This is a genomic window from Pseudoalteromonas ostreae (assembly GCF_018069805.1).
Taxonomy (GTDB): domain Bacteria; phylum Pseudomonadota; class Gammaproteobacteria; order Enterobacterales; family Alteromonadaceae; genus Pseudoalteromonas; species Pseudoalteromonas ostreae.
Genome location: NZ_JAGPYN010000025.1, coordinates 1 through 57,671, shown reverse-complemented (window position 1 = coordinate 57,671; position 57,671 = coordinate 1). Strand labels below are relative to the sequence as shown.

34 protein-coding genes and 5 tRNA genes (1 of these 39 running past the window's edge) are annotated in these 57,671 nt (G+C 41.6%); 31 read left to right on the top strand and 8 right to left on the bottom strand.

Features of this window, described 5'->3' with window-relative positions:
• The 5 genes from J7338_RS17180 to J7338_RS17160 all read left to right on the top strand — a co-directional run.
• A protein-coding gene (locus tag J7338_RS17180) for an SAM-dependent methyltransferase (protein WP_210798165.1) crosses the window boundary here: on the top strand, nt 1-640 show its 3' portion. 599 nt of this gene lie to the left of the window's left edge; only the last 640 of its 1,239 coding nucleotides appear in the window; the start codon falls outside the window, past its left edge; it ends in the stop codon at nt 638-640.
• Between the two features lie 9 nt (nt 641-649).
• Nucleotides 650-1,585, top strand: a complete 936-nt coding sequence (locus tag J7338_RS17175; RefSeq protein WP_210798164.1) for a formyltransferase family protein — start codon at nt 650-652, stop codon at nt 1,583-1,585.
• A 137-nt stretch (nt 1,586-1,722) separates the two neighbouring features.
• Nucleotides 1,723-2,217, top strand: coding sequence for a hypothetical protein (locus tag J7338_RS17170; RefSeq protein WP_210798163.1), 495 nt, complete (start codon nt 1,723-1,725; stop codon nt 2,215-2,217).
• 118 nt (nt 2,218-2,335) lie between these two features.
• Nucleotides 2,336-2,953: a phage tail protein gene (locus J7338_RS17165; protein WP_210798162.1), complete on the top strand. Its 618-nt coding sequence runs from the start codon at nt 2,336-2,338 to the stop codon at nt 2,951-2,953.
• 198 nt (nt 2,954-3,151) lie between these two features.
• A complete protein-coding gene (locus J7338_RS17160; protein WP_228733021.1) occupies nt 3,152-16,522 on the top strand; it encodes a tandem-95 repeat protein in 13,371 nt (4,456 codons plus the stop codon).
• Between the two features lie 147 nt (nt 16,523-16,669).
• Here the strand turns inward: J7338_RS17160 and mnmC are convergent, their stop codons facing one another.
• Entirely contained in the window at nt 16,670-18,694 is a 2,025-nt protein-coding gene (gene mnmC, locus J7338_RS17155) for a bifunctional tRNA (5-methylaminomethyl-2-thiouridine)(34)-methyltransferase MnmC2/FAD-dependent 5-carboxymethylaminomethyl-2-thiouridine(34) oxidoreductase MnmC1 (protein WP_210798161.1), read from the bottom strand.
• Nucleotides 18,695-18,871: 177 nt separating this feature from the next.
• On the opposite strand from mnmC, the gene fabB reads away from it, so the two are divergent.
• The 10 genes from fabB to purF all read left to right on the top strand — a co-directional run bounded on the left by fabB (nt 18,872) and on the right by purF (nt 33,755).
• The gene (gene fabB / locus J7338_RS17150) at nt 18,872-20,083 is read left to right on the top strand and encodes a beta-ketoacyl-ACP synthase I (protein ID WP_210798160.1); all 1,212 of its coding nucleotides are present in this window, start codon (nt 18,872-18,874) and stop codon (nt 20,081-20,083) included.
• A gap of 111 nt (nt 20,084-20,194) precedes the next feature.
• Entirely contained in the window at nt 20,195-21,313 is a 1,119-nt protein-coding gene (locus tag J7338_RS17145) for a 4-phosphoerythronate dehydrogenase (protein ID WP_210798159.1), read from the top strand.
• A 51-nt stretch (nt 21,314-21,364) separates the two neighbouring features.
• Nucleotides 21,365-22,381, top strand: a complete 1,017-nt coding sequence (locus J7338_RS17140; protein ID WP_210798158.1) for an aspartate-semialdehyde dehydrogenase — start codon at nt 21,365-21,367, stop codon at nt 22,379-22,381.
• Nucleotides 22,382-22,700: 319 nt separating this feature from the next.
• The gene (locus tag J7338_RS17135) at nt 22,701-27,704 is read left to right on the top strand and encodes a FimV/HubP family polar landmark protein (protein WP_210798157.1); all 5,004 of its coding nucleotides are present in this window, start codon (nt 22,701-22,703) and stop codon (nt 27,702-27,704) included.
• A 178-nt stretch (nt 27,705-27,882) separates the two neighbouring features.
• The gene (gene truA, locus J7338_RS17130; RefSeq protein WP_210798156.1) at nt 27,883-28,677 is read left to right on the top strand and encodes a tRNA pseudouridine(38-40) synthase TruA; all 795 of its coding nucleotides are present in this window, start codon (nt 27,883-27,885) and stop codon (nt 28,675-28,677) included.
• Between the two features lie 160 nt (nt 28,678-28,837).
• A complete protein-coding gene (gene accD / locus J7338_RS17125) occupies nt 28,838-29,713 on the top strand; it encodes an acetyl-CoA carboxylase, carboxyltransferase subunit beta (RefSeq protein ID WP_210798155.1) in 876 nt (291 codons plus the stop codon).
• A gap of 25 nt (nt 29,714-29,738) precedes the next feature.
• Entirely contained in the window at nt 29,739-31,004 is a 1,266-nt protein-coding gene (gene folC / locus J7338_RS17120) for a bifunctional tetrahydrofolate synthase/dihydrofolate synthase (protein WP_210798154.1), read from the top strand.
• Between the two features lie 11 nt (nt 31,005-31,015).
• Nucleotides 31,016-31,654, top strand: coding sequence for an SPOR domain-containing protein (locus J7338_RS17115; protein WP_210798153.1), 639 nt, complete (start codon nt 31,016-31,018; stop codon nt 31,652-31,654).
• 61 nt (nt 31,655-31,715) lie between these two features.
• Nucleotides 31,716-32,210, top strand: coding sequence for a CvpA family protein (locus tag J7338_RS17110; protein WP_054206292.1), 495 nt, complete (start codon nt 31,716-31,718; stop codon nt 32,208-32,210).
• An 18-nt stretch (nt 32,211-32,228) separates the two neighbouring features.
• On the top strand, nt 32,229-33,755 hold the full coding sequence (purF, locus tag J7338_RS17105; protein ID WP_210798152.1) for an amidophosphoribosyltransferase: 1,527 nt from the start codon (nt 32,229-32,231) through the stop codon (nt 33,753-33,755).
• Nucleotides 33,756-33,870: 115 nt separating this feature from the next.
• On the opposite strand, the gene J7338_RS17100 is transcribed toward purF, so the two are convergent.
• On the bottom strand, nt 33,871-34,470 hold the full coding sequence (locus J7338_RS17100) for a Yip1 family protein (RefSeq protein WP_210798151.1): 600 nt from the start codon (nt 34,468-34,470) through the stop codon (nt 33,871-33,873).
• A gap of 251 nt (nt 34,471-34,721) precedes the next feature.
• Here J7338_RS17100 and miaE point away from each other — a divergent pair, with 251 nt between their 5' ends.
• The 3 genes from miaE (at nt 34,722) to J7338_RS17085 (ending at nt 39,827) form a co-directional block, all read left to right on the top strand.
• Nucleotides 34,722-35,492 carry a tRNA isopentenyl-2-thiomethyl-A-37 hydroxylase MiaE gene (gene miaE, locus J7338_RS17095; RefSeq protein ID WP_210798150.1) on the top strand — a complete coding sequence of 257 codons (771 nt, stop codon included), beginning with the start codon at nt 34,722-34,724 and terminating at the stop codon, nt 35,490-35,492.
• Nucleotides 35,493-35,686: 194 nt separating this feature from the next.
• The gene (locus J7338_RS17090) at nt 35,687-37,912 is read left to right on the top strand and encodes an EAL domain-containing response regulator (RefSeq protein ID WP_210798149.1); all 2,226 of its coding nucleotides are present in this window, start codon (nt 35,687-35,689) and stop codon (nt 37,910-37,912) included.
• Nucleotides 37,905-39,827 (top strand): sensor histidine kinase, encoded by a 1,923-nt coding sequence (locus J7338_RS17085; protein ID WP_210798148.1) that lies wholly within the window; start codon nt 37,905-37,907, stop codon nt 39,825-39,827. Before J7338_RS17090 ends, J7338_RS17085 begins: the two co-directional genes overlap by 8 nt.
• 93 nt (nt 39,828-39,920) lie before the next feature.
• On the opposite strand, the gene J7338_RS17080 is transcribed toward J7338_RS17085, so the two are convergent.
• The 3 genes from J7338_RS17080 to J7338_RS17070 all read right to left on the bottom strand — a co-directional run bounded on the left by J7338_RS17080 (nt 39,921) and on the right by J7338_RS17070 (nt 42,073).
• The gene (locus J7338_RS17080) at nt 39,921-40,700 is read right to left on the bottom strand and encodes a substrate-binding periplasmic protein (RefSeq protein ID WP_210798147.1); all 780 of its coding nucleotides are present in this window, start codon (nt 40,698-40,700) and stop codon (nt 39,921-39,923) included.
• Between the two features lie 48 nt (nt 40,701-40,748).
• Nucleotides 40,749-41,492: a UDP-2,3-diacylglucosamine diphosphatase gene (locus J7338_RS17075; RefSeq protein ID WP_210798146.1), complete on the bottom strand. Its 744-nt coding sequence runs from the start codon at nt 41,490-41,492 to the stop codon at nt 40,749-40,751.
• An 89-nt stretch (nt 41,493-41,581) separates the two neighbouring features.
• The gene (locus tag J7338_RS17070) at nt 41,582-42,073 is read right to left on the bottom strand and encodes a peptidylprolyl isomerase (RefSeq protein WP_182762578.1); all 492 of its coding nucleotides are present in this window, start codon (nt 42,071-42,073) and stop codon (nt 41,582-41,584) included.
• A 150-nt stretch (nt 42,074-42,223) separates the two neighbouring features.
• On the opposite strand from J7338_RS17070, the gene cysS reads away from it, so the two are divergent.
• Together cysS and J7338_RS17060 are read left to right on the top strand one after the other, a co-directional pair.
• Nucleotides 42,224-43,603, top strand: coding sequence for a cysteine--tRNA ligase (gene cysS, locus J7338_RS17065; RefSeq protein ID WP_210798145.1), 1,380 nt, complete (start codon nt 42,224-42,226; stop codon nt 43,601-43,603).
• A 171-nt stretch (nt 43,604-43,774) separates the two neighbouring features.
• Entirely contained in the window at nt 43,775-44,665 is an 891-nt protein-coding gene (locus J7338_RS17060; RefSeq protein ID WP_210798144.1) for a DMT family transporter, read from the top strand.
• A 78-nt stretch (nt 44,666-44,743) separates the two neighbouring features.
• Here the strand turns inward: J7338_RS17060 and folD are convergent, their stop codons facing one another.
• On the bottom strand, nt 44,744-45,598 hold the full coding sequence (gene folD / locus J7338_RS17055) for a bifunctional methylenetetrahydrofolate dehydrogenase/methenyltetrahydrofolate cyclohydrolase FolD (protein ID WP_210798143.1): 855 nt from the start codon (nt 45,596-45,598) through the stop codon (nt 44,744-44,746).
• 350 nt (nt 45,599-45,948) lie between these two features.
• Here folD and J7338_RS17050 point away from each other — a divergent pair.
• The 11 genes from J7338_RS17050 to ppiD all read left to right on the top strand — a co-directional run bounded on the left by J7338_RS17050 (nt 45,949) and on the right by ppiD (nt 55,481).
• Nucleotides 45,949-46,025 (top strand) — tRNA-Pro (locus tag J7338_RS17050).
• 130 nt (nt 46,026-46,155) lie between these two features.
• A tRNA-Arg gene (locus J7338_RS17045) sits at nt 46,156-46,232 on the top strand.
• 23 nt (nt 46,233-46,255) lie between these two features.
• Nucleotides 46,256-46,331 (top strand) — tRNA-His (locus J7338_RS17040).
• 17 nt (nt 46,332-46,348) lie between these two features.
• Nucleotides 46,349-46,425 (top strand) — tRNA-Pro (locus J7338_RS17035).
• Between the two features lie 68 nt (nt 46,426-46,493).
• Nucleotides 46,494-46,570: transfer RNA gene (locus J7338_RS17030), tRNA-Pro, on the top strand.
• A gap of 330 nt (nt 46,571-46,900) precedes the next feature.
• Nucleotides 46,901-48,205, top strand: coding sequence for a trigger factor (gene tig, locus J7338_RS17025; RefSeq protein WP_210798142.1), 1,305 nt, complete (start codon nt 46,901-46,903; stop codon nt 48,203-48,205).
• A 165-nt stretch (nt 48,206-48,370) separates the two neighbouring features.
• Nucleotides 48,371-48,988, top strand: a complete 618-nt coding sequence (gene clpP / locus J7338_RS17020) for an ATP-dependent Clp endopeptidase proteolytic subunit ClpP (RefSeq protein ID WP_145241466.1) — start codon at nt 48,371-48,373, stop codon at nt 48,986-48,988.
• A 134-nt stretch (nt 48,989-49,122) separates the two neighbouring features.
• A complete protein-coding gene (gene clpX, locus J7338_RS17015; RefSeq protein WP_210798141.1) occupies nt 49,123-50,406 on the top strand; it encodes an ATP-dependent protease ATP-binding subunit ClpX in 1,284 nt (427 codons plus the stop codon).
• 150 nt (nt 50,407-50,556) lie between these two features.
• Entirely contained in the window at nt 50,557-52,917 is a 2,361-nt protein-coding gene (lon, locus tag J7338_RS17010) for an endopeptidase La (RefSeq protein WP_210798140.1), read from the top strand.
• Nucleotides 52,918-53,102: 185 nt separating this feature from the next.
• On the top strand, nt 53,103-53,405 hold the full coding sequence (locus tag J7338_RS17005) for an HU family DNA-binding protein (RefSeq protein WP_338052509.1): 303 nt from the start codon (nt 53,103-53,105) through the stop codon (nt 53,403-53,405).
• A gap of 171 nt (nt 53,406-53,576) precedes the next feature.
• Entirely contained in the window at nt 53,577-55,481 is a 1,905-nt protein-coding gene (ppiD, locus tag J7338_RS17000; protein WP_210798138.1) for a peptidylprolyl isomerase, read from the top strand.
• Nucleotides 55,482-55,807: 326 nt separating this feature from the next.
• Here the strand turns inward: ppiD and J7338_RS16995 are convergent, their stop codons facing one another.
• Together J7338_RS16995 and J7338_RS16990 are read right to left on the bottom strand one after the other, a co-directional pair.
• Nucleotides 55,808-56,701 (bottom strand): alpha/beta hydrolase, encoded by an 894-nt coding sequence (locus J7338_RS16995; protein ID WP_228733019.1) that lies wholly within the window; start codon nt 56,699-56,701, stop codon nt 55,808-55,810.
• A gap of 148 nt (nt 56,702-56,849) precedes the next feature.
• Entirely contained in the window at nt 56,850-57,641 is a 792-nt protein-coding gene (locus tag J7338_RS16990) for a trypsin-like serine protease (protein ID WP_210798174.1), read from the bottom strand.
• Nucleotides 57,642-57,671 lie beyond the last annotated feature (30 nt).

Sequence of the window (57,671 nt, the reverse complement as noted above, 5' to 3'; positions counted from 1 at the left end):
TGATTATATTTTGCGTATTGAGCAATCGGATGCGACAACGTATCAGCCAAATGAATCGATAGACTTGCTCGTACTTGAAGCAATGCAGCATGGCTTTACTAAAGAAGGTCAACTGAGTATTGCCAAGCATCTAGTGCAGTTTTTAAAAATAGACGGCTGGATGATCCCACAAAATGTTTCGGTTAGGGGCATGATGGTGATTGGGGAAAATGAGTTTAATCAACAGTGGAAAGACGCAGAGTACAGCCACTCTTTGAATATGGATGCCAGTGCACAACAAGACCGCGTTGAGCTAGGTGAGATATTAAGCATTAACAAATCGACTTTGCTTAATATGCAAGAGCTGGAATTACAAGGCGGCGTTAAGGTTATTCCAGCCAGCCAGATCACATTGCCAAAAGGTATTGAAGATATGAGCAAACGTATCTTAGCCATTTACGCACATATCGACACGTTCGCCAAAGAAGGTGTTGGGCAGTATGACTCTGGGATCACCCACCCTAAACCCGATATGACTTTTTATATTGATACAAAGCCTCGTGATATTGAGCACACTCACTTTGTTGCCAATAGCGGTGACACCGTGCAGTTTTATTATCAGCTAAGCGGCCTACCTGGCTTTGTGCCAGTAAAAGTGTAGGAGCAGAATATGCAGAAGTACGCTTTTTTTACAGGTAGTTGCCAAAGCTTACCAGCCATTCAGTATTTGCAGCAAAGTGCTCAACTAGCTTGTGTTGTATTGGTAGATACACAGCCCAACCATGACTTGATGCAGTTACAACATTGGTTGCAGCAAAGTGGTATAAAAACGCTTGCTTTTGAACGCTCTGATGAGAAAGGTTTGATCTCACAGCTAGATAGGTTGGCGGTTAACCGAGGTTTAATTTATCTGTTCAGGCACAAAATTCGCCCTGCATTAATCCAGTATTTTTCAGGTCACCTTGTCAACATTCATCCCAGTCCATTGCCCGATTATAAAGGGCCTTTCCCATTGTATTGGCAGTTGAGAAATGGTGAAAACACAACCGCTTTAACCTTACACCAAGTAACCGAGTCGGTTGATTGTGGCAATATTGCGGCAGATGTTGAGATAGAGATTCATCCCTTCGATACCATGAACTGTGTGCAGTACAAAGTTGCACAGGCTCTACCAAGGTTAGTTGAAAAATACTGTCAACTAGATGAAAAACAAGAAATAAAATGGCGTAAGAAAGAAGGAAGCGGCAGTAAGAGCGCGCCACAGGTAGAGCAACAGCAGCTTATAGTCAATTGGCAAAAGCAAACGGGCAAGCAAGTTGTCAATATGGCTCGTGCGGGTAATGTTGACTCAGGATGCGCACTATTTCAGTTCCGTAGTGAGGCATTTCAATTGTTGCAAGCAAGCGTTGTAGATAACGCTCTAACCGGCGTACAAGCAGGCATGGTCATTGAAGTCGATAGGCAAAATGGACTCGTGATTAAAACTGTTGATGGCGCATTACGTCTCGATGTTATTGGCACGCAACAAGGAGTGTTTGATGGCTATCGATTTGCGGTGTTATTTGGTTTAGAGGCAGGCCTGTCGTTAGTACAGAAAGACTTTTAGCAGTGTGTTTGGATGTTTAAAACTTAAGTTTATTCGGGAGCAGTGTTTTTTCTGGGGCGATAAATAGATGTGTGTGGGTGTTATCGGCTTTAGGGTCAAACAGTGTTTAAAACATAACTTCAGATGTGAGATGGCAAATGAAGATAAATATTAATGTGACTAATCGATATGGTTATGACATAGCGATATACCCATACAACAACGGTGCATTGCCAAATAAAGAGGCAGGTCAGGTTGTTTCAAAGCTAGAAGGGAGTGGTGAATTAACCGTAGGTACGGGTGAGTCTGGGGTAATTGACGTCCCTGGAATGGGGGGGATGGTGGTGATGTTTTTAGGTAAACAAAAACTAGATAGTTATCACGAAAAATTTTGTGAGCAACAAGATGACTTTGATCAATGTGAGCAAATGGCATTGATCCGTTATAAAACTACTGAGCTTTATTGGCGCTTTCCTACTTCTGATGAATCTCCATCATTAGAAATAAGCATCAATGACCTAGGTACAGTTTGTTGCAACAAAACATCCGTTGGCAGTATTCGCCAAGTTTCAATACCAGAGTTATTTATTCCACCTGCTTTTTCTGCGGATCCATTTGCAGAACAATCAGAAGAAGAGCCTCAGCCTAATTGAATTGAAGATTAAATGCTGTATGACAACGCAGATGTATATGACAAGTAATGAATGAGTGGCACGAGAGTAGTGTTGAAGTCCGCAAGTCACGAAAGAACGCAAACAAAGAGGATTAGATATGGCTACAGATGCATATATTGGCACCATGGTACCATTTGGCGGAACCTTTGCAATAGAGCGTTTAGCGCTTTGCTACGGTCAACTGCAAGCAATTAGTGAAAATACAGCACTGTTTTCGCTATTGGGTAATAACTTTGGTGGAGATGCAAGAACGACTTTTGGCTTACCTGATTTAAGAGGGCGTAGCCCAGTAGGCAAGGGGGCAATGCCAGGAGGTATGGACTATAACTTAGGGTTTAAGCTTGGTGCAGAAAGAATAGCATTGAACTTATCAAATCTCCCAACTCACACTCACGCCGCACAGTTTGTGCCAAATGGGGGGGATTCTGTGACTGGTATGCTGCAAGCAGCCACCAACGCCGCTAATGCTGATACACCAGACTCATCAACCTATCTTGCGGCAAATTCATCAAATCAAATGTACTACAAGCAAGGGGGATTTGCGCCTGCACCTACTTTAACTAATATAGCGGGTCTGATTGTTGATGGTGGTAGTTCAGGTGGGACCGTGGCAATTGGAGATACTGGTTCATCGCAGAGTTTTAGTATTCTTAACCCCATAGAAGTAGTGAACTGGCAGATAGTATTGAATGGTATTTACCCAGCGCGCAGTTAATTGTTCAGTTTTAAGCAGGTTTGGTCGCTTATGTTGACTGAGCCTGTTTTTACAGTGAGCAAGTACTGACCAAAGTTACTCTACTTTTGTCAAATTTGTTTGCCCACGAAAGGTTATTTACGAGGCAAATAACCAATGAATTCTGGTAGATCACCAGTGAAGCTTAAAGCTAATAAGTGTGTTATTTGGAGTGAAATCATGCGGTTAAGTAAAATCGGAAGTATTCTGAGACGTGTCAGTTCAATCTCTACGCTTGTCTCTAGTTTTTCTGTTTATGCCCTAGATGTAGACTATGTGAATCAATCTAGTATATCGGGTCAGGCTAATGTCAGCTATACCTCAAACTCCATTGAATATTTGTTTGATGCAGGGACCTCGACTTCATATACAAGTGATAACACTGGAATGGGCATTAGTAATGGTTTGGGGGCATATTCAAACACCTATGTTAATGCATCGCCAAGTTCAACAGTAATTGGTTATGTTTTTTATACTGCAAGTAACAGCAACAATTTTAGCTTAGATTCTTTTGTTATATTACGAAATACCTCTACGAGTTCACCGGGTGCTTCACAAGGGCATCAACTAATCATTGAAGGTTATGACGATAACACATCAAGTGCATCGGTTACTGCAACGATAGATATTCCCGCAGGAACAGGAAATAGCACATTTTCGATGAGTGACGGGTCAGAATTTAGTGGAGCTGGGTGGGATAACATTGATAGAGTGGTATTTAAGTTTCAGGATACATCAAACAATAATTATGATGGTCGATTTGCATTCAATACCGTTACTATAACACCTGTGACCAACTCTGCACCTACGGATATTTCCCTTAGTGCAACTTCGATTAATCAGTCTGCTACAGGAGCTTCTGCATCAGTCGGCACGCTTTCTACCACAGACTCCGATGGCGGTGATAGTCATACATATAGTTTAGTGACTAATGGCGCAAGTGCGAATGGCACCTGTACCGCTTCGGGTGATGACAACAATGGCAGCTTTTCAATTTCTAACACAACTTTTCAAACTCAATCTGCATTATCAGCAGGTAGTTATAACGTTTGTGTACAAACCAATGATAGTACAACAACTTTTCAAAAAACATTTTCGATTACGGTGAATGATAACGTTGCGCCAAACGCGCCGTCTACACCAGATTTAGATGCTGCATCTGATACCGGCTCATCCAATACAGATAATATTACCAACGATACAACTTTAACTTTAAGTGGTACTGCAGAAAGCGGCTCTACTGTCACATTATATAGCGATCAGGTTAACGGTGGCGCAACGTCAATAGGCTCGGGTACGGCCACGGGTGGAAATTGGCAAATTACCACAAGCGCGTTGAGTGCTACTACGCATGCTATTAGTGCTAAGGCAACTGATGGGAGTAGTAATGTTAGCAGCAGTTCATCGAGCCTCAGTGTCACAATTGACACCACAGCACCAGGGGTAGCAGAGGTAACTGCAGTTACAACGCCAACAAACGATATTACACCGAGTTATACGTTTAGTACCACAGAGACTGGCACATTTGTAGTCGGTGGTAGTTGTGGTTCTTCAACTTCAACAACTATCAACAGTACGGGTAATCAGACTATTACCCTTACGGATACGGATAATAGTTCAGCACTGGCGGCAGGCACATATAGTAATTGTACGATTACCGTAACGGATGCCGCTGGTAATTCAAACTCCCCTCTTACTATTACCTCATTTACAATCGACACGACAGCCCCCACATTTGATGGCGCAAGCTCAACGCCTAATGATAATGACACTAACGTAACAGCAAGCAATGATATCGTAATTGACTTTAGTGAAAATATTGCACTGGGTACGGGTAATATCACCATCCGTAATGTTACTGATAGCAGCGATTTTGAGGTATTTGATGTTGCATCAGAAAGTGATGGCACAACAACAACGCCAAGCGCAGGGCGTATTGGTATTACAAATGATAAAATTTATCTCAACCCCACTAGCAATTTGATAGGTAACCGTAGTTATGCGATTAGAGTTGATGCAACAGCAGTAGACGACAGTGCAGGTAATAGCTTTACCGGAATAAGTGGCGATACGACGTTTAATTTCTCTACAGCCAATACTATTCCAGATGTGGATTTGAACTCAGGCACTGGCGGTAATGATAATAGCGTGTCGTTTACTGAGGGCAGTGGTGCTTTAAATATTGCCTCAAGTGCGGCGGTTACGGAATCTGATGGGGATACTATCACTACCATTACGGTGAGTTTGAGCAATGACCAAGATGGTGCGTCGGAAGGGCTTAATGTAACCGCAGCAGCACAAGACGCGTTAACGGGTATTTCAGGTTCGTCAGACATTACATTACAAGATACCATCTCTGTGACTGGGGCAACGGCATCGGCTGCTGAAGTACAGACTTTCCTACAGAACATCAGCTATAACAACACATCTAGCTCACCCAATGAGACAGCGAGAACAGTAACGGTTGTGATAAACGACGGTACTGCAAATAGCACTAGTCGCACGGCGACGATTAGCGTCAGTAATGTTACTTCAGCCAATAGCACCGCCGCTGGCTTTAACACCACAAACGGTACTAATTTATCACCTGCGATTACCTTTACCGACGACAACGAAACATTGGCTATTACCAACACAAGCCATGCTACAGGGTCAACAGCGGATGGTGGAAATGGTACAGACACATTATTTGCTGTGGATAATGTTGATTTGACTAGCCTAACAAGTTTGACTAATTTTGAGACGCTCACACCAGACAACGATGGTGCATTAACGTTAAGCGAATCACAGCATGAAAGCTTTAGTACTATTAATGGCACGGGCGATAACCAATTTACCATAGCCAGTGCGAATGGCGATCAATCGCTAACAGGTGATGCCGATATTGAAACCTATGTGCTAGGTGCGGCAATGAGTTTTACACTAGCAGGTGCAGCACAAAATGTAACTGGCAGTACGGGTGACGATACTGTGAATGTTAGTGCGCTTACTACCACTGGGACTTTAAGTGGTGGCACGGGAACAGATACATTGCAAGCCAGCTCTGGTGCCAATATTAGTGGTGCAACGATTTCTACATTTGAATCGCTTACGCTTGCCAGTGGTGCCAGTGTGACGATGACTGAGGCGCAGCACGATAGCTTCTCAACAGTAACTGCATCAGGCACCGAAACCATTACTATTGCATCGACCACAGATGGTTTAACGGGTGACTCTGCAATTGAAAACTATATTTTGTCGACTGCGAATACCTTTACGCTCGGTGCTACGGGGCAGAATGTTACGGGTAGTACGGGCGATGATACGATTAATGCAGGTACATTGTCAGCGACGGGCACGTTATCAGCGGGCAGTGGTACGGATACGTTAACGGTTAGTACGGGTGGAGATGTGTCAGCAGCCACGCTTAGTGGCTTTGAAAACTTAACCTTAGCAAGTGGCGGTAGTGCAACGTTAGCCGCAACGCAACTTGCAGGTTTTTCAGGCACAGTATCAGGTAGTGGGACGGAGACTATTACCATTTCGGGTGACGGGAATTTCTCTACCGTATCAGCGATTGAAAACTATACCCTTGGTGATGACAGCACAAACACCAGAACAGTGACGATAAGTGGTGCTGGGCACTCAGTGACGAGTAGCTCGGCCACGGATGCTATTACGTTTGATATTGGCACATTAACCTATACGGGCACAATCACAGGTGAAAACACTGTTGCTGACACCTTGTCTATGAGTACAGGTGCTAGTATTGCCAGTGCCTCAATTAGCAATGTCGCTAATTTAATGCTCGCCTCTGGTGCGTCTGTGTCTATGACCGTCAGTCAGCATAGTGGCTTTACGGGAACCATTACCGCGGCAGGTTCTGAGACCATAAACCTCACCGGAGATGGCGATTTTACAACGCTCAGTGAAATTGAAAGTTACAATATTGGCGATGATTCAACTAATACGCGTACTGTCACAATTACAAACTCTGGCACCAGCGTTAGTGCTACCTCAACCACGGATGCGGTTACTTTTGCCATTGGTGGCAATACTTATACGGGCACTTTAAGTGGTGAAGCCTCCGTTGCAGATGTGGTGTCGGCCAGTGATGGCGCTGATGTCACAGGTGGTGGGTTCTTTAATATTGGGTCACTCAGTTTAAGTAGTGGCGCTACGGTGGCGATTGACGCAGCAAATTTAAGTGACTTTTCAAGCACGATGAGTGGTAGTGGCGGTACTGAAGTACTCAAATTGATGGATGGTGGAACCTTTAATTTTGCAGGCTCTACAGTGTCTTCGATTGAAGGGGTTGCGTTAGGCACGGATAGCACCGCAACAATCACCTTAACAGATAACTTTAGCGCTGATGGGCAAACAGTCTCTGTAACGAATGTAACAGGCAGTGCAATCAGTGCGGCGCTATCTATAGATGCATCCGCCTTTGTGAGTGACGTGTTGCAAATAACCGCAACAGATTTAGATGGCTCAGATACTATTATTGGTGGTAGCGGGGCTGATACGATTCGCCCTGGTGCTGGTACTGATACCATGACAGGTAACGATGGCAACGACAACTTTGTCGGCGCTGAGAGTGACTTAAATGGTGACACGATTACTGATCTTGCCATTGGCGATAAGATTACAGTGACCAATATTAATGGTCTTACTACCAGTAATGTACGATTTAATGGTGCGGGTACACTTGAGGTGGATACCGATGCGACGACTTTTGCCAGCCCAGAGGTGTCTATAACACTCACTAACAGCCCAGGCAATAACTTGGCATTTACCGTTGAGGACTCTGGTAGCGATACGCTTATTACGTTTATTTCGCCTAATGCAGCGCCTGTATTTAGTAGTTTAAATGGTGGTGCTACCTTTGTAGAAAATGGCAGTGTGGTAGGCATTGATACTGATGCCACGGTTGCTGATACGGAGCTAGATGCTCTCAACGGGGGCAATGGTAATTATGATGGAGCAACCTTAACGATTGCACGCAATGGAGGGGCTAATAGTGAAGACGTATTTAGTAATCGGTTACTATTAGGCACATTAACGCAAGGTAATACGTTTACCTATAATGGCACTTCAGTGGGCACAGTGACCACTAACTCATCGGGTACTTTGGTACTAGCCTTTAATAGCAGTGCAACCTCAGCGATTGTTGACTCGGTTATCCAGTCAATTGGCTATGGTAATAGCTCAGAAGACCCAGCCTCTACAGTGACTTTAGATTTTACTTTCAATGATGGTACGACCAATAGTACAGGCACCAACCAAGCCGTCATTAACGTTACCGCACAAAATGATGCACCAACAGATATTACATTGTCCGCGACAACGGTGAATCAATCGGCAACTGGCGCGTCAACTACCATAGCAAGCGCTAGTACAACAGATGTTGATAGTGCAGATAATCACACATATAGCTTGGTATCAGAAAATAGCAGTGATGGTGGCAGTTGCTCGGCCAGCACTGGCAATGGCAGCTTTCAATTCTCAGGTAGTAATTTACAAACACAGGCGTCAACATCGCCTGGTAGTTATGATATTTGTGTACAAACTTCCGATAGCACGGCTACTTTCCAAGAAGCCTTTACCATCACAGTGACAGATGATGTGGCACCAGATGCACCATCAACACCTGACTTAGAAGCCGCCTCTGATAGCGGCCCATCCAGTACTGACAATATTACCAATGATACAACACCGACTCTAAGTGGGACCGCAGAAAGCGGTTCTACCGTCACTTTGTACAGTGATCAGGTTGGCGGTGGTGCAACGGTTATTGGTACTGGCACTGCGACTGGAGGAAGTTGGCAGATCACCACAAATGCATTAACCGCAGGTGTAGCACATGCAATTTCAGCTAAAGCGACAGACTCTGCAAGTAATGTTAGTAGTAGCTCAAGTGCGTTGACTGTAACGATAGACACTGTTGCGCCGATCGCACCGAGTATTCCTGATCTGTCAGCAGCAAGTGATAGCGGTACTTCTAACACAGATAATATTACAAACGATACAACCCCGACCTTTACGGGGACAGGCACCACAGGTGACACCATTACCCTTATTTCAAGTGTTGATGGCTCAATAGGCAGTGCCGTAGTTAGTGGTGGAGTGTGGAGTATCACAGTAGGCACAGCAATGACGAGTGGTTCGCATAGCATTGTGGCACGCGCGACAGACTCTGCTGGTAATATTACCAATGGTATGAGTACTACAATAACCATTGACATTAACGTGAGTGCACCGAGTATTACCACCCCGATTGAAGTAGATGGTCGGATCAATGCTGTGGAAGATGCACATGTGCTTATACAAGGCAGCGGTGCTGACTCTGGCGCTTCAGTTAATGTGACTATCAGCGATGGCGCGAATAACTTATCACGTACTGTGACAGCTGATGGCTCAGGGGCATGGACTATCAGTGGCAACGAGTTTGATGTCAGTAGCTTCAATGATGGCACGCTTACCGTTAACGCTACACAATCGGACACAGCGGGTAACACGTCAAGTGCAGCCAGCACCTCAGTTATTTTAGATAACGCAGCACCGAGTGCAGTGACTATCACCACCCCGATTGAGGGCGATGGTAAAGTTAATGCCGCAGAAGATGCGGATGTGTTAATTGTTGGCTCAGGGGCGGAAGCCAATGCCAGTGTCAGTGTGACCATCAGCGATGGCTCGAATAACTTATCACGTACCGTAACGGCTGATGGCTCAGGGGCATGGACTATCAGTGGTAGTGAATTTGATGTCAGCAGCTTTAATAATGGCACGCTCACCGTCAGCGCTACACAAAGTGATGCGGCGGGTAACACCTCGACTACGGCGACCACAGTAATTACGTTGGATAATCAAGCGCCGAATACATTGACGATTACTACGCCAATTGAAGGCGACGGCAAAGTTAATGCTGTTGAAGATAACGATGTGCTAGTGCAAGGATCTGGCGCAGAGTCAGGTGCAACAGTTACAGTAAATGTTGATGGTATATCTAAAACCACCACTGCAGATTCAAGTGGTAATTGGACGCTTAACGGTAATGAATTAGATATAAGTGCACTTAATAATGGCACCTTAACAGTATCGGTAACGCAAACTGACACCGCAGGGAATACTTCACCAGCGGCGACCAGCTCAATTACTTTAGATAATACCACCCCAACCGGGCATGCAGTTAGCGTTGATCAAAGCTTAATTAATGCGGATAACGAATCTGCAATGAGTGTTAGTTTTACTGGGCTTGAAGGAAGTGGTTCGCTTAGTTACCAGATAAGTGATGGCAGTAATTCTGTTACTGGTAACGCAACTATTAGTGCTGTTACGCAGCAAATTACAGGTATCGATGTTACAACATTGGCAGAGGGAGTGTTAACGTTCTCAGCAATAGTTACAGACACCGCAGGCAATGCCAGCGCAGCAGTAACTGCCACAGTAACTAAAAAATACAACGTCGTACCGGTGTTAAGTGGTTCACCAAGTACAACTACAGCTGAAGATGCAGCATATAGTTTTATACCCACCCTTACAGACAGCGATACGCAAGATACCCATACCTTTAGCATCATTAATAAGCCAAGCTGGGCAAGCTTTGACACCAGCACGGGCGAATTAGCGGGCACACCACAGAACGAGGATGTGGGCAGCTACGCGGCTATTACTATCAGTGTTAACGATGGCACAGATAGCGCCAGTTTAACGCCATTTACATTAGAGGTAACCAACACCAATGATGCGCCGGTAGGGCAAAACTTTGCCTTTAATCTCGATGAAGCCGCGACTTTAACCGTGGCACTTGCAAACGGGTTATTAAGTAACGCCAGCGATGATGATGCAGGCGACACACTCAGCGCAGAGCTGGTCAGTCAACCACAATTTGGTAGTGTCAGCTTAAACAGTGATGGTAGCTTTAGTTATCAACATGACGGCAGTGAAAACCACGGCGACAGCTTCACCTTCCAAGTTAGTGATAGCGCAGGTGCGTTATCGGCGGTACAGACAGTAACACTAACGGTCGCGCCAGTTGCTGATGCACCGGTTGCCATGGATGACAGTGCCACCACCGCAGAAGACACGCCAGTGAACTTTAGCTTGGTAGCGAATGACAGTGATGCAGAAGATGACCTAGTGGTCGCTTCAGCGGCCATCGTATTACCCGCGAGTAAAGGCACGGTAAGTATCACCAACGGCATTGCTACGTATACACCGAATAGCAATGTAACGGGGACAGACACCTTTACTTATACGGTAAAGGATGCGGCATTGAATACCTCAACAGCGGCGACAGTGACAGTCACCATTACCCCAGTGAACGACCTACCTGAGGTACAAGCTATCAGCTTAAGCGTGGATGAAGACACCGCATCAGCAGTGACCAATGTGCGTTCACTGGCCAGTGATGTGGAAGACACTATCCCAACGGGCTCGATTAACTTAGTCAGAGCGCCAAGCTCAGGGCAAGTGGTGTTTGACCAAGCCGCAGGCACCTTAGTGTATACCCCAGATGCGAACGTTACAGGGCAAGACAGTTTCACGTACACCATTACCGACAGCGAAGGCGGTGTGTCACTGCCAGGAACCGTTACGGTAAATATAGGTGCGGTGAATGACCGTCCAGTTGTCGCTGATGATGCAGTGGCGACTGATGAAGATACCGCAACGACGTTAGCTATTTTAGCGAACGACTCAGACGTAGAAGACAGTGGCTTTAATGCTGCCAACGTAAGCCTTGAAAACCAAGGCACGGGGGCGGGCATGTACGACTTTGCGACAGTCAGTGTTAACCTCGATGGTAGTTTAGCTATCGTGCCAAGCCAAGATGTGAATGGGGTATTTAGTTTCACCTATATATTAACAGATAGCGAAGGCTTAAGCTCAACCCCAGCGACCGTCACACTGACCATTAATGCCGTGAATGACGCACCAGTGGCGCTAGATAACACCGCACAACTGCAAGAAGAAGGTTCATTTGAAGTCAACGTACTGGGTAACGACAGTGATGTCGATATCGGCGACAGCTTAGATGTGAGCAGTGTGATGGTTGTCAATGCACCAAGCAACGGGCAAACTCAAGTAATTGCTACAGGGGCTGTAATTTACACCGCCAATGCAGATTACTTTGGTGGCGACAGCTTTACTTACACAGTTAAAGACAGCAACGGCGCGGTGTCTAACCTTGCAACTGTCACTATGACAGTGGATCCCGTTAATGATGCACCTTTAGGTGTTCCGCAAAGTTTGATACTTGCAGAAGATAATAGCGTGTTGATCACCTTGGTTGGCTTAGATATTGAGAATGATGATCTAAGCTATCGTCTTGATGAAGGCACATTACATGGCTCGCTTGTACAGCAAAGTAATGATAGTTGGTTATATACGCCAAACGCTAACTATAACGGCAGTGATGGCTTTAGTTTTGTTGTCAATGATGGGCAACTAGATTCAACATCAACGCAGGTATCGTTAGTTATCACCGCAGTTAATGATGCGCCAATTGTAAGTGTACAAACCAGCGTGACTGATGAAGACACACCGGTCGTCATTAATTTAATCGGTAGTGATGTTGATGGTGATACATTAAGGTACATAATCGCTAGTCAGCCAGCTCATGGCACTGCGATTATCTCAGGTGAGCAAGTTACTTATCAAGGCAATGCAAATTATTTTGGTGACGATCAGTTCAGCTATATAGCGAATGATGGATTACTTGATTCAGCACCAAGCACAGTGTCAGTAACGATTAATAGTATTAACGATTTGCCAGTGATTACAGGAGTACCAAGCTTAGCGGTTAATGAAAATGACTTATATAGCTTTGTCCCACTAGCAACAGATAATGATGGCGATAACCTCAGCTTCAGTATTGAAAATAAGCCAAGTTGGCTGAGTTTTGATACCACCACAGGGCAGCTATCAGGCAGACCAAGTAATGCTGATGTGGGAAGTTATGCAGACATTACGATGAGTGTAACGGATGGGGTTGCAAGCCAAAGTTTAACCCCATTTACACTGACAGTAGTTAATGTAAACGATGCACCAACAATCAGCGGTTCACCTGCAACATCTATCGCCCAAGATACAGGTTACTCATTTACGCCAATTGTGTCAGATATTGATAATACCAGTTTATCATTGACGATAGCGAATAAGCCGAGTTGGGCAACGTTTGATAGCACAAGTGGTACATTAAGTGGTATACCGACACGAGATGACGTTGGTCTATATAGTAATATTTTAATCACTGTAAGCGATGGGCAATTAAGCAGTACACTTAACTCATTTAGTATTGATGTAACGTATGTGAACGCGCCGCCTGTTGCTAATGACATGGTTATGCGTGTTAAAGAAGATAATAACCTCAGTATCAGTGCTCAAGTTAGCGATAGTGATAACGACAATTTAGTTATAGAAGTGGTTACTCAACCGCAGTTTGGTAGCTTAACGGTGCAAGGAACGGTATTTAGCTATCAGCCACAAGCTGATTATCATGGTAGTGATAGCTTTAGTTATTTAGTAACTGATGGTAAAGCAAATTCAGCTATTGCTACAGCATCAATTACTGTTGAATCAGTAAACGATGAACCGGTCGCTGTGGAAGATACCTTTGACTTAGCGAGAGCAGAGAGCGGTCGTTATATACTTGATGTATTAGCCAATGACACTGACGTTGATGGTGATTCAATAACAATTATTGGTGCCAAGGCATCAGTGGGCACAGTGAGTATTGTTGATCAGCAGCTTGTCTATCAATTTAGCGCAAGCACTCAAGGTACGATTAAAGTTGTGTACATTATTGCCGACCCAGCGCAAGCTCAAAGTACAGGGGTTGCTTATATTAACTTTACTGATAGCCAATTAGGTGCACCAACCATTACACCTCCAGTTGATGTGAATGTTAATGCAACAGGGTTGTTTACTCGAGTGAAGTTAGGTACAGCTCGCGCATTTGATAGCGAGCAAAACCCACTACCTGTCGCGACAGTCAATCAAAGTATGTTGTTTACGCCAGGTGTACACCAAGTGTATTGGCAAGCAACAGACAGTAATGGCAAAACCACAACGGCTAGCCAGCAAGTAATGGTTAACCCGCAAATATCGTTAGGCAAAAATAAAGTTGTTGCTGAAGATAAAAATTATATCACACGGGTTTACTTGAATGGGCCAGCGGCAAGTTACCCTGTCACTGTGCCTTACAGCGTATCTGGAACCGCAACATCAGATGATCATGATTTAGTTACTGGTGAAGTGGTTATTGAGCGAGGTCTCGTTGGTGAAATTAACTTTAGAGTCTTTGTAGATAGTGAGATTGAAGCGGATGAAACAATTATTATAACGCTTGACGATAGCCTTAATACTGGCGCGCAAGCCTCTAATATTATGACTATTTCAGAGAGTAATATAGCACCAAGCTTAGTAACGGTTACTGAGCAAAACAATCAGCCGCGACCATTTGTTTTAGCCAGTGACGATCTCGTAACAATTACAGCGTTGGCAACAGATAATAACCCTGGAGATAGTATTTCGTTTAGTTGGCAAGCTGCGGATGAGCGGATTGTTGATCTAGATGATACGGCTGATACATTTGTGTTCTCTACAGCTGAACTAGATATCGGTATTTATGAAATAACAGTAACCGCAACAGATGATGCTGTGGATAGCCTGTCAACGACGGTGACCAGTTATGTGGAAGTGGTCGCTCAGTTACCGCAGTTAACAACTGCTGATACTGATAATGACTTGATCCCAGACAATATCGAAGGTCTACAAGATAAGGATCGCGATGGAATACCTGATTACTTAGATAACATTAATGAATGTAATGTCTTACCTGAGCAAGTAAACGAGTCAGCACAGTTCCTTGTTGAAGGGGATGCGGGAGCATGTTTAAGAAAAGCATTATCAAGCATGCAAAATAGCAGTGGCGCAGCACAATTGTTTGAAAATGAATTGCCTGAAGATCCAGGTATGAAAAACGCTGGTGGCTATTTTAGCTTTATAGTAACTGCCATGGAGCAAAAAGGTGATAACTACCACATAGTGCTTCCGCAAAGAATGCCAATCCCAGCGGGGGCGATTTATAGAAAGCTTATCAATAATGAGTGGATTGACTTTAATACAAGCAATGGCGATAAGCTCTATTCAACGCAAGGAGAGCAAGGCTATTGCCCTTCCCCCAATAGTCAGCTGTGGGAAGAAGGGCTTAAAGAAGGTGACTGGTGTGTGCAATTACGCATAACGGATGGTGGTATCAATGATGCCGATGGCGTAGCGAATGGCCAAATTGTTGATCCTGGCGGCGTTAGTGTTATGAGCAGTAATAACAGCGCGCCTATTACACAATCAGATAAAGTGACTATTGCACTTGGTAAGAGTATTGTTATTGATGTGCTTAGTAATGATAGCGATGCAGATAATGATGTACTGACACTCACTAGTGCAAGTGTTGATTTTGGTGAGGTAGCAATCGTTAATAATCAACTTCGCTATCAACCATTACTTGATTTTATTGGTACTGCAACAATCAACTATAGTGTGTCTGATGGTAAAGGTGGAACAGCTTTTGGTACAGCGACTGTTAGTGTGGTTGTGAACAGCGCACCAACAACGATTGGTGATACTGCAAGCACCAACGACCGCACGCAAATTGTTATTGATGTGCTCGCCAATGATAGTGATGCTGATGGCGACGTACTTAGTTTAATAAGCGCGAAAGCTACGCAAGGAACAGTCACTATAAATGACGATGGCACATTGAATTACCAACCCAAAGCCGGTTTTGAAGGTGTTGACTTTATTGAGTATACAGTGGCTGATAGTAAAGGTGCTGAAGCTAAAGGAGAAGTAAAAGTGACCGTAAAAGCTTATACAACCACAACAGTTAAAAATAGCTCATCGGGAAGTTTAGGCAGCACAATGGTGTTATTAATGATTGGTTTGGTTTTTATACGTCGCCAATCAAAATTAACGCCATGGGCTTTATTGGCTTCGGCTGCGGTAGTCAGCCAGCCGGTATTAGCAGGTGAATGGTCTATAGATGGCACGATTGGTTATGCGGCTGTTGCAGGCTCGACCACAGCTCATCAATCTGTCGAATTAGCGAATACTGAATATGATGATACTGATATTAGTTGGTCAATAGGCGGAATTTATTCTTTAGCGACTAACTGGCAATTTGGCGTACGCTATATCAATTTAGGTGAAGGTACTATGACCTTTGTCGGAGATACGCTTGATCCACGTAACGCGCAATTGGATATATCACAAATAGTGCCAGTATTATCGCAAGGGCCTGCGATACAGGCCGCTTACGTACTCCCGCAGTTAGGGCAAGCTAAGAGTAAAGTTTTTGTTGGCGCGTTTTATTATCATTATTCAATTGATAGTCGCTCATCTACGGGGCAAAAAATTACATATAATGACACCCATACACGCCCTTACTTTGGCGGTCAGCTAGCTTATCCAGTGCTTAAAAATACAGATGTTTCAATTAACTACAGCCATTATAAGTTAAAAGAAAATGATGTGAATGAATGGGCGCTAGGATTTCAGTATCAATTTTAGGAGTAGTTAAAGAATAAATAAAAACGGCTAGCTTCTTTAAGTTAGCCGTTTTTATATTTAATGATAGGTTTACTCGCTAGTACACGGATCTTATCAGCAACCACTGCAAAGTCTCGGCCTAGCTTCCCCGTTTCTATTTTTGTTAAGTTAAATTTTATTTCGAATTAAATCACGAACAATAAAGCGAGCAGGGTGAATAGATTGGCTTACTCGTTCACTCAGTGGTAGTGGTTCATCGTTAAGTGCAGCAATTAAATGCTCTGCACACAAAGGCGCACTGCACAAGCCTCGAGCACCAAATCCAGTTAATAGATGCAAGCCTTGTTGTGGCTTTTGTAAAGCTTGATACTGATAACGTTTTCCTACGCGTAAATTGGCAAACGCTTGCATATAATCACTTTGCTGCGGCCATTCTCCGGCCATAGGGAGGTGATCAATAAAACTACAACGTACAGCGGCTTTAGCTGCCGTGATCTCACCTAGACTACTGGCAAAGTCGGTTTGTCCATAAAAGTGAAGCAGTTGCTCGCGATTTGTTTGATTGTCTTGGTCTTTGACTGCGCGGCTTTTTGAGTTTTTCTCAAATGTTGCGCCCATACAGTGATGGTCTAAATAAGCAGGAGTAAAGTAGCCTTTATGACATAGCACGGTTTTTAGTTTACGTGATGCAGGGCTTGCTTGTACATGGGATACTTGACCACGCACGCCAACAATTGGCAGAGCCTGAGTTTGTACAAAACGGTCGCTGTGCTCACCAGCACATACAATAACGTCACTAAATGGGCCAAACTGTTGCCCTTGGCACAATAGCAGCCAGCCTTGCGGGGTTTTCTCAAGTTGTTCGATATCACAATTAAAATGGCTTTTAATTGGTTTGAGTTTATGGGCTTGTTGGAACAGAGCGCTCACTAATTGTGGTGGGTTAACCCATCCACCTAACGGGAAATATACGCCAGAGTAGCCTGTACTTACACCGGCAATTGCATCACCTTGCTCAGGCGTTACGCCGTGCATGAGTTCATTTGGCCACAGCTGTTTATGTTCAATATTTTGATGGCGCTCAATTAAGGGTTGTTTGATCGCGTGTTGTAATACGCCACACCATTGATGATCATAGTGAAAGCCATTTTCAGTGAGTTGCTGATAAAGTCGTTTTGCATATAAAAAACTGTGCGCAAAAAGCTCACTGTGCGGGGAGTTTTTTGCCTGTAAGTGCGGGTAAACTGCACCTTGCACATTATGAGATGCGCCCATCGCGAGTTGCGGATCTTGGCAAAAAAGTTGGCTGTTAAGCCCACGTTTCGCCAAGCTATATAAAATAGCACTGCTGGCTATTCCTCCGCCAATGACAGCGACGTTTTTAAGTGAACTTTGTTGATGAGCCAGATAGGGAGGCGCCGATTGTGCTTGGTTAGTACTGGCTAAATGACCAATCAGCATCTCATTTTTTTTGCCATGACCTTTTATTTTTTGTACCGCAAACCCTGCATCAGCAAGCCCTCTGCGTACAACACCTGCAACCGTAAAAGTTGCAAACGTGGCATTACTACGAGAAATATCCACCATCGAGTTAAATAAGGCTGGCTGCCACATGTCGGGGTTTTTACTCGGTGCAAAGCCATCTAGATACCACGCATCGATAATACCTGTTTGCGGGTAGCTAATAGCTGCAAGTGATTCTTGCACATCACCAAAATATAAATCGAGTATAATTTGACCATTGTCAAATTCAAGACGGTGGCAGCCTGCTAAGTTTATTGGGTACTTTTCCAGTAATTGGTTACTTAAAAGGCCTAAAGTTGGCCATACTTGTAATGCCTTTTGCAGTTCCTTTGTTCTAATCGGATACTTTTCAAAGGAAATAAAATGTAAGCGCTTTACACTCTGTTGTGCTTGGTTGTGAACTTCTTGATGATGACATTGCCTACTGGTTAGGTGATTTTTAAATTGTTGCCATGTATTTAAAAAATTAAGGCCAGTACCAAAACCTGTTTCAGCAATAACGAAATGTGCACGGTCATGATTTTGTAATCGATGAGGCATATTATTTTGTTGATAGAACACATAATCAGACTCAGCTTGGCCATTGTCGTTCGAAAAGTAGACATCGTTAAAGTTGTCAGCAATGGGTGTACCTAAGTTATTAAAGTGAATTTCAGCGTTTTTAATCATGGCATGCAATTAATGAGTACTTTTTTACATTATTTTACGTGTTTTCTTTGAAATAGTCTGGCGTTATTTATAAGCTAGGGATTCAGAGTACAAGTGTACGCTAGAAAGCTGACCACTTAGTTGTAAGTTTCAGCGTAAAATAGAACACAATTTAGTATCAAGCTAAGGTAATTACCCATGAGAAGAGCCGTTATTACGGGTATCGGTGTTGTATCAAGCATCGGTAACAACAAAGAAGAAGTATTAGAATCGTTAAAAACAGGTAAGAGCGGTATCGCTTTTAACCCAGAATTTGCTGAATATAAATTACGTAGTAACGTATCTGGCAAAATTGATATTGACGTTAAAGAGTTTGTTGATCGTAAAGCTATGCGCTTTATGGGCGATGCCGCTGCGTATTCGTATATCTCAATGGCACAAGCAGTTGCGGACTCTGGTTTGTCTGATGAGCAAGTATCAAATGAGCGCACGGGTATCATTGTTGGTTCCGGTGGTGGTTCATCTAAATGGCAGGTTGAAGCGGCTGACATTTTACGTGAAAAAGGAGTAAAACGTGTAGGCCCTTATATGGTTCCGCGTACTATGGCAAGCACGGTATCGGCATGCTTAGCAACACCCTTTAAAATTAAAGGTGTAAACTATTCAATCAGTTCAGCATGTGCAACCTCTGCCCACTGTATAGGCAACGCAGTTGAGCAAATTCAATTAGGCAAGCAAGATGTTGTTTTTGCAGGTGGTGGTGAAGAACTTCACTGGACATTGGCAATGGAGTTTGACGCAATGGGCGCACTCTCTACTAAATATAACGACACGCCTGAAAAAGCGTCTCGTACTTACGATGCTAACCGCGATGGTTTTGTTATCTCTGGTGGTGGCGGTATTGTTGTTGTTGAAGAACTTGAACATGCGCTTGCCCGTGGTGCACATATTTATGCTGAAGTAGTTGGCTACGGCGCGACCTCAGACGGTTATGACATGGTAGCTCCTTCTGGCGAAGGTGCTACACGCTGTATGCGTCAGGCAATGCAAGGTGTAGATAGCATTGATTACTTAAATACCCATGGTACATCTACACCGGTTGGTGATGTTAAAGAACTTGGCGCAATTCAAGAAGTATTTGGTGGTAAGTCGCCAATGATCAGCGCAACTAAAGCCATGACTGGTCATGCACTTGGCGCCGCTGGTGTGCATGAAGCTATTTTCTCACTATTGATGTTAGAGCACAGCTTTGTTGCGCCTTCAATTAATATTGATGAGTTAGATGAGCAAGCGGCAGGCTTAAACATCGTCACAGAGCGTAAAGACGTTGAACTAAATACAGTTATGTCTAACAGCTTTGGTTTTGGTGGCACCAACGCCACATTAGTAATGAGTAAATACAAAGGCTAATTTACTTAAAGCTAATTAGTTTGGAAGCCGAGCAACTTGCTCGGCTTTTTCGTTTTCAAAGTCGGCTATGTTCGTTACAATAGCGGCTCTTCGTGCCAACTGGACTTGTTAATGAAAATTCTTGCAGACCAAAACATGCCACTCGTTGAGCAATATTTTGCTGATCTTGGTGAAGTAACGCGTTTTGATGGTCGTACATTACAAAGTGAACAGCTCATTGATGTTGATGTATTATTAACTCGCTCGGTAACCTCAGTAAATGAAGCATTGTTAATACATGCTAATAAATTATGCTACGTAGGTACGGCGACAATCGGCGTTGATCATATTGATACTGATTTACTCAAACAACGTGATATTGCATTTACGAGCGCACCTGGTTGTAATGCCGTTGCTGTGGCTGAATATGTGATCAGTAGCTTGTTTGCACTGTGCCAAGAAAATGCCTGTACCTTGGAACACAAAACTATTGGGATTGTCGGAGTTGGTAGTATTGGTAGCTGTTTGCGAGAAAAATTAGCCGCGCTTAATGTCACTGTATTGGTATGCGATCCACCTAAGTATGAAGCGGGACAATTAGCCGAGCATACAGATATTGATGAATTGTTGAGTAATGCGGATATCGTCACTTTCCATGTGCCGTTAGTAACGACCGGTAAACACAGTACTTTGCATTTAATGAACAAAGCGCGTTTAGCAGCGCTGAAACCTGGCACTATTTTGATTAATGCCAGTCGCGGCGATGTGGTTGATAATCATGCTCTACTGGAAATTATGCGCGGTGGTGCCAAGCTCGATGTGGTATTAGATGTATGGGAAAACGAACCTTCCATATTAACTGAATTGCTTGAGTTTGTGCGTTATGCCAGTGTCCATATCGCAGGCCATACCTTAGAGGGTAAAGCACGTGGCACGCAAATGCTCTATGAAAAGTTGTGCGAGCTTAAAGGTGTGCAAACAGGCAAAGCATTAGCTGATTTTTTACCAGTGCCCGCGCTTACCCAAGTTACATTACAAGAAACTTTTAGTGAAGCTGATTTAGGTCAGTTGATCCACCTTGTTTATGATGTGCGTCGTGATGATGGTATTTTACGATGCAACTTGGCAAGTGAAGGGTTTGATAGCTTACGTAAAAACTACCCCATTCGGCGTGAATTTAGCACAGTAAAAGTGCTAGGCGCAGGCGCATATTCGCCTTTGCTGCAAGGGCTTGGTTTCGTAGTCGAATAACTTAAAATTTAAACAGCTGCCACAATGGCGGCTGTTAAACGAGGAATACACATGTCACAAAAATATAATGTTGCCGTACTTGGCGCTACAGGCCTTGTTGGTCGCCAAATTATTGAAACGTTGGAAGATCGTAAGTTTCCTGTTGATCAATTGTTTTTATTGGCAAGTAGTCGCAGCGCAGGTGAAGATATTAAGTTTCGTGGTGAAACTATTGAAGTGCAGGACGTTGAAGAGTTTGACTTTAGCCAAGCGCATATTGGTTTATTTTCTGCCGGTGGCAGTGTGTCAGAAAAATACGCACCTATTGCCGCTGATGCAGGATGTGTAGTAATTGATAACACTTCGCACTTTAGAAATGATTTTGAAATACCACTGGTTGTGCCAGAAGTAAATGCAGCAAGCCTTGCTGATTTTAGAAATCGCAATATCATTGCTAATCCTAATTGCTCAACTATTCAAATGATGGTGGCATTAAAACCTATTTATGATGCATACGGTATCGATCGTATCAATGTATCTACTTATCAGGCGGTATCAGGGGCTGGCAAACAAGCGGTTGATGAGCTTGCTAAACAAACGGCTAATCTAATGAATGCTCGCCCAATCGATAGTGAATTATTTCCAAAGCAAATGGCGTTTAATGTTATTCCGCAAATTGATGCTTTTGAAGATAACGGCTACACCCGCGAAGAAATGAAAATGGTTAACGAAACTCACAAAATTTTGGGTGACACAACGATAGCTGTTAATCCAACATGTGTACGCGTGCCAGTATTTTTTGGTCATTCTGAAGCGATTAATATCGAAACACGTATGCCGTACGACTTTGAACATGTTAAACAGTTACTTAATGACGCGCCAGGGCTTGAACTTATAGAAGACGAAGGGGATTACCCAACCCCGGTTACAGATGCAAGTGGTAATGACACTGTTTACGTAGGGCGCTTACGTCAAGATATCTCACATCCGCATGGTTTAAATATGTGGGTTGTAAGTGATAATACCCGTAAAGGGGCCGCAACGAACAGCGTACAAATAGCTGAAGAGTTAATCGCGAACTATCTTTAATTAAAAGTAAGAAAAGCGGCAGTTTGTCGCTTTTTTATTTTTTAACTGCCAAATAATTGCCGCATAGCTGCTAAAAGCGTATAAACTTAATATTAACGATAAAAAACTCTTCTAGCAGATAAAGTTTAAGCTATTACCTTTCAAAGTGTTGCGATGGATATTAAGCCGCAACTGGTTTATAGTTTGCAACTGGAATAGAGCTTGCAAGAAAGACTTAATTAACTATTTATTTATGTACGTTATTTCTGCAAGAAATAATCAATGTTTAAGCGTCTAATTTAATGGCGCTGCGTTAACATTTAAACATTAAAGGATCAGCATGCGCGGTTTAGCTACACTCCTCTTATTAGCGTCTGCATTGGTGGTAACACCGATATACTCCCAAGACGGCAGCCAACTTAAAGGGCCTAAAGGCGTTGATTACGGCGTACAAGGGCGCTCTATTGGACCAATAAAGCCAACCGATACGTTATGGCGTATTGCTGCAAAAGTGCGACCTGATAACTCAGTCAGTATTTATCAAGTTATGCAGGCATTGTATGAAAAAAATCCGCAATCATTTTTAGATCAAAACCTCAATCATATGCGCGATGGCGCGTATTTAAAAATCCCAACCTTAGCCGATATCCGTGCAGTAAGCCCGGAGCTTGCCAAGCAGCGTTCAGAGCAAGATGATGAGTTATGGGAGAAAAAGAAAAATGGTACACTGACGAACAGCGAGATTACCGCCTCGCAAACCAAAGTAACCCAAGCACGCAAAGTGGATGTTGATGAAGCTAAGCAAGAGTTAAAACAAGAAATCAACAGCATTAAAACCCAGCAGGGCAGTCAACTTGTTGAATTACAAAAACAGTTCAAGTCCTCTGTTAATAATGTCGAAGAAATTTTAGTCGAAAACAATAAATTAAAACAGCAGTTAACAGGTGTCTCTAAAGAGCTCGAAAATATTCGTGAGCAACTTGGTAAAGACAGTGAAATTCAACGCCAACTTTCTGAATTGATTGCAAAACAGAACGAAATTATAGAGCAACAACAAGCAAAAAAGCTCGAGGAGACTAGTGAATTTGATTTTGCTGGGCTATTAGCTAATCCACTAGTTCTCATACTGTTAATGACAATTCCAGCGTTATTAATCATCTTTGCAATCGTGATGTTTTTACGTAAGCGTAATAACAAAGAAGATGAAAGCACTGATGATGACGAGTTTTTACCACAAAGCCCTAGTTATACTGCTGAGGAGGAACTTGATTTAGGCCCATCCCTCGACCCAATTATTCCAGATCCAGTTCCAGAGGATGATGCAAGCATTCAGCTTGATGATATTGAGAACGATATTTTATCTGATGACGACGATATTATTTTTGATGACAATATTGATGATGCGTTTGAAGATGATGATAGTTTATTAAATCAAGACGAATTAAATGGCTTACTTAGCGACGACATTGTATTTGATGATGAAAGTGATGAAGCTAAAGAAGAGAATGATGAACTTGATATCTTCATGCAACAAGATTTTGACCAAGCCGATGAGGATAGTTTAGGCGATGACGTTGATTTAGATGACAACAATGATGGCGATATTCTAAGTGCAGAAGAGCTAGATGATTTATTTGCAAATGGCAATGATGAAGCGACTGAATTAGATGACTCGCTTGACTCTGATGATGACCTAGCAGCGCTCAGTGAAGAGTTAGCGAATGAAGCTGATATTGATAACCTAATTGATGAGGCTGGCGATCAAGCAACCGCAGAACCCGTATTGGCTGAAGAAGGCGATGAATTTGATATAGATGATATTGACAATCTAATCGATGAGGCTGGCGATCAAGCAACCGCAGAACCCGTATTGGCTGAAGAAGGCGATGAATTTGATATAGATGATATTGACAATCTAATCGATGAGGCTGGCGATCAAGCAACCGCAGAGCCCGTATTGGCTGAAGAAGACGATGAATTTGATATAGATGATATTGACAATCTAATCGATGAGGCTGGTGATCAAGCAACCGCAGAACCCGTATTGGCTGAAGAAGGCAATGAATTTGATATAGATGATATTGACAATCTAATCGATGAGGCTGGTGATCAAGCAACCGCAGAGCCCGTATTGGCTGAAGAAGGCGATGAATTTGATATAGATGATATTGATAACCTAATCGATGAGACTGGCGATCAAGCAAGCGCAGAGCCAGTATTGTCTGAAGAAGATGAATTTGATTTAGGTGATATCGATAGTTTATTAGAGGGGGCAGCCGAGGAAAAATCGGAACCTGAAGCTGGATCAGCACTTGTTGAAGAAGACGATGAATTTGACTTCGGTGATATTGAAAGTTTAACAGATCAAGTACAAAGCGCGCAGCTAGATGAAGCTCTTTCTGATTCGATGGAAGAGTTATCGAATGTAGAAGATGAACTAGACGTCGAAGACGTTGAATCGATTGCATCAAGTTTAGTTGACGAAGCAGAAGTCGCAATTGAACAAGAGCCAGAGCTTACAGCAGAGCCAGAGCTTACAGCAGAGCCAGAGCTTACAGCAGAGCCAGAGCTTACAGCAGAGCCAGAGCTTACAGTAGAGCCAGAGCTTGCAGTAGAGCCAGAGCTTGCAGTAGAGCCAGAGCTTGCAGTAGAGCCAGAGCTTGCAACAGAGCCAGAGCTTGCAGTAGAGCCAGAGCTTGCAGTAGAGCCAGAGCTTGCAGCAGAGCCAGAGCTTACAGCAGAGCCAGAGCTTACAGCAGAGCCAGAGCTTACAGCAGAGCCAGAGCTTGCAGCAGAGCCAGAGCTTACAGCAGAGCCAGAGCTTGCAGCAGAGCCAGAGCTTGCAGCAGAGCCAGAGCTTGAAGCTTTAGATGACGATTTACTTGATGAAGATGATTTACTTGAAGAATATAATGATCCTTCGCTAAAAAGTGTTGACGATTTACTCAATGAGCTGCAGCAAGAAGACGATTACGTAGAGCCCCCACAATGGTCTGATGTTGATGAGCTTAGTGATGATGTAGAAGAAGTCGAAATCGATCTAGGGGATGATCCGCTAGCCGATGAAGAGCTCGATGATGAATTTGATTTAGCATTGGAAGACGAACTACTTGGCAGTGATACATTAACACCAAGTTTAGAGCTTGATAATTATCCTGATCTTGAACTAGATGATGAAAATACGGATGGTGATGTAGAGTTAACCGATGAGACCGAGCTGGAAACATCAGAGCCAGAAACTCCAGAGCCAGAAACTCCAGAGCCAGAAACTCCAGAGCTGAAGCTTAGTCAAGCTGAGCAAGATCTTGCTAATGCAATGGCGGGAGGCCATGATTTAGATAGCTTAGAACACGATTTTGATGACGAACTATTAATCGAAGATGAGTTACTTGCAGAGGATGAGCCTGTTGCAGAAGATAAGCCAGTTGTTGAAGATGAGCTAGTTGCTGAAGACGAGCTAGTTGCAGAAGATGAGCTAGTTGCTGAAGATGAGCCAGTTGCTGAAGATGAGCTTGTTGCTGAAGACGAGCTAGTTGCTGAAGATGGGCCCGCAGTTGAAGATGAGCTAGTTGCAGAAGATGAGCCAGTTGTTGAAGATGAGCTTGTTGCAGAAGATGAACCAGTTGCAGAAGATGAACCAGCAGTTGAAGATGATCTAGTTGCAGAAGATAAACTAGTTGCAGAAGATGAGCTAGTTGCAGAAGATGAACCAGTTGCAGAAGATGAACCAGTTGCAGAAGATGAACTACTTGCAGAAGACGAGCTAGTTGCTGAAGATGGGCTTGTTGCTGAAGACGAGCTAGTTGCTGAAGATGGGCCCGCAGTTGAAGATGAGCTTGTTGCAGAAGATGAACCAGCAGTTGAAGATGAACCAGTTGCAGAAGATGGGCCCGCAGTTGAAGATGAGCTTGTTGCAGAAGATGAACCCGTTGCAGAAGATGAGCTACTTGCAGAAGATGAGCTACTTGCAGAAGATGAGCTACTTGCAGAAGATGAGCTAATTGCAGAAGATGAGCTAATTGCAGAAGATGAGCTAATTGCTGAAGATGAACTGCTTACTGAAGATGAGCTAGTTGCAGAAGATGAACCAGTTGCAGAAGATGAACCAGTTGCAGAAGATGAACCAGTTGCAGAAGATGAGCTAGTTGCAGAAGATGAGCTAGTTGCAGAAGATGAACCAGTTGCAGAAGATGAACTAGTTGCTGAAGACGATCTAGTTGCAGAAGATGAACTGCTTACTGAAGACGAGCTACTTGCAGAAGATGAGCTACTTGCAGAAGATGAGCTACTTGCAGAAGACGAGCTAGTTGCAGAAGATGAACCAGTTGCAGAAGATGAGCTAGTTGCAGAAGATGAGCTAGTTGCTGAAGACGAGCCAGTTGTTGAAGATGAGCCAGTTGCAGAAGATGAGCTACTTGCAGAAGATGAGCCAGTTGCTGAAGATGAGCCAGTTGCTGAAGATGAGCCAGTTGCTGAAGATGAGCTTGTTGCAGAAGATGAGCTACTTGCAGAAGATGAGCCAGTTGCAGAAGATGAACTGCTTACTGAAGACGAGCTAGTTGCAGAAGATGAGCTAGTTGCTGAAGACGATCTAGTTGCAGAAGATGAACTGCTTACTGAAGATGAACTGCTTACTGAAGATGAGCTAGTTGCAGAAGATGAGCTAGTTGCAGAAGACGAGCTAGTTGCTGAAGATGAGCTAATTGCTGAAGATGAGCTTACAGATACATTAGAAGATGAATATCGTGGTGATTTCGCGACTGAACTTGAAGATTCATTGGAACAATCGTTGTCAGATGATCAGCTTGATGATGATTTTATGGCAGATCTCACCCAAACAGATTTTGATACATTGCTTAGTGAGTTGGCTGAACCTGAGTCCTTAGCAATAGATGATAGCAGCGAGTTTGAAGTTGATTTCAATGCGTTGCTTAGTGAAGATCTTGCTGCACTTGAAGAGCTTTCAGTACCTGATGATGTGCCGTCGGCCGAGCAATTAAGTGAAGAAGCGAATGCATCAACAAATGAGGACATGATTGCGGATGAATTTGTCGATATTGATGCTTTGATTGAACAAAGTGATGATACAAGCTTAGATTATGAACCTTATGATGATGTAAATATGGATGTCGGATTAAGTGAGTTTGATGCCTTACTTGCTGGAGATAACCCAACTGATGTTGATGCTGAAAGTGGCGGTTATTCTGCAAAACTTGATTTAGCACGTGCTTATATTGAAATAGGGGATATGGATGCAGCCCTTGACGCTATTGACGAAGTGATAGCAAATGGTCCCGATGAAGTACAAGAAGAAGCACAAAGCTTAAAAGCAAAATTACTGTAAGTTGTTTCTGCATTTATAGTTAAAACGGGGAGTAAATTTATTTTACTCCCCGTTTTTTTAGCAATAGAAAAAAGGTCGCTTGGCTACTGTGCGCTTAATTTGTATAGAGTCACTTTTATTGCAGCGTCAGATAGCATAAAATGCCCCGTTCATTAGCACAGTAGGTAAAGCAGTAATTATGCGAGTAGCACTTGGAGTTGAGTACAACGGCGCCCGTTATAGTGGTTGGCAACGTCAATCGCATGTAAATAGCGTACAACAAGAAGTAGAAACCGCGCTTTCGCGTATTTGTAATCATCCAGTTGAAATCGTTTGTGCAGGGCGCACTGATGCAGGCGTGCATGGCACTGGGCAAGTTGTACATTTTAATACCGATGCTGAACGCGATATGGTTGCATTTACTATGGGTATGAATACCTTGTTACCGAAAGATATTGCCATTCGCTATGCAAAACCTGTGAGTGATGATTTTCATGCACGATTTAGTGCTACTGCTCGTCGTTATCGTTATGTTATTTATAATAACGCCTTTCGAGGTGCAATATTAAATGAAGGCGTTACGCATTTTCATCACCCACTTGATGAAACTAAAATGCAAGAGGCATGTCAATACCTATTAGGTGAGCATGATTTTACATCATTTAGAGCTTTGCATTGTCAAGCGAATACTGCTACACGCACTATTCATCACTTATCGGTTGAGCGACAAGGCAGTTATGTGATTATTGATATTAAGGCTAATGCATTTTTACACCATATGGTGCGTAACATTACAGGTTGCTTAACCGATATTGGTATTCATAAGCAGCAACCTGTATGGTTAAAAGAGTTACTTGATTTAAAAGAGCGAGCTAAAGCCAGTGCAACGGCAAAGGCGGCAGGTTTATACTTAGTTGATGTAGATTATCCGGCGCAGTTTGAAATTCCGTCGACACCACTTGGCCCTTTATTCTTAACGGATGCACAAGGTTAGTTGGTGATAATTTAAACATTGTCTAGCAGGCATTTCACTACTAAGACCAGTTTTTTATACCGCCTGTGTGGAATTCATGTTTTAATTGAAAAAATTTGTCTGTCAATAATGATTTGGCAGGAACGCAGCAAAGCACAGAATAGTATTAAGAGAGTTGCAAATGAGTTGGTTAGAAAAAATCCTACCTAAAACAACAAAGTCTTCGGCTCGTAAAGAGATCCCTGAGGGTGTTTGGGCAAAGTGTACAGATTGTGATTCGATTTTATATAAAGCTGAATTAGAAAAATCACTCAATGTATGTCCTAAATGCAATCACCACATGCGTGTGAGTGGCCGTAAACGCCTGGAGCATTTTTTGGATGATGGCGACCGCCAAGAGCTTGGCACGCAGCATGAACCAAAAGATATTTTAAAGTTTAAAGACTCGAAAAAATATTCAGATCGTATCGCAGCCGCACAAAAATCAAGTGGCGAAAAAGACGCGCTAGTAGCGATGAAAGGACGTTTAAAAGGCATTCCAGTTGCCGCCGTCGCATTTGAATTTTCATTTATGGGTGGTTCAATGGCATCGGTTGTAGGTGCACGTTTTGTTGATGCGGTTGATCAGTGTTTAGAACATAACATGCCGCTAATTTGTTTTTCAGCTTCAGGTGGCGCACGTATGCAGGAGGCGCTGATGTCGCTTATGCAAATGGCTAAAACCAGTGCTGCACTTGCAAAAATGAGCGAAAAAGGCCTCCCGTTTATTTCAGTAATGACTGATCCAACCATGGGTGGTGTTTCTGCATCACTCGCCATGCTTGGTGATATCAACGTTGCAGAGCCAAAAGCCTTAATTGGCTTTGCGGGTCCTCGTGTTATTGAACAAACTGTACGCGAAACCCTACCTGAAGGCTTCCAGCGTAGTGAGTTCTTGCTAGAGCATGGTGCTATCGATATGATCATCGACCGCCGTGAAATGCGTGATACGCTTGCCCGTATACTGGCTAAATTTATGGACTTGCCTTCTACGGAACAAGAGCATAGAGTAGCGTAAATTTCAGCTTTACTGATCACACGCTATGACCAAAAACATTCCTAGCCAATCATCAAGCCTTGATGATTGGCTTTGTTATTTAGAAAGTGTTCACCCGGCAAATATTGCTATGGGGCTAGAACGCGTTGCCCACGTCGCGAATGTAATAGGCTTACTCGACACACCTAGCAAAATAATCCTCATTGGTGGCACTAACGGCAAAGGCACTACGGCTCGTTGTTTAGAGACGTTGCTACTAGCACAAGGTTATTCCGTAGGAACTTATGCGTCACCTCATCTAATTCATTACAACGAACGCGTACGCATAAATGGCGCTGAGCTTGATGATCAATTCCATGTTGATGCATTTGATTTACTAGAGCAGGGTCGTGGTGACACACCACTCACTTATTTTGAATATGGTACTCTAGGTGCATTGGCGATTTTTAAACGCCATGCTGTTGACTATGTGCTGCTTGAGGTGGGCTTAGGCGGGCGTTTCGATGCCACTAATATTGTTACCCCATTTGCCAGTGTGATCACTACCATCGATTTAGATCATAAAGAATACCTAGGCGATACACGCGAGTTAGTGGGTTATGATAAAGCAGGTATTTTTCGTACCGGAACCCCGGCTATTGTCGGCGATTTAAATATACCGCATACAGTGACCGATTATGGCCGTGAGATTAATGCCGATATGTATTTATCAGGCCAACAGTTTATTTTTGCAGAAAATGAACAGACGTTTAGTTGGCAATATCAAGGGCATCAGCTTGAATTAACGAAACCATCTATTCCGTGTCAAAATGTAGCGACAGCGCTGACCACATTAGCGGTGTTAAACTTATTGCCGGACGAGGCAGTGATCCGTGATTGTTTAGTTAATTTAGTCGTTGAAGGACGTTTTCAGCAACTAAGTAGTGAGCCAATGGTCTATACTGATGTGGCACATAATGCTGAATCTGCTCGTTATTTAGCGCAAAAGTTAGCAGGGCTTCGTGATCAAGGCTTTAAAGTTCAGGCATTAGTCGCTATGCTGGCTGATAAAGACAAAGTCGCTGTATTAAATGAAGTTAGCTCGGTAGTTGATGCGTGGTGTTTAGCCGGACTTAATTGCTTTCGTGGCGATAAGGTAGAGAATTTAGCTAAATCCATGGATAATGTACACACTAGCGCGCCAATTGAACAGTATCAAACAGTTGCAGACGCATTGGATCGTGTGCTGCCACAGCTCGATGAGAAAACGGTGTTAATTATATTTGGCTCCTTCTTCACTGTTGCAGCTGCCATCAATTATTGGAAAAAATAGAGAGGAATCAGGTGAACTCAGGCTTTATAAATCGTTTAGTCGGCACAACTATTGTGGTGATTGCAGCTATCGTGTTTATTCCTAATATTCTTGATGGCGAAAAAGTACATTACAAAGAAGGCTTTAAAGCTATTCCGGAACGTCCTGAGTTCACAACTATTGATTTGCAAGATTCAATAGATGATCAAGTCGCTAATGCACAACAGCCAAAGGAAGAGCCTGAGGAAGATATATCGGCAGATGATGACCTACTCTCAAGTTCCTCTGAAGCGGTTATAGAGACGACGCCAGTAGCGCAAAAAATGGTTGAAGCATCGACAGATCAAGCAACTGTAGCAACGACTACAGCACACCCTGCTGAAAAAAAGCCAGAGCCAGCACGTAAGCTTGAAGATAATCTATCGAAAATGGCATATGTAATTCAGTTGGGGAGTTTTTCCCACGCCGCAAACGTAAAATCGTTACAGGCTAAACTCAATGATAAAGGGTTTAAAACTTTTACCCGTCCAGTTAAAACACCAAATGGTACTTTAACCAAAGTTTTTGTGGGTCCGTCGCTTAATAAGGCGGAGCTTGAGAGCAAACTCCCTGAATTAAAAGCGCTTACTAAACTTAACGGAAAAGTTACTCAATTTGAAGTGGCAAAATGATCTGGCATTTAGTGCTGACCTCTTATAGAATGCGCCCCAAATTAACGACTAGTTGGTTCATATGATCTGGGTTGATTACGCCATCTTTGGCATTATTGCACTGTCTACTATTATCGGTTTAATTCGTGGCTTTATAAAAGAAGCAATGTCTTTGGCTGTATGGGCTGGCGCATTTATCATATCTAGTTTGTTTTACCAATATTTAGCATCATTCCTAACAAGTATTTCTGAACCCCTTTTAAGAAATGCAGCGGCCATTGCCATATTATTCTTTGCGACGCTATTGTTAGGCGGGTTGTTAAACTACCTGCTAGGTGAACTTGTACAACGTACTGGTTTGTCTGGCACAGACCGTGTTTTTGGCATTGTCTTTGGTGCACTTCGTGGCGTGTTGGTCGTGAGCGCGTTACTCTTCTTTCTTGATGCTTTTACTGGTGCACCCAATACGCACTGGTGGGGTAACTCTATTTTGATCCCAGAATTTGGCTTTGTTGTTGAGTGGTTTTTTTCATACCTCGAAAATAACTCTAGCTTTTTAAATTCGGTCAACCGTTAATCGGCGAGGAAAAATTTCATGTGTGGTATCGTTGGAATAGTCGGAACATCTCCTGTGAATCAGGCGATTTATGATGGCTTAACTGTTTTGCAACACCGTGGCCAAGATGCTGCGGGCATCATTACCATTGAAAACAACACCTTTAGTTTACGCAAAGCAAATGGCTTAGTGAAAGATGTATTTCACACCCGTCATATGAAGCGTTTACAAGGCACTATTGGTATCGGCCATGTACGTTATCCGACAGCTGGTTCTTCTAGCTCGTCTGAAGCGCAGCCGTTCTATGTTAACTCACCGTTTGGCATTGCTTTAGCACACAACGGTAACTTAACCAATGCAGAGCAGCTTAAAGAGCAATTGTTCTGTGAAGCACGTCGACACGTCAACACAACCTCAGATTCTGAAATTTTACTTAACATCATGGCTCATGAATTAAGTAAACCAAATAAACTACATCTTGACCCTGAAGATATTTTTAACGGTATCACCGAAGTTATAAATAAAGTTCAAGGCGGTTATGCCACCATAGCTATGGTAATTGGCCATGGTATTATCGCGTTTCGAGACCCAAATGGTATTCGTCCATTAGTGTTTGGTAAACGTGAAACTGCAAATGATACCGAGTATATGTTTGCCTCTGAAAGCGTTGCGTTAAAAACCGATGGTTTTGAATTTGTGCGTGATGTAGCTCCTGGTGAAGCGATATATGTTACTGAAGGCGGTGAGTTTTACTCACAAACATGCGCAGATAAAGTATCTTACTCGCCATGTATTTTTGAATTTGTTTACTTTGCACGTCCAGACTCAAATATCGATCGCATGTCTGTTTACGCTACACGTGTAAATATGGGCACTAAACTTGGCGAAAAAATTGCTCGCGAATGGGCTGATAAAGACATTGATGTTGTTATTCCGATCCCAGAAACATCATGTGATGTGGCATTGGAAATCGCACGCGTACTTGATTTGCCATATCGCCAAGGGTTTGTTAAAAACCGTTACATTGGCCGTACGTTTATCATGCCTGGTCAGGAAATGCGTAAAAAGTCAGTACGTCAAAAACTCAATGCAATTGATCGTGAGTTTAAAGGTAAAAATGTATTATTAGTTGATGACTCGATTGTACGTGGCACTACTTCAGCGCAAATCGTTGAAATGGCGCGTGAGTCTGGTGCTAAAAACGTTTACTTTGCCTCTGCTGCACCTGAAATTCGCTTCCCTAACGTCTATGGTATTGATATGCCATCGGCGGCTGAGTTGATTGCCCATGGACGTGAAGTTGAAGATATTAATGCAAGTATTGGTTCGGATGGTTTGATTTTCCAATCGTTACCTGATTTGATTGCTGCCGTAGCGCAGGAAAACCCAGAAATTACGCGATTTGAAACTTCAGTATTTGATGGCCAATATATAACCGGTGGTATTGATCAGAATTATTTGAATCGTATCGAACAGCTGCGCAATGATTCGGCAAAAAATAGTCGTGAAAGTGCCATGTCTGCTGGTTTGGAGTTACATAATCAAGAAGAAAACGGCTCAGACTAATTTCTGTCTAGCGAAATAAAAAAAGGAGCTAAATTTAGCTCCTTTTTTGCGAAGGAAAGAAAATAATAACACTACTTTATACTACATTTTACAGCTTATAACGTTGAACTAGGTATCATGTAAAAGTTGGACTTACGATACCGTTGGTCCATAGTATGGCGGTGACAGCTAAAATAATCACCAGTAAAATTAGTCCGCAAGTTACCACAGAGCTTGCGTAAATAAAGCCACGCTCTTGCGGTATATGCATTAAAATGGGCACACCGGTATAGAGTAAGTAGACTGAATAGCTTAAAGCGACTAAACCCACACACACAACAAACCATAGCTCTGGCCAAAATGCCGCCAATGCAGACATAAATACTGGCGTTGAAGTATACGCTGCAAGCTCTAAGGTTTGGGTAAAGGTTGGCTCTGCACCAAAAGTCACAGCCATCCAGTGCGCTAAATAAGCCAGCGCAAACACACCTACAATTAAAGCACCATACATAGCTGCGGCAATTAGTATTGCACTATCGTGGGTTAAAAATACCGGATTGCCAGCCCCGATACTCCAGCCTAAATAAACAGATGAGTAATAACCCATTGCAGATGGAAACAGCGCTATCAGTAATATATGTGATAGGCTATATGTTAAGCTTTCATGGCGGTTATCTATTGTTTGCCACTCTTCGAGTGGGTGGGCGTATAAGCCCCATAGGTGATTTAGTATCATAATTGTGTACCCCATAAAAAGGAATTAGTTCGCTGTTTTATTTTTATACAGCTTGTATTAAGTTATGGTTCAGTAATAGGGGCTTGTCAAGAAACACAATAGGAGATGGACAGCAAAAAATCAGCCTGTATATATTCTAACCTAAATTCGGATTGTTTAATTAATCAAACAACCTGCTTTGTTTTATTATCAGTCATTTTTCATGGTAAAATCATTTTCTTAATGACAGATACTAATGAGTAACTCCCTTCGTGCCACATAGTCAACTTTTAGAACCGATTAAGCAATTTTTACGTTGTGAAACCCCTTTAGGGTGGATTGATGAAGCCACCAAAAAAGAAAATCTAGCAATTATTTTAATTGATCATCTCATCTGTGAGCTAAAAGCCGCGCAATCTGCGATGTTTTTAATCCGTAAGTATGCCGTGGATAAACAAAGCAGTGATGCCTTACTAGAGTGGCTAAAGCCGTTTGAAACGCTGATTTACAAACGCGAAGGGAATTGGCGCGATCTAGCGGCTAAAAACAAACTGACTAAATCAGTGATCCCAAAACCTGATTCAGCTTATGGGCAAGATTTGGTTGATAAAATGGTGATGTTGATCAAAGAAGAGCTGCACCACTTTTATCAAGTATTAGAGATCATGGATGAGTACGGTGTTGAGTATCAAAGTATTACGCCGTGTCGCTATGCTAAGGGGATGCTAAGACATGTAAAAACTTTTGAGCCAGATGCACTGGTTGATAAGCTCATAGTCGGTGCTTACATCGAAGCTCGTTCGTGCGAACGTTTTGCTGCGCTTGCCCCCCATGTTGATAAGCGTTTAGGTGATTTTTATATTTCGTTATTGCGCTCAGAAGCACGCCATTACCAAGATTATTTAACTCTTGCCCAAGAAATTGCTGGTTTTGATATCACCGAACGAGTTAAAGAATTTGGTGAAATTGAAGCGCAACTAATTACATCTTTTGACGATGATTTTAAATTTCACAGCGGTACGCCGGTAAATAAACGCGCATAACCAGCATTTTACAGTGCTATAGCTGGTCAAATGATGCTGTAGCACAGACTATATTTTCAAAAGTGTTTTTAAGTTAGACACATCAAAAACTCTCACCTAATATTTAAAGTAAGTTAAATTTTGATTTATTAGCTATTTTATTGCTTTTCAATGTAAATGAAAGGTTATGACTATTATTATTTAGGTGGGTATTTATGGATGAAAAAGAGGAATTATTTTCATTTTCTGCTGAGGAAGAATTAGTAAATACCGATCTGAAAATATGGAAAATTTTAACCGTTGAAGATGATCTCGATTATCAACACGCATTAGTTAATAGCTTAAAAGAGTTAAAGGCCAAAGATGGCTACAAATATGAGTTATTAGCAGCCAACTCAGTACCAGAAGCTGCGCTTGCTTTAAGTATGCATCCCGATATAGCACTTGTTTTTATCGATGTGGTTATGGAAGAAGATGACTCTGGGCTGCGTTTAGTAAATACCATCAGAGAAGTGATCGGAAACGCTGAAATGCGTATTGTACTATTAACAGGGCAACCCGGCTTTGCCCCTGAAACTAATGTGATGAAAATGCTCGATATTGATGAGTACTGGAATAAGTCTGACATTTCAGCACAAAAGCTTGAATCAATCGTCAATAGTAATATGCGAACCTGGCAATATATTTCGCAAATAACAGCCGCTAAACAGGGTTTGCAACTTGTGTTGGATGCATCAAGGAGTATTAATAGCAAACATGATATGGGCTCATATTCTGCTGCTGTACTGCAAGAGTTAAGCAATATTTTAAAAATTTCTGAAGGGGGAGGGATCCTTTGTTCAAATAACCTAAATAAAGGCTCTGAAGCTGTTATTTTAACTACCAACGGCTGCTTTAATGGTGTGAAAGGGCAAAAAGTAGATAGTAGCATACTGGCCGGTATGTACGATGATTTCCAGCTAGCTATTAAAGAGAAACGTCATGTGTTTTCAAATCAACATAGTATCTTTTTTTTCGCAGCAACAATTCCTGAAGGCGCTCACTATATTACCTTGGTAAAATCAGATAACCCCATTAGTGAAGAAAACGAATACTTATTAAAAGTATTTAGTGAAAACGTCAGTAGCGGGTTTGCTAATATTTCATTATTAAATAGATTAACCGAGCTTGCCTATACCGATGTTTCATTAAACTTACAAAATAGAAACTGGTTAACTCGCGAAATTAAAAATATGAATGTGCATGAGCAGTCAAAAATGCGTTTAATTATTTTTGATATTTATCAATTTGATGAAAAAGCATTTACCTTTGGTTACGATTTTTGTAAAAAAATCATAAAATTGGTACATAAGAGTATCGTAGATGTTTTTTCCATATATGACCCCAGAATTGCGATTATTAGTAACCGCAGCTTTGCTATGCTCATTAATGTTGATTTTGAAATTGCGGATGATATTACACGTTTTCATAATAAACAAAAGTACGAAATTGAAAATGTTAAGCAATTTATTGACGTAAGAGTACTGGAGTTAAAGCTAAGTTGTGCATTAGATATTACCCCCGAAAAAGTAATTAGCCTAGCAGAGTCGAGCTTAAATTACATGCAAGTAACTCAAGCGAAGTTTATTTTGCATACAGATGAAAAAACAGTTGCTATAACAAGGCGATATGAGTTGATGGCGCGCTTAAGAACGGCTATTAGCACCAAAGAGCTGCGTGTCGCTTTGCAACCAAAAATGTGCTTGAAAACATTAAAACCAATTGGGTTTGAAGCGCTAGCAAGATGGCAATTGGCTGATGGCAGCTTTGTAAACCCAGAAGAATTTATAGAGCTTGCTGAAACAGCTGGTTTAATTAATGAGCTAGATAATGTTATTTTTGAAAAAATACTACAAATTATTAATCAACTTAAAAGTTGTGGTATAAATTTCCCCATTGCGTTTAATGCATCATCTTATGACTTGATCGAGCCCTCTTACTTTGAGTCAATCAAGAGTCGAATTGAGAAATATAATGTATCAGCTTCTATGCTGGAACTTGAAGTAACAGAAACTCAAGCGATCAGTAATTACAACTTCATTAAAGAGGCTTTATCGCGGTTTATGGCGTTGGGTATTAAAGTGAGCATTGATGACTTTGGTACAGGTTATTCATCGTTAGCACATATTAATGAAATACCGTCGAATGCGATAAAAATTGATCGCTATTTTGTTAGTAATCTTGAGCATAGTTTAAATAATCAGTATATGATCAAAATGATCATTAGCCTCGCAAAGCAATTTGATTTTACGGTTATAGCTGAGGGAGTTGAAAATGAATTTGAAGTACGATGGTTAAGACAAGCCGGTTGTGAAATGGCCCAAGGTTACTTTTTTTCAAAACCACTATTTTATGATGATTTACTGATTTGGTTAGCGCAGTTTGGTAATGGCAATGATTAAAAAAAAACACTCATTTTACAGTGAAGGAAAAGGTGTGCTTATAAAGTCGCTGTTTATTTTGTTTGTTACGGTATTAATAGGTTGGTTGGTGTATGAGCAGGTGTATCACTCAAAGGCAACTATAATAAAGGAACGCCAAGATGAAAAGCTAATACTTGTTAGTACTTATTTATCCAAAGAGTTAAGCAGTATTAAAAAACTCACCCAGCTGTTAGCAAATGGTCAACGATTAAAAAGCAATGTGGGTTTAAATACACTTAGCGCTCAACAAAGCGATAAGCTCATAAATGACTATTTTTTGAATTTTGCTTCTGTCTCAACTAATATCTCACAAATACGTTGGCTTGAACGCAGTGGTAAAGAGCGTTATAGAGTTAATAGCAGTAATAAAAAAAGTGAGATTGTTGAGGTATCACAATTACAAAATAAGCAAAATCGTTATTACTTTAATGAAGGGATGTTAGTTGCACCACCGAATACATTTATTTCAGAAATTGATTTAAATGTTGAGCGTGGAAAAGTTGTTATCCCTCATGAGCCAACAATTAGAGTGACTTACAGAACGCGAGGTGATGAGTATTTAATAGATGGTTTGTTAGTAGTGAATTTTAATCTGGATTATTTATTTAGCAATATTCGACAATATGATGAAAAAAACACCCAAGTAAATATCCTAAATCATGATGGTTATTGGTTGTATAACAAGGATCCCGCATTACAATTTGGGTTTATGTATAATCAAGTTAATAACTCGCTAGCAAATCACTCGCCAGCGCTTTGGCAACATATCATTGAACATGATGTACAAAGCACCTCGCGTATTTTTCATGACAGTTTATATACTTTCAGACGATTCTCTATCGTTTCATTACGTGAAGCAATGCAAAGAACCGCAGACTCAGATAAAGAAATTATTATCCTTATCGGTAGCCCTAAAGATCTACTTTATAATGCAAAAATTATTGCATTTCAATATGCTGCACTGTGCAGTGTTGTTTTATGTATTTGCGGTTTTGGCTTTAGTTATCGTGAATATTTATTTCAACAGCAATTAATTACTTTATCGCATAAATTACAGTGTGAAAAAGTAGAGTTAGATAGTGTTAACAAACAACTCGATTTAACTATACGCCAGCAACAGCAATTACAAGCAAGTTTAATTGAAGCACAAAAACTATCTTCCTTGGGGCTGTTGGTAGCGGGAGTTGCTCATGAGATGAATACACCGATTGGCGGTGCTATTATCTCTGTGTCTAACGCGGATGTGGCTATTAATAAGTTGAATGAGGCGATGAAAACAGGATTAACTAAATCGCAATTAGATAAAAGCACACAGAGCATTGAGGAAAATTTAGGGTTAGCTAAAATTAATTTAGACAAGGCTGCTGTATTAGTTAAAAGTTTTAAAAAAATGGCCATAGATCGTCATAATGATGATGCCATTACCTGCAATGTAAGAAAAATAACTGAAGATTTACTGATCACCCTCAATTCAAGATTAAAAAACTCAAACGTAAAAGTGAAGATCTTAGTTGAAACTGAGCAAGATATAAAAAGCCGACCAGGGATCATTTCCCAAGTGTTAGAAAATCTGATAATGAACGCACTAACCCACGGGTTTGCAAAAAATCAAGTTGGTGAAATTGAAATAAAAATAGCACAAGCGCCAAATCAATCTATTAAATTAACTATTTCAGATAGTGGTGTTGGGATTAAAGAGGATTCTCAACAGCACATCTTTGAGCCTTTTTACACCTCGGCTCGTGGTATTGGCAATACTGGACTTGGCTTATATATGGTGCACCAATGGGTTACAAAAATTTTGCAGGGGGAAATTAAACTACAGTCCAATCCACACTCTGCAGAGCGGTTTAAAACTCAGTTTATGATTATTATACCCAATAGCATAGAATAAAAGCTGGGTTAATGGTGGACTCAGATATCGATTTTAAATTTTAGCGTGGCGAATTCGTTGCTTAGAGTGATAGTCATATAAGTATTTGTGCTTTTAACGTTTTAAAAACTGTAGGTATTGCTCAGTCTTAGCCTCTGAAAAGCCATGGCGTAGAAGGACTTGTGCGGCCTCGCCATTATTGATAATGGTATTGAAACCGTTTTCTAACTGTATTAATTGTTGTTTACTTTGCGCAGCAGATTTGGAAAAAATAATATACAGGCGGTGGGATGCTAAATGAGGATGGATATATACGATTGGCTGTCCTGTTTGTAATTGTGGATGATTGTTTAACCAATACTCACCGACTTCTTTGGTGCCTGCGACTAAGTCAACGCGGCCAAGCTGTAATACGCGTAGACTACTGATCAAGTCATTAGTCGCTGTAATGACCAAATTGTGTTCACGACTAAAATCTTCGCTAATTACATAATTGCTACCTTTACTTATGCTGTATGGCAGTAGTGACGTTAAACTACCATCGTAGTTTATTGTGCTACTTTTTCGTTTAAATAATCCAGTAAATGAATTTGCTAATGGTCGTGAATAGTGGAATATTTTTTCTCGCTCGGCGCTATAATAAGCCCCTAAAAGGGCTGTTCGCTTATTTTTTTCAAGTAATCTTAGTGCACGAGCCCAAGTTGTAAATTCAATGCTAGCTTCAATATCTTGGCTTGCTAATGCGGTAACAACAATATCAGCTAACCAACCCTGTTGTGGCAGTTGCTCTGAAAAATACGGGGGAAAAGGCTCGGTAACAAAAAGCCATTTATCTTGGCTGTATGTATGGCTTGCGTAAAGTAAACAAATAAGTATGAAAAATAATTTAAGCATTACGACCAGTATTAAAAAACGAGCAATATCGTAAGCGTAGACAATATTTTATATTTGTGCGAATGGCTCACTTACAAGTTCTTGTGTCTGCGCGGTAACGACTAAATAAGAACCTTGAGTATACCAATCCCCCAACACTGTGCGAGTGAGTGTTTGCTTATCTACTTCATAATGATGCACTTTAGGGCGATGAGTATGGCCATGGATCATATGTTTTACTTGGTGTTTTGCAAATGTTGCTAGTACCGCTTGTTCAGTAACATCTAATATTTCAAGCGCTTTACCGGTTTGATTTTGCTTTGATTTTTCTCTGGCATTTTGCGCAACTTTACGACGATACCACAGTGGCATAGCAAGCATTAATCTTGGCCACCACCAACTGCGGCCTTTTTTACGAAATTTTTGGTATTCAATATCTTGTGTGCACATTTCATCGCCATGCAAAATAACGGTGAGTGTACCATATAAATCAATAACAATTTGTTCAGGCAATAAAGTCATGCCCGCTTGTTTGGCGTATTTATCGCGCATAATGAAATCACGATTGCCATGCAAAAAATATACTGGGGTGCCGTTATCACTCACTACTTTTAAATGTTTTGCAACTTCAGTTGAGAGTGCTGTTACATAGTCATCACCTACCCATACTTCAAAAAAGTCACCGAGTATATATAGCGCGTCTACATCCTTATTAATAATATGCGTGTCTAAAAACTGATAAAAAGCTGCACTGATATCGGGGCGATTTTCACTTAAATGCAGGTCGGCAATAAAGTAGGTTTGGCGAGTCATAGGTAAGTCTTTTAAAAATAAATAAAGCGGGCATATATGCATAACATAAATACCCGCTAAAACGCCACGTTACGTGGGTAAGCGTACTATTAGTTTACAGTTACGCTTGTGATGATAACGTCATCAAGAGGTACGTCTTGATGAAAGCCTGTGCTACCTGTAGCAACGGCTTTAATTTTTTCTACTACGTCCATGCCTTCAACAACTTCAGCAAATACACAGTAACCCCAGCCTTGAGATGTTTCGCTGCTGAAGTTTAAGAAGTCATTGTTATTCACGTTAATGAAAAACTGTGCTGTTGCTGAATGTGGATCAGGAGTACGTGCCATAGCAAGCGTACCAACCTTATTAGAAAGGCCATTGTTTGCTTCATTTTGAATAGGATCATGCACTTCTTTTTGTGTCATACCAGGCTCAAAACCACCGCCTTGTACCATGAAACCATCAATCACACGGTGAAAAATAGTGCCGTCGTAAAAGCCTGCGTTAGCATACTGTAAAAAGTTTTTAACTGTGTTTGGCGCATCTTCTTTGTGCATGTTAATGGTGATATCACCAAAATTTGTGTGTAGAACAACCATGTGGTTTCCTATTAGCTGATTTATTTGCCGCTATTTTATCTTAGTTAGCTAAGATTAACAAAGTGCTTATTCAATTGATAAAGCGCTAGAGCAGGGGCTTTTCAAGTGTTAACATAGCGATTCAAGTAAATAGTCAAGGACTTAAAATAAATGGTAAATATATACAACACACTCACGCGTCAAAAAGAGCAATTTAAACCTATGGTCGACGGCAAGATCGACATGTATGTGTGTGGTATCACCATTTATGATTATTGCCATATTGGTCATGCCCGTACATTTGTAAGTTTTGACGTGATCGTACGCTATCTTCGTCACATTGGTCATGATGTAAAGTATGTGCGCAATATCACCGATATTGATGACAAAATCATTAAGCGTGCGAATGAAAATGGCGAAGCGATTAACGACTTAACTGTGCGTATGACCAAAGCAATGCATGAAGATTTTGATAGCCTTAACATGTTGCGTCCAGACATTGAACCGACGGTTACCGGCCATATGGATGAAATTATCGAAATGGTTGAACGACTAGTTGCTAAAGGCCACGCCTATGTTGCAGCCGACGGCGATGTTTTATTTGACGTCTCAACGTTTGAGCAATACGGTGCATTGTCACAGCAAGATTTAACTATGCTACAAGCCGGTTCGCGTGTTGAAGTAGCACAAGATAAAGATGATCCACTTGATTTTGTGTTATGGAAAAAAGCCAAAGCGGGTGAACCATCATGGGCATCACCGTGGGGCGAAGGTCGTCCAGGTTGGCATATTGAATGTTCGGCAATGAGTTCAAAGCATTTAGGTGAGCATTTTGATATTCATGGCGGTGGTTCAGATTTACAGTTTCCACACCATGAAAATGAGATTGCGCAATCATGCTGTGCAAATAACGGCAAGTACGTCAATACCTGGATCCATACGGGTATGGTACAAGTAAATAAAGAGAAGATGTCAAAATCATTAGACAACTTCTTTACTGTTCGCGATGTACTTAAAGAATATGACGCTGAATCAGTACGTTACTTTTTAATTTCTGGTCATTACCGCAGCCAGTTGAATTATTCGCAAGAGAACTTAGATCAAGCACGTTCGTCGCTTGAGCGTATTTATACGGCACTTCGTGGTGTTGAGCCTATCAGTTGTGATTTAGCAACAAATGAACATGTGGCTAAATTTAGAAAAGCAATGGATGACGACTTTAATACACCAGAAGCATTACCAGTGTTATTTGAATTAGCCAAAGAGCTGAATCGCTTAAAAGACACTGATGCAGCGCAAGCAAGTAAATTAGCATTTGTACTGCGCAGCCTTGGTGAAGTATTAGGGATTGCACAACAAGCACCTGAGGCATTTTTACAAGGTGGCCAAGCAGATGACGAAGTTGCCCAAATAGAAGCGTTAATAGTTAAGCGTAATGAAGCACGCGCGAGTAAAGATTGGGCTGCGGCTGATGAAGCGCGTGATGCTTTAAATGCACTTGGGGTGATACTGGAAGACTCTGCAGGTAAAACTACATGGCGTAAAGCGTAATTAATTACCGTCAAATAGGCATTGCTGAATAAGACGTATTTTAGTAAGTATTATATTAGTAAGTGTTATAAAGGGTTGCCAATTTGGCAGCCTTTTTATTTTTTCTAGCTTGACCTCAACTTAACCTTAGGTTTTACCTTTGCGTTTATTAGTTATTTTGAAAGGAATGAAATGAATATTTTTCTTGCCATGATCCCTGCTTTTTTATGGGGCACCACCTATGCGGTCACTAAATATGCCACCCCTGATTGGCCGCCAATATTACTTGGCGCGTTGCGAGCATTACCTGCGGGTTTACTGTTATTTGTGCTTAAACCATCATGGCCTAAAGCAAAACAGTGGCGCGGTTTAGTATTATTAGCTGTGGTTAATATTGCCCTGTTTTTTAGTTTTATTTTTATTATGGCGGTTAATTTACCGGCGGCAATTGCCGGTGTTGGTATGGTCTCTGTGCCTGTAGTTGCGTTGATTTATGCGTGGGTTTTTAAAAAGCAGCGCCCAGCATTTTTGCAATCTGTGTGCGCACTTGTATTAGTTATTTTGGCTTGGCGATTATTTGATCCCCAGCATGTCACGATTAATGCATTAGGAGTATTCGCTTTAATAGGTGCGTTGTTAACAATTGTTGTTGGTAGTACTTTAGTGCAAAGAATATCTACCCATACTCATTGGTGGACGGTATTAACATGGCAGCTGATCATTGGCGGATCAGTGTTAGCATTAGTAGCAATGACTCAAGCTGTATACTTTGAGCCACAACAATATCAAGTACTTGCTAATGGTGTCAGTTCAATACAGTGGCTAGCATTATTTTGGTTAATTGTGCCAAATACAGCGCTTGCGTATATCTTGTATGTTTGGTTACTTGGCCGAATGACCGTGGTTGAGTTTACTTTCGGTACGATTGCTAATCCGATCGCAGGTATTATTTGCGCCGTGGTATTACTAAGTGAGCACTATCAAGTTTGGCAATATACGATAATGGTTTTAATGATTTTCTTCTCTGTGCTGCCGCAATTGTTAAAACTAACACGGCGCCAGCGCTCAGCTAAAATAGTCTAACAAAGCTGTTTTTCTTAACAACAAAGGGTTGCTAAACAGCAACCCTTTGTTAATTCTTTATGCGACGTTAGAGCCTAATTAGCTATGGTATTTTTCACAGGCTTCAAGGGTATTTTCAATCAAGCTTGCTACTGTCATTGGGCCTACGCCGCCTGGTACTGGCGTGATGAAATGTGCTTTTTGTTCAGCGATATCATACTGTACGTCACCGACTAATTTGCCGCTATCTAAACGATTAATGCCTACATCGATCACAATTGCGCCTTCTTTAACCCAATCTCCAGGAATAAACTCAGGCTTACCAACTGCCACAACTAACAGATCAGCACGGCGTACATGAGTTTCTAAATCTTGTGTAAATTTATGACACACAGTGGTTGTACAACCAGCAAGTAATAGTTCCAATGCCATAGGACGACCAACAATATTTGAAGCGCCAACAACAACTGCATGCATGCCTTTGTATTTTACACCGGTCGAATCAAGCAGTGTAATAATACCTTTTGGCGTACAAGGGCGAAGGGCTGGCATACGTTGTGCTAAACGGCCAATGTTATAAGGGTGAAAGCCGTCAACATCTTTGAGTGGAGTGATATGCTCAAGGATTTTTTCAACATCAAGACCAGCAGGAAGAGGAAGTTGTACTAAAATACCATCAACTTGTGCATCGTTATTGAGCTCATCAATTAAATCTAATAACGCTTGCTCGTTTGTATCTGCTGGTAAATCAAATGATTTAGAAATAAAGCCAACTTCTTCACAGGCTTTACGTTTTGAACCTACATAAACTTGGCTTGCAGGATCTTGCCCTACAAGTACAACTGCAAGTCCAGGTGCACGCAAACCGTTTGCAACACGTTCACTTACTCTTTGTGCTACTGCACTGCGTACTTGTTTAGCTATTGCCTTACCATCGATGATGTTTGCCGTCATGGGTGACCTTTAATTGGGGTTAGTTAACTTAATACCGATACTTTAAAAAACGAATGCATACAGAAATAGGGGTAATTATAATGCTAATAAAGAACATGCTCTCTACTACTCGTTTTTAATACGCTTACTATTTTCGCAGAAAAGCGCTAATGCGCCAAGTTGCTTTTCTGATATAGCCGCTAATTATATAAAAGAGTTGAAATTTTAGCTGATCCTCACAATATTTAACCATTGTGAACTAAAAATGACCGATTGATTTATTTTCTAAAAAAAAGGTTTGACCTGACACGGTCAAATCACTATTATGCACCCCGTTGTCAACGAGGTCACTCGCAGGCAATAGTAAGCATCGGCGATTAGCGCAGTTTGGTAGCGCACTTGGTTTGGGTCCAAGGGGTCGCAGGTTCAAATCCTGCATCGCCGACCACTTTCTAAATTGTAAAGAATGGTAATGATTGGTTTGGGTATATCCCATGCAGTCACAGGTTAAGTGCTGAAAAGCCGACCACTTTCTATTATAATAGATTGGCTTATTGGTAAACTATGAAGTTTTCGATGCGCCCATAGCTCAGCTGGATAGAGCAACGCCCTTCTAAGGCGTCGGTCGAAGGTTCGAATCCTTCTGGGTGCGCCATTCGAAAATATGTAAATACAGCGGTGGTTGTAGCTCAGTTGGTAGAGCCCCGGATTGTGATTCCGGTTGTCGTGGGTTCGAGCCCCATCAGTCACCCCATTTACAAAAAAGAATATCGGCGATTAGCGCAGTTTGGTAGCGCACTTGGTTTGGGTCCAAGGGGTCGCAGGTTCAAATCCTGCATCGCCGACCACTTTCTCAAAAGTGGTCTCAAATACAAAGTTTGAGTGTTCATTAAAACGAAGTTTAACACTTCTATATCGGCGATTAGCGCAGTTTGGTAGCGCACTTGGTTTGGGTCCAAGGGGTCGCAGGTTCAAATCCTGCATCGCCGACCACTTTCTAAAATAAACTCCTAAAAACTATCTCTTAACTAAAGATTAGATCTATTCTGATAGCTAGAACGCCTACTTTTCATCCTCTATGCTTGCTTAATCCGCTATCTGACCAAATAATTGCCCCCTAGACTCGACTATCATAAATATTAGGTTATAATGCCGCGTCTATTGTTTAACATAGTGCCCGAAGGGCAGAGCAGCATTGGTATCTTATAGTGAAGATGGGGTTGATAAGTCGCATAAATGACTTTAAACGTGCCAAAACGCATAGTGATTACCGTGTTTGTAAGGAAGGCGAACAGTCGCCAAAATTGAAGATTGAGGTATATCATGCAAGTTTCTGTTGAGACGACTCAAGGCCTTGAGCGCCGTCTGACCATCACCGTTCCTGCAGAGAACGTTGAGACCGAAGTAAAAAAACGCTTACAACAACTGTCTAAAACCCAGCGTATTGATGGTTTCCGTCCTGGTAAAGTACCAACGTCTGTAATCAACAAACGTTACGGTAGCGCAGTTCGCCAGGAAGTTGCTGGCGAAGTAATGCAACGTAATTTTTATGAAGCTATCGTAGCTGAAAAAATTAACCCTGCTGGCGCACCAACATTTGCTCCTAAAGCACTTGAAGCAGGTAAAGATTTAGAATTCTCTGCAACATTTGAAGTTTACCCTGAAGTTGAAGTTCAAGGTTTAGATAAAATCACTGTAGAAAAACCAGCTGTAACTGTAACTGACGAAGATTTAGCAAATATGCTAGAAACACTTCGTAAGCAACATGCATCATGGGCTGAAGTTGATGTCGCTGCTGGCGAGAAAGACCGTGTAACGGTTGATTTCGTAGGTACTATCGACGGTGAAGTATTCGAAGGCGGAAAAGCTGAAGACTTCCCATTAGAACTTGGTCAAGGTCGTATGATCCCAGGTTTTGAAGATAACATCGTTGGTAAAAAAGCAGGCGAAGAAGTTGTTTCTGACGTAACTTTCCCTGAAGATTACCATGCTGAAAATCTTAAAGGCAAAGCAGCTCAATTCACTATCACAGTGAAGAAAGTTGAAGCGCAAGAGCTACCTGAACTTAGCGAAGAATTCGCAACTAAGTTTGGTGTAACTGAAGGCGGCGTTGACGCTCTTAAAGAAGAAGTTAAAAAGAACATGACACGTGAACTTGACCAAGCGGTTAAAGCTAACGTGAAAGACCAAGCAATTAAAGGTCTTTTAGCTAATAACGAAATCGACGTGCCTAAAGCGCTAGTAGATCAAGAAATTGATGCACTACGTCAACAAGCTGCACAACGTTTTGGTGGCGACGCTAAAAACATGCCTGAGCTTCCAGCAGAATTGTTCCATGAACAAGCAGTAACACGCGTTAAGACTGGCCTATTATTAGGTGAAGTAATTAAAGCGAACGAGATCAAAGTTGATGATTCAAAAGTTGAAGCATTAATTGCAACAGTAGCTTCTGCATACGAAGATCCAACTGAAGTTGTAGAATACTACAAAGCAAATGATCAACTTATGCAACAAATGCGTAATGTAGCAATGGAAGAGCAAGCTGTTGAAGCTATTTTAGCTAAAGCAACTGTGACTGACGTTGAAAAAGCATTTGATGACATCATGAATCCACAGCAAGGTGCTTAATAAGTCATTGACTTAAGCCCTCGCTAACGATTAAATGGCTCGTGTTGCTCTGTATTATGCAGTGTGCCCGAGCCATTTTAGTTTGTGGCCTTCAATTTCGCCAAAAAATAACTATGCTTTTCTTATAATAAGGATAAGTATAAGCGCATAAGGAATTAGATAAATATGAACACTGGTATTACAGATCCACTCAATGCATTAGTACCTATGGTTGTTGAGCAAACAGCGAAAGGCGAGCGCTCGTATGATATTTACTCGAGACTATTAAAAGAGAGAATCATTTTTTTAACAGGTCAAGTTGAAGACAACATGGCTAATCTGATCTTAGCGCAAATGCTATTTTTAGAATCAGAAAATCCAGAAAAAGACATCTTTTTATATATTAATTCGCCAGGCGGTTCAGTGACTGCGGGTATGGCGATTTATGACACCATGAATTTCATTAAACCAGATGTAAGCACTATTTGTGTTGGCCAAGCGGCGAGCATGGGGGCATTTTTATTGACTGCTGGTGCAAAAGGCAAACGTTATTGTTTACCTAATTCGCGGGTGATGATCCACCAACCATTAGGCGGTTTCCAAGGTCAAGCATCTGATTTTGAAATACACGCCAAAGAAATTTTGTCTATTAAAGATAAATTAAACCGTTTAATGGCAGAGCATACCGGGCAACCATTAGATGTGATTTCAAAAGATACAGATCGTGACAACTTCATGAGCGCCAGCCAAGCTGTTGATTATGGCTTAGTTGATGCGGTGTTTACTAGTCGCGACAGCAAGTAAAAATATAAGCTGGTAACTAACGGTGCTAGCTTGAGCTGTTTACACTGTGAAAACCAATATTTTTTGGTATAGTTAAGCGTATTGAAATAGCTGCTAAGTAGTTTGGCAGCCAACGAATAAGATGAGGTAGCTGAATGTCTGACACTCCTACAGACGGCGACAAAAGTAATAAATTGTTATACTGCTCTTTTTGTGGCAAAAGCCAGCATGAAGTTCGTAAGTTAATTGCTGGCCCTTCAGTATACATTTGTGATGAATGTGTTGAGCTATGCAACGACATTATCAGGGAAGAGATCAAAGACATTGCGCCAAAGCACAATACCTCTGATAAACTGCCTGCACCAAAAGAAATTCGTAATCATTTAGATGATTATGTTATTGGTCAAGATCACGCCAAAAAAGTACTGTCAGTAGCGGTTTACAATCACTACAAACGTTTGCGTAATCAAACCGGTAAAACGGATATTGAGTTAGGCAAAAGTAATATCTTACTTATTGGCCCAACCGGCAGTGGTAAAACATTATTAGCTGAAACGTTAGCGCGTTTATTAGATGTGCCGTTTACAATGGCTGATGCAACCACACTAACTGAAGCCGGTTATGTGGGCGAAGATGTTGAAAACATCATCCAAAAATTGCTACAAAAATGTGATTACGATGTAGAAAAAGCGCAACGTGGTATTGTTTACATTGATGAGATTGACAAAATTTCACGTAAATCAGATAACCCGTCGATCACTCGTGATGTATCTGGTGAGGGCGTGCAACAAGCACTGCTTAAACTAATTGAAGGTACAGTGGCATCTGTGCCACCACAAGGCGGACGTAAACACCCACAGCAAGAGTTTTTACAGGTAGACACCTCTAAAATCTTATTCATCTGTGGTGGCGCATTCTCTGGTCTTGATAAAGTGATTGAGCAGCGTAGCCATAAAAATACCGGTATCGGTTTTGGGGTAAACGTAAAAGAATCTGCGGCGAGCCGATCTTTGAGTGAAACATTTAAAGATGTTGAGCCAGAAGATTTAGTGAAATATGGTTTGATCCCAGAATTCATCGGTCGTTTACCTGTTGTGGCAACCTTAACTGAACTTGATGAGTCGGCTTTAGTGCAAATTTTAAATGAGCCTAAAAACGCCTTAACAAAACAGTACGGTGCATTGTTTGGTATGGAAGACGTTGAACTTGAGTTCCGTGATGACGCACTGCGTGCTATCGCTCATAAAGCGATGGAGCGTAAAACAGGTGCCCGTGGACTTCGTTCAATTGTTGAGGCGGTATTACTTGATACTATGTACGAACTTCCTTCAATGGAAAACGTCAGCAAAGTCGTGATTGACGATACCGTGATCAAAGGTGAATCAGATCCTATTTTGATTTATCAAAGTGCCAGCCAAGATAAAGCGGCATCTGAGTAAAATTTACTCATTTTGATAATAAAAAGGAGCCTAGTGCTCCTTTTTTTATAATTTATTTAATCCAGTTGCGTTAAATTGTTGAACTTTACTTAGGTTATCCCCATATACTTGAGTAATCTTTAAAATAAATGAAGAGCGAAGAGAAAAATAATGACGCTTGAGAGAACAGATCGAGTCGAAATCCCGGTGCTAGCACTGCGCGATGTCGTGGTATATCCGCACATGGTGATCCCGCTTTTTGTAGGCCGTGAAAAATCAATAAAATGCCTTGAAGCGGCAATGGATAAAGACAAACAAATTTTCCTTGTTGCGCAAAAAGACGCGACCGTGGATGAACCAGAGCAAGATGATATTTATCGTGTGGGAACCATTGCTACCGTTTTACAATTGCTTAAATTACCTGATGGCACAGTTAAAGTACTGGTTGAAGGCACACAGCGAGCAAAACTAGAAAGCTTTATTGATAATGAAGACTTCTTTGTTGCTAATGCGCAGTTTATTGGTTCAGAAGAAATTGATGAGCAAGAGCAAGATGTATTTATTCGCAGTGCCGTCAGTCAATTTGAAGGCTATGTAAAGCTTAATAAGAAAATACCACCAGAGGTGTTAACCTCGGTTAGTGGCATTGATGAAGCGCCGCGTCTTGCCGATACTATGGCAGCGCACATGCCGCTGAAAGTGCCTGAAAAGCAAAAAGTACTCGAAATCACCAATGTTACAGAACGTCTTGAATATTTAATGGCGTTGATGGAAGGTGAAATCGATTTGCTGCAGGTTGAGAAAAAAATTCGTACCCGCGTTAAAAAGCAGATGGAAAAGTCGCAGCGTGAGTATTACCTCAATGAGCAAATGAAAGCTATTCAAAAAGAATTAGGCGAGCTTGACGACGTACCAGATGAATTCGAAGCACTGAAAAAGCGCATTGAAGAATCGGGTATGAGCAATGATGCACAAGAAAAAGCCAACTCTGAACTTGCTAAGCTTAAAATGATGTCGCCGATGTCGGCAGAAGCTACGGTTGTGCGTTCATACATAGACACATTAATTAATGTGCCATGGAAAAAACGTTCGAAAGTGAAAAAAGACTTAGCGGGCGCACAAAAGATTTTAGATAGCGACCATCACGGTCTTGATAAAGTTAAAGAACGCATTATTGAATACCTCGCCGTGCAACAGCGTACCAATAAACTCAAAGGGCCAATTTTGTGCCTAGTGGGTCCTCCTGGTGTTGGTAAAACGTCATTAGGTCAATCAATTGCTCGCTCTACTGGGCGGAAGTATATTCGTATGGCACTAGGTGGTGTGCGTGATGAAGCAGAAATTCGTGGTCACCGTCGTACTTACATAGGTTCAATGCCAGGTAAGTTGATTCAAAACATGAGTAAAGTGGGCGTTAAAAATCCATTATTCTTATTAGATGAAATCGACAAAATGTCATCAGATATGCGTGGCGATCCCGCTTCAGCATTACTTGAAGTACTTGATCCTGAACAAAATAGCCATTTTGCGGATCATTACTTAGAAGTCGATTATGACTTATCTGACGTAATGTTTGTTGCTACATCAAACAGCTTTAACATTCCCGGTCCGTTATTGGATCGGATGGAAGTGATCCGGTTATCGGGTTATACCGAAGATGAAAAGCTAAATATTGCCAAAGAACATTTAATTGTTAAACAAGTTAAACGCAATGGCTTAAAAGATGGCGAATTAATCATCGAAGACAGTGCAATCATCGGCATTATTCGTTATTACACGCGTGAAGCGGGTGTACGTAATTTAGAACGCGAAATATCTAAGTTATGCCGTAAAGCGGTGAAGAACATATTGCTTGAAAAAGGCACCAAAACAGTCACTATTGACGCTGACAATCTTGAAGATTTCTTAGGTGTGCAGCGCTATGATTACGGTAAAGCTGAAGACGGCGATCGCATTGGCCAAGTAACAGGTTTAGCGTGGACTGAAGTGGGCGGTGATTTGTTGACCATTGAATGTGCCGCAGTGCCAGGCAAAGGTAAACTAAGCTACACTGGGTCGCTAGGCGATGTAATGCAAGAGTCGATTCAAGCAGCGATGACAGTTGTACGTAATCGCGCTGATGCATTTCGTATTAACAGTGATTTTTACGAAAAACGAGATATTCATGTTCACGTACCGGAAGGGGCAACTCCAAAAGATGGACCAAGTGCCGGTGCCGCGATGGTCACAGGTTTAGTATCAAGTCTTACAGGTAACCCTGTACGTGCAGATGTTGCTATGACGGGTGAAATCACTTTACGTGGTGAAGTTTTACCAATTGGTGGCTTAAAAGAGAAGCTATTAGCTGCCCATCGTGGTGGAATTAAAACGGTCATTATTCCAAAAATTAACGAACGTGACTTAAAAGAGATCCCTGACAATGTATTAGCAGGACTTGATATTCACCCAGTTACGTGGATTGATGAGGTTTTAAAACTGGCTTTGGTACACCCAGTTGAGAGTTTTTCAGTCGAAACATCAAAAAACCAGTAAAAAAGCGAAAAAAAGTGCTTTAAAGGGCTTTTCAAATCTAGGTGGTATGATAAGTTAAGCACTGGTTTTCAGGCCTAGGCCTTATGTGGCCTAGGCTGAAGAAAAATTACAATCGTATGAGCATGAAAAAGTTTGCTCTAAAATTTTCAAAATAGTGATGTTAGTTTAAAAAACAATCGCTCTTGATAATAACAATGAAAGAGGATGATATTGTGAATAAATCTCAATTAATCGATCAAATCGCAGCTGATGCTGACATTTCTAAAGCGGCTGCGGGTCGTGCACTTGATTCATTCATCGAGGCTGTTTCTGGCGCTCTTAAAGATGGCGATTCTGTAGCATTAGTTGGTTTCGGTACTTTCTCAGTACGTGAACGTGCAGCTCGTTCAGGCCGTAACCCACAAACTGGCGAGGCAATTCAAATCGCTGCAGCGACTATCCCGGCTTTTAAAGCAGGCAAAGCGCTTAAAGATGCATGTAATGCCTAATCACTGCTCTTTAGTGAGTTAGTTTTGGCAGTGTAAGAAGTTAATCGCTTTTACAGCTTAATTAACGTTCTTTCTCGCCAACTGCTTCAAGTGAAAAAGCGTATCTGGTAAGATACGCTTTTTTTACATAAGCAAGGCGATTTCTGCCTCGAATAGAATAGAGATAAATAAATGCTTGAGAAAATCAGAGAAGGTTCGCAAGGACCGGTAGCTAAAGTTATTTTAGGCGCGGTGATTTTATCTTTTGCCTTAGCAGGGATCGGTGGTTATTTAGGTCAAACCACAGAGCAGCCCGTAGCTGAAGTAAATGGAGTTAAAATTAGCCAAACCGAATTTAGCCGTGCGTTCCAAAACGAACGTGCACGTTTAGAGCAACAATTTGGCGAATACTTTGCACAAATTGCCGCTGATCCAAATTACATGGCACAAATTCGTCAAGGCGTTGTTGACCGTCTAGTACAACAAGAATTGCAAACACAACTAGCGGCAGAACTCGGTTTACGTGTTAGTGACGAAAGTGTTAAAAAAGCGATTTTAGAACTGCCATACTTCCAAATTGGTGGCCAGTTTAATAACGATCGTTACTTACAAGTTATTCGTCAAATGAACTTCCAGCCAGATGCATTTCGTGAATATTTACGTGAAGAGATGACTCGCAGCCAGCTAATTTCAGCGGTTGCAGGTACTGATTTTGCCTTAAATAGTGAACTGGCCAGTGCTGTAGCACTACAACAACAAACACGCAGTATTGACTATGTTGTGATCAGTAAAGAATCGTTACAAGAAAATGTCGCTGTAAGCGAGCAAGAAATTGCTGATTACTATGACTTGAATACATCACAATTTTTAGCGCCAGAGCAAGTATCAGTAAGCTACATTGATTTAAATGCAGCTAACCTAACACTTGATACCAATGTAAGCGAAGAAGACGTTAAAGCGTATTACGAGCAAAATAGTGCGCAATACATTGAACCAGAAAAACGCCGTGTAGCGCATATCTTAGTTGATAACAGCGAAGACGATGATGCCGCCAAAGCAAAAGCAGAAGACTTATTAGCACAACTACAGCAAGGCGCTGACTTTGCTGCATTAGCTGAATCATCATCTGATGATACCGTTAGTGCTGAAATGGGAGGTGATTTAGACTGGATCGAACGCGACATGATGGATCCTGCGTTTGAAGATGCGGCATTCGCATTAGCAAATAAAGGCGATTATTCAGATGTAGTACAATCTGAGTTTGGTTACCACATCATTCAGTTAACTGATATTCAAAGTAAACAGGTTAAAGCTTATGACGCTGTTAAAGCTGATTTACGTACTGAACTTGAGCGCACTGCAAAAGTAAATGCATTCTATGAAAAGCAAACAGAAATGGGCGCTATTGCATTTGAAATTTCAGATACCTTAGTTGATGCTGCAGAAGTTGCCGGTGTTGAAGTACAAACAACAGCATTAGTTGACCGTAATTCTCTACCTGCGCCGCTTAATACACCAGCGGTATTAGCTGCAATCTTCTCACCAGATGTGCTTGAAGATAAAATGAACTCTGAAGTTATCGAAGTAGGTGATGAGCATGTTGTGGTAGTACGTGTTAAAGAGCATGTACCAGCTGCAACCAAAGCACTTGCTGATGTATCAGAGCAAATTAAGGCACGTTTAGTTAGTGAAAAAGCATCTGAGCTTGCGAAAGAAAAAGCAACAACGCTGTATGCTGAAATTGAAGCTGGCAAGAGCTTAAATGACCTAGTAACTGAGCAAAGCTTAGAACTTCGTCAAGAGGCGGCATTGACTCGTCAAGCTTACACTGTTTCGCCTGCAATCGTTCAACATGCCTTTAAAATGGCACACCCAACTGACACGCCAGTAGTTGAAAAAGTTGACCTTAACAACGGTGACGCAGCAATCGTAGCACTTAAAACAGTGACTAACGCGACTGTTGAAGGCGAAATTGACGCTCAGCTTAAGCAAAATATTACTATGGCCCAAGTTAACAAAAACTACATGGTATTCATTGACGCTTTAAAAGCAAATGCAGAATTAAACTTACCTAAAGCGCAAGCTGCTGCAGAATAAGCTTTAATCAAGCACATTAAAAAAGCGCCAATTGGCGCTTTTTTTGTGAGCAAAATATAAAAGTTAAAGGTCAAAGGTTAAAGGGAAAAGGCACTAGGGGAGTGTGGTGTTGTTGGTGCGAGCTTACCTCGCGCTTGCTTTTATGGAACACGCGTAGGTTGGTTTGAGTGAAACGAAACCCAACGAAAAAATACCCTGTCAGTCTGCAATAGAAACAAGACATTATCGAGTGTTTTTTCTTTGATGTATGCTGAATTACGGGAAAGCCAATTAAGTGATTTATTCACAAAGAGGTTAAGAGCAACGAAAACCCAACGAAATTGCTTTTATAACTTCAGCAACCAGCTTTCAACTTCACTTATATCATTACTATCAAACACCATTAAACTTGAATGTGAGCGATTTTTAAATACAACTTTCTCTACCAGTTCGTTTTGAATTGACGAAAAATAAGCTGGAGGCGAAAGAGTATCTATATTTGAGTTTATTAGCAACACAGGCTTCTCAGTCCCTTTGAGCTTATAAAGTAAGTCAGTTTCTTGAACCGTTACTTTTGCGTTAGTCATCGTTTGATTAACAATATCATCTAGCTGATTTTGAAACAGTTTGTTCAGTAGAGGAGACTTGTAAGGTAAGTATTCTTTGGCGGCCAGCTCAAAGCTCATCATGGGTGCCAGTAAAATAGCTGCGTTAATGTATTTTGAAGATAACAGATTTGTAGCTGTAAGCGCCCCCATAGAATGGCCCACTGCAATAGTGCGTTTATCAGTTTGTTTTAAAGATAACTGTGCAAGTAGTTCGTTTAAAATTGTATGTTCTTTTGCAGCGAAGGCAAAAGCTTCTGTTGATTCCCCATGGCCAAACAGGTCTGGGATCACAACGTCCATGCCAAGAGCTCTAAAATAGATAGCCGTAGCCATCATTACCTCTTTGCTACCACCGTAACCATGTAGTAGCAATACGGTGCCTTTAAACCGATTAAATGTAGCAGGTGGCATTCTATGTGAAATAGTATTTTCAACACCATTACCTGTCGCATGAAGGTTGTAATAGGGTGCACTTCCAGTTGGAAAATCAGAAGTTTGATAAGCTGAAGCAGCCAAGTATGTAATGCATTGCGAAGAATTAGCGGCGCAAAAAGTGTTTTTTTCAAAACCAATTTCACTTGGCTTTACTTTTATTAGCTCAGCCTCAGAAAGATACACGTCAGGGTTAGACATGACGTAACTCCCCATTGAAGTGCATCCTGACAAAAAGAAAATACAAAGCACTAGCATGAATAGGTGTGTTAAATTTTTCATAATTCTATTTTAAATTTGAGTTTAAATATCGAAATAACATCGAGTTATAGGCAAATAATGGGGAATGCTATTCATGATGCATTATTTCCATTATCCAATTTACATAACTTGAAACCCTTACTTGGTAAGCGGTAGTGTCATACAATCCAGCTTTAAAATCGGAAATGTCACCATATGCAAATTGCCAGCTAGAAAGCCCCACTAAAAAAGGTTTGTTCTCTCGATAGATTATAGAAGGTCCGCCACTATCCCCTGAGCCATGCATTCCTTCTAAAGCCAAAACGTTGGGTGGTTTGTCAAACTTGAATGTCAGCCAATTTGCTTGCGCGCCATCTACAATATTCTGAAATTGATTTAATTGTTTTGATGATTTAGTTTCAAGCACTTCGCCTTTGAGTCCATCACCAGTAGCGCCTTTACCAAATACAGTGATTACTTTGCCTGCCTCATTTGTATTTTTATATAGACTAACAGGCTGAACACTGCTTACTGGGCTCGATAACTTGATTAATGCGATGTCGCTTCTGGCTTTTAAAAAGCTCATTAAAGGTGCTAAATCACCACTTAATAGACTTTTACTCGGTTTTTTAAACTCAGGGTGAATAAACACGTTTTCTATTTGATAGTGGTTTAAACCAATTTTTAACTCTTTACCTCTATAGTCATAAAAAATAGTGTGTGCCACAGTGACAACCCATTGTTCATTAATTAATACTCCGTGCCCCTCGTGAGGCAAGTCAATGAGATATTTCGGTGCATCATTTAATAAGTAGTTTTCAGCGGGAACATCATGCCTTTTGATAACAGCATGACTAGCAATAGAAAAAATACACAAAAAGAGGAGAAGCCAAGCTTTCAAAATTCGTCCATGATTATTTAGGATGGAGCT

Bases quoted from the DNA above. Each gene is read 5' to 3' on its own strand.
- J7338_RS17175 (WP_210798164.1), top strand. From the start codon at position 650: ATGCAGAAGTACGCTTTTTTTACAGGTAGTTGCCAAAGCTTACCAGCC.
- J7338_RS17170 (WP_210798163.1), top strand. From the start codon at position 1,723: ATGAAGATAAATATTAATGTGACTAATCGATATGGTTATGACATAGCG.
- J7338_RS17165 (WP_210798162.1), top strand. From the start codon at position 2,336: ATGGCTACAGATGCATATATTGGCACCATGGTACCATTTGGCGGAACC.
- J7338_RS17160 (WP_228733021.1), top strand. From the start codon at position 3,152: ATGCGGTTAAGTAAAATCGGAAGTATTCTGAGACGTGTCAGTTCAATC.
- mnmC (WP_210798161.1), bottom strand. From the start codon at position 18,694: ATGATTAAAAACGCTGAAATTCACTTTAATAACTTAGGTACACCCATT.
- fabB (WP_210798160.1), top strand. From the start codon at position 18,872: ATGAGAAGAGCCGTTATTACGGGTATCGGTGTTGTATCAAGCATCGGT.
- J7338_RS17145 (WP_210798159.1), top strand. From the start codon at position 20,195: ATGAAAATTCTTGCAGACCAAAACATGCCACTCGTTGAGCAATATTTT.
- J7338_RS17140 (WP_210798158.1), top strand. From the start codon at position 21,365: ATGTCACAAAAATATAATGTTGCCGTACTTGGCGCTACAGGCCTTGTT.
- J7338_RS17135 (WP_210798157.1), top strand. From the start codon at position 22,701: ATGCGCGGTTTAGCTACACTCCTCTTATTAGCGTCTGCATTGGTGGTA.
- truA (WP_210798156.1), top strand. From the start codon at position 27,883: ATGCGAGTAGCACTTGGAGTTGAGTACAACGGCGCCCGTTATAGTGGT.
- accD (WP_210798155.1), top strand. From the start codon at position 28,838: ATGAGTTGGTTAGAAAAAATCCTACCTAAAACAACAAAGTCTTCGGCT.
- folC (WP_210798154.1), top strand. From the start codon at position 29,739: ATGACCAAAAACATTCCTAGCCAATCATCAAGCCTTGATGATTGGCTT.
- J7338_RS17110 (WP_054206292.1), top strand. From the start codon at position 31,716: ATGATCTGGGTTGATTACGCCATCTTTGGCATTATTGCACTGTCTACT.
- purF (WP_210798152.1), top strand. From the start codon at position 32,229: ATGTGTGGTATCGTTGGAATAGTCGGAACATCTCCTGTGAATCAGGCG.
- J7338_RS17100 (WP_210798151.1), bottom strand. From the start codon at position 34,470: ATGATACTAAATCACCTATGGGGCTTATACGCCCACCCACTCGAAGAG.
- J7338_RS17090 (WP_210798149.1), top strand. From the start codon at position 35,687: ATGGATGAAAAAGAGGAATTATTTTCATTTTCTGCTGAGGAAGAATTA.
- J7338_RS17085 (WP_210798148.1), top strand. From the start codon at position 37,905: ATGATTAAAAAAAAACACTCATTTTACAGTGAAGGAAAAGGTGTGCTT.
- J7338_RS17080 (WP_210798147.1), bottom strand. From the start codon at position 40,700: ATGCTTAAATTATTTTTCATACTTATTTGTTTACTTTACGCAAGCCAT.
- J7338_RS17075 (WP_210798146.1), bottom strand. From the start codon at position 41,492: ATGACTCGCCAAACCTACTTTATTGCCGACCTGCATTTAAGTGAAAAT.
- J7338_RS17070 (WP_182762578.1), bottom strand. From the start codon at position 42,073: ATGGTTGTTCTACACACAAATTTTGGTGATATCACCATTAACATGCAC.
- cysS (WP_210798145.1), top strand. From the start codon at position 42,224: ATGGTAAATATATACAACACACTCACGCGTCAAAAAGAGCAATTTAAA.
- J7338_RS17060 (WP_210798144.1), top strand. From the start codon at position 43,775: ATGAATATTTTTCTTGCCATGATCCCTGCTTTTTTATGGGGCACCACC.
- folD (WP_210798143.1), bottom strand. From the start codon at position 45,598: ATGACGGCAAACATCATCGATGGTAAGGCAATAGCTAAACAAGTACGC.
- tig (WP_210798142.1), top strand. From the start codon at position 46,901: ATGCAAGTTTCTGTTGAGACGACTCAAGGCCTTGAGCGCCGTCTGACC.
- clpP (WP_145241466.1), top strand. From the start codon at position 48,371: ATGAACACTGGTATTACAGATCCACTCAATGCATTAGTACCTATGGTT.
- clpX (WP_210798141.1), top strand. From the start codon at position 49,123: ATGTCTGACACTCCTACAGACGGCGACAAAAGTAATAAATTGTTATAC.
- lon (WP_210798140.1), top strand. From the start codon at position 50,557: ATGACGCTTGAGAGAACAGATCGAGTCGAAATCCCGGTGCTAGCACTG.
- ppiD (WP_210798138.1), top strand. From the start codon at position 53,577: ATGCTTGAGAAAATCAGAGAAGGTTCGCAAGGACCGGTAGCTAAAGTT.
- J7338_RS16995 (WP_228733019.1), bottom strand. From the start codon at position 56,701: ATGTCTAACCCTGACGTGTATCTTTCTGAGGCTGAGCTAATAAAAGTA.